Here is a 57,671-nt window from a genome sequence, read left to right on the forward strand (position 1 = left end):
AATATATCAAAAGTAATATTTTAAGCTATTTTAATATAAAAAGGGATAGAGAAGCTCTTTTTAATTTAATTGAAGCCCCTAAACAATACCTTCAAAATATTGTTATCACCCACGAAGAGTAATAAAAAGAGTGTATATATTTTAGCCAAGTCCTATGTATTAGATTGGTTTTACATAGGACTATGGATAATTTAAGAGATGGATTAAGCCAAATCCAAAGCGATTTTACCCTTATTGAAACTAATCACCCTACATTTGATGCTATCGCCTTCTTTTAAAGCCACTTGACACCTGTCCATGTGTTGTTTTCTTAACAAGCCTTCGCCCCCCTTAGGCAAGCTTAAAAACGCCCCAAAATCCACGATTCGTTTCACTTGAGCTTCTAGCACCTCATCAATAGCGTATTGCTCCAATTCTTGATCTAAAGAATGCAAATAGTTTAAAATAAATTCCTTAGTCTTTAAAACGCGCTCTTTATTCCCCATGATTTTCACTTCACCGCTTGGTTTATTCAAATCAATCTTAACCTCAAACTTTTCTACTATCTCTTTAATCACACGCCCCCCTTGACCGATAATTTCTACAATTTTATCGGGCGCGACATTAAAAATTTCAGTCGTGGGCAAATGGGAAAAATTGATCACGATCTTTTCTTTCGCTTCATGCATGATTTTTAAAATATGTTCTCGCGCTTCTTTAGCTTGGAGTAAGGCTTGGTATAAAACCTCTAGTTGGATACCGCTCATTTTGGTATCCATTTGCATAGCCGTAATGCCTTCTAAATTCCCGGCAATCTTAAAATCCATATCGCCTTCGGCGTCTTCTAAGCCGCTAATATCGCTTAAAATAGCGTGATCTTGCCCTTCGCTCACCATGCCCATAGCCACCCCAGCGACTAGATCATAAATTTCCACACCGCTTGCATAAAGGGCTAAAGACCCTGCGCACACGCTCGCCATTGAGCTTGAACCATTACTTTCTAAAATCTCAGAAACCAATCGTATCACCTGCTCTTTATTTTTAATGCTCGTTTCTAAGGCTCTTTTAGCCAAATTCCCATGCCCTAATTCGCGCCTTGAAGTCGCGCCAATAGAACTCGCTTCGCCCACGCAAAAAGGAGGGAAATTGTAATGAAACATGAAGCGCTCTTTGATAGGGGTTTTATGTTCCAAACTCTCATGGGTTTGAGCGTCATTATCCGTGCCTAAAACCCCTACCACTAAGCTCTGCGTTTGCCCCCTAGTGAATAAAATGGAGCTATGTGCCATAGGGAGCAAATCGCTCTCTATCAAAATGGGCCGCACTTCTTCTAACGCGCGTTTATCCGGGCGGATTTTATCTTGAATAATCATGCGCCTTATCTCAGTTTTTTTCACTTTTTCTAAAGACAATTCAATTTCTTCTAAACTGAATTCTGAGTGGGCTTCGCTGATTTTTTTAGCAATTTCATTGAAAACATTTTCTCGCTCGCTCAAAGCAGAACTTTCAATGCCTTTGATGATTTCATCAAAATACTGATTTGTTAATAAATCTAACAGCCTTTCATTGAAGACTATTCCTTGGCTTTCTTTAAAAAGCAGCTCGTTTTGGTGGGGCGTGAAAATCTCTTCATAAAGCGTGCAAGTTTCTTTCAAACTTTTTTGAGCCAATTCTAAAGCTTCTAGCATTAAAGGCTCTTCTAAAGCGTTTAATTTTTGCCCTAAAGATCGCATTTCTATCATGTTCAAACTCTCTTTTGTGCCGGACACGAACAAATCCAAACTGGATTGATTCAAAAGGCTTGTGTTAGGGTTAATGATAAATCCGTTATCAACCCTAGCGATCCTGCAAGCACTCACGCTTTTAATAGGAGCGATATGGGCCAAAAAGAGAGCGGCTGAAGCGGCGTTTAAAGCAGAGACTTGCAAATCGTTTTCAATATCATGGCTTAAAACCATTAAAGTGATTTGGGTAGGGTAGCGGTAATCTTTAGGGAATAAAGGGCGTAAAGTCCTGTCTATGAGCCTAGAGGTTAAGATTTCAAAATCTTGCGCTCTGCCTTCTCTTTTAACAAAACCGCCCGGGATTTTACCGGCTGCATAAGATTTTTCTAAAAACTGCACCACTAAAGGCAGAAAATCTTCACTCACAGGCTCTCTTTCTATACACACGCTCGCTAAAATGATGGTTTTCCCTAAGCGATATAAAAGAGAGCTAGTGGCTTGTTTGGCCACTTGTTTGAGAGCGAATTCTTCGGTTTTGTTACTAGAATTGATGGTGATAAAATCCATATTTAATGTTCCTTTTTTAAATTGGGTGCGTTGTTAGCGCCCAAGTATTTTTCAATTTCTTCATTGCTTAATCGCTTGAGTTCTTTATAATGGTGTTCCACAGAGACAAAACATTCAGGGCGATACACGCTAATCACCCCATCGCACAAACTTTCTAAGCCTTGAGCGACATTTTGCGCGAGAATGGGGGTTAAAATATAAATGTCTTGGCATTCTTTTTTCAAACAAGTTTGCACGCCTAACCCTGCTCTAAACCCGGTCTCAATCCCCCTATCTACGATAAAAATATTTTTATCTTTTAGGCTTTTGATCGCATTGCCTTTGCGATACTGATAGATGTGAGACAGGATGTCTTCTTCATAAGCCCGCTTGGCTTCCCCATAAACATAGTCTAAAGCGATGTCAAAGGAATTGATTAAACTTTCATTCATCACAATATCCATGCTTTCACTCACTAAAGCGATTTCACACTTTGAGTTTAAAGGGGCTAAGATAGGTTCTAAAAAAAGTATATCATAAGTCGCTCCAAATTTTTGCGCTAAAGCGTGAGCTAAATACAGAGCGTTAAAACTCAAAGCGAGCATGATGGAATCTTTTAAATCAATGTGGCGCGTGTGGATTTCATTAATCAATTTGTTCAGAGCGTCTTCTTCATTGATAAAACGCATGCTCTCTATATCGGTGATATGGCTAAAATCCGTATTCAAATGCATTCCTTTTTTTACTTACGCTGTAAAGAGCGGTAAGTCACATTGGTTTTAGTGATCGGTGAAAAGTCTAATTCTAGCTTAACATAGTTATTTTCAAACACTCTTATAGGTTGGTTGGGATCGCCGGTGAGGATGGGGCGTCGTTGGTTGACGAATTGAAAGCCAATCCCAAAACAACGGATTTTTTTATAAATCCCCACATTCCAATTTAAAACCACATTATTTCTAATATCATAACCCACATCCGCGCTCATGGAAAAGTAACCAAAGTCGTTGCTAAAACCCGCCTTTAAATAATCCGCAGGATTTTCTACAATGCTATTAATCCCACTGCTAAAATTGTTCCTTAAAAAATAAGAGAGGTTAAAGCTTAAAAATTTGCGTTGGTAATTGGCGTTCACAGAGATTTCTTCTAAGCGGTTTTGATAAAACGAATAAAAGACATTCCCAAAGATGTTTAATCCTGTTAAGGGCGAAAACCCGATCTTGCTTTCTAGGGGCATTTTAAAGGGCGAAACTTTATCGTCAAGATTGATGAGTTGCGATATTTTAAAATACAACAACTCTTGCCCTCCTAAGCCATAAAGGTATTGCGTTAGGGTTAAATTCACCGTTTTATTGCTCGCATCGCTGGGTAAAATGCTGCTAGGATTCCACACGGAGTCATACAAACGCCCTTGATAATCATAATCTCTCAATAAAGGCGAAGTGTAGCTGTTTAAGGCTTGCGTGCTTAAAGCATACATGTTTTGAGAAAATAAGCCGTTTTTAAAGGTGTAATAAGGGATGTTGAAAATCGCTTCTAGTTGGATCGTGTGGAAAAGTTTGTTGTATTCTCTGGCTAAATCCGTATTGACATACATGGAAAAATTGGAAGACACAAAGTTCCCAAATTCCCTTGATTCATTAGGGATCGTAGGCACGAAGGAATTTTTAGATTGCATTAAAGCCACATTAGATAGTTGGAGATCATTCCAAAGCCCTAGAGACAAATACTTTTTAAACAAAGAAAATTGCAAGCCCACCGGCACATTCAAAGCGTTTTGCACATAGCCATAGCCGATCTCTCTTGCGGTGTTTCTAAACTGATAATCCACCGAATACAATAAATTCCTAAAATACAAAGAATTTAAATATTTATGGTATTGCAAATTAGGGACAGATTGGAAAGTGCGGTTATTGTTGATTTTATTCAGGTTTAAAAAATACTTGATATTCAAGCCGTAATAATTGTTTTCTGTTTGCAAATAGTAATTCGCCCTAGACATGTGCGTGGCGTCTGTGATACGCTTATTAACCTTTTCAAAACGCACATAATCCAAATCGTTCATGTATAAAAAGTCAATGTAATGCCCGTTGTCAATATTAGACTTAAGATGAAAGTATTTTTGTAAAGTGTCCCTGCTAGAGCTTAAAAATTCAAAACCATAGATATTTTGATTCCTCAAATCGTAGCGTTTGACGTATTGGGTGTAATTCCTAAAATAGCGTGCGTTGAATAAAAACCTGTCGTCTTTAGAGTTGATGTAGCGCGCTTCAAAATTCAAGCCAAAACCCCTTTTATAGCGGATTTGTGGGGTAAAGGTCATATCCCATGAGTTTTTGGGGGCTAAATAAAAGGGTTGCAAATAAATAAAGCCGTCTAAGTTGGAAGTGCCAAACTCAGGGTATAAAAACCCGGTAGTTCTTTTATTGCTAGTGGACATGAAAATGTAGGGCAAATACAATACAGGAATATCACCGATATAGATCTTAGGATTCCACATTGACAAATGCGATTTTTGCATATTAAATGAGCCTGAAGTCGCATTGACATGCCAAATGGGGTTGTCAATGCTGCACCCTGAAGCGCTCATGTTTTTAACCTTATATTTTTGATCCTTCCCGCTAGCAATATCCGCGCTCACCCAAATCCCGCTCACGCTGTCTTGGACATAAAAGGGGAAAATGATCTCATATTTTTCATTCAAACTCAATTTCACGTAATCGGTTTTAACGAGCAAACCCTCGCCCCTATAAACCTTGATATTGCCTTCTAATAACGCTTCTTTAGTCTTGGTGTCATAACGCACCTTATCCGCTAGAATATACACGTCATAATTCAATAGAATCGCATTCCCTGATGCGGTTATCACATTGTCTTTAGCGCTCACTTTATCCGCAAGGATTTCAAAAATCTTATGGTTTTGTTTGTCAAATCGTTGCATAGCGATTTCTTTAGCCTCTAATGCGCTCAACAAAAAAAAGACCGCCAAATACAACCAACGAATCATTTTAAAACAACACCAAAAGACTTTTGCTTTTTTCTTCATGCCATGCCCTATGATAGGGGTTTTTAAACACTACAAACCATAAAAAGGGGCATAGAAAAACCACGATCTTTAACCCTAAACGCTTCAATAAAATAGCCCTACTGGGGCAATCTGCTAAATAAATATCAATGATTTTAATCCTAAAAACCAGTTTAGCCAAACTCATCTTGCACAAACACACAAAAAAGATTTCATAAACGCCATACAAGACGATAAAACCCACCATAACAAACACGCTGTGATAAATGGGGTTAGCTAGCCAATATAAAGAATGCAAAAAATCGCACGCCCCTAAAAGATCGCTCAATAAAAACGCCACCAACAAACCATCGGTTAAAAACGCTAAGATGCGCCAATACAAGGGGCATAAACGCATTTTTTCACGCATAAGGAGTGTTTCTATGATTTCAGTTTCTTCTTTTTCTAAGTTTGGAGAGCGCATTCAAAAACAAACAAGACAAACTCTTTGGTTTGTCTCAAACTTTAACCTTTAAGAATATTCTTTCAAATCTAACACCTTAAAACCAATATCCTTGCGATAAAACATGCCTTCAAAATGCACCTTTTGAGCGATTTCATAAGCATGGTTTCTGGCTTCTAATAAGGATTTTCCTCTGCCAATGGCAAAGATCACCCTCCCCCCACTGCTTTCAAACACGCCATTATCCTGCTCCACCTCCCCTAAAATCAAATGACCCTTTTTTTCATCAACCGGATCAATATAAAGGGTTTGCTTGGGCGAAGAGCTAGTGGGGTAATTCCTAGAAACAAGCGCCACACTCATCACAAATTCTTTAGAAAACACCAATTCAAGAGAATGTAATTCCCCCTTGGCTGTAGCCAAACACAAATCTAAAAGCGAGCTTTCTAAAAGGGGTAAAATCGTCTGGCATTCAATGTCTTTAAAACGCACGCTAAAATCCAATAAATACGGCTCTAAAACACCCTTTTCTTCTATGATTACAATTTCAGCGAGTAAAACCCCTTTAAAAGGCGTGTTGTCAGCCTGAAGCTTCTCTAAAGTGGGTTTAAAGATATGATTTTTTATTTTCTCTTCTAATTCATTAGAGAAAAAGTTTGCAGGAGCGATGGCCCCCATACCTCCTGTATTGACCCCGTTATCCCCCTCTAATAAGCGTTTGTAGTTTTGGCAAAAGGGCAACAAGATAAAATCATCATTGGCTATGAGCGCTGTAACTGAAAGCTCAAACCCCTCTAAAAAAGGCTCTATGATCACAGGCTCATTGCTTTGTTTGAAAGCGTCTTCAAGGATTTTTATCGCTTCTTCTTCTTGATGGACAATGCTTGTGTTTTTATTCAACGCTTTAATCACTAAGGGGAAGGAAGCGTTTTGGATGTAACTCAAAGCTTCTTTTAAATCGTTTGTTTCAAAGTAAGACGCGCTTTTGATACCGCATTCTTTAACAAAAGCTTTCATATAGCTTTTAGAAGCCTCTAACTTAGCCGCTTCTTTAGAAGCCCCAAACACTAAAATCCCCGCTTTTTCTAGCATCTCTGTAAGCCCTAAAACCAAAAGCTCTTCTTCTGAAATGATGGCTAAATGGATCTGTTTTTTCAGGGCTAATTCCACGATATGCTCGTAATGTTCGCATTCCAGATTTTCGCCTAAATCTTGAGTGCCACCATTACCCAAACAAAAATACAAAGCATTCACTCGCTCATCTTGCTGAAGCCTTTGAGCCAAAGCATACTCTCGCCCCTTATTCCCCACAATTAAAACATTATAGTTATTGTTATCTTTCATGTCTTTCCTAAAATGTGGTTGTTTTTAAACCCAGATGACCGCTACTTTTACATGTGCATAAGTTCAACAAACCTACACTAATAAGGCTAGGAGGATTTTCTTAGGGGCAGATTTAAAAAATGCCATCACACAAAAACCACTACCTTAGCCTAACTTATTTTTTCAACGAACTTGCCATCAATAAGAAACACGAATCATCCAGGCGATTCTTACAATTATACTTAAATTTTAAAGAAATTCCATGCAAAAATATTCAAGCGATCCGTGATAGTTTTAATTGGTGTTTAGGCGTTTTAAGAGAAACTGACTGATTTATTTCAGCCTTTCTTTATACGCCGCTTCCAAACTGCTATACCCTTTTTTCAATTCTCCCACACCCCCAAAAGCCACCACTTTAGCTTCTTTTAAAAAAATCGCGCTGTCTAAATACTTTTCCACATCCACCACCAAATGCGTAGAGACTAGCAAGCTTGCGTTTTGGCTAAACTCCTTAGCGATTAACTCAAAAATCTCTTCTCTTGCAATAGGATCAATCCCAGCCACCGGCTCATCAAAAAGATACAAAGAAGCGTTTCGTGATAGGGTTAAAATCAGCTGTAATTTTTCCCTCATGCCTTTTGAAAGGGCTTTAAACTCTCTTTTTAAAGGCACGCTGAAGCGTTTGAGTAAATCTAGGGCTTTTGATTCATCAAAATCGCTAAAAAAATCCCTGTAAAAAGCGATCGCTTTTAAAGGCGTTAATTTAGGATCTAAAAAATCGCCATCGCTTAAAAACGCCACGCTTTTTTTCGTCTCTATGCCGATCTTTTGATTTAAAATTTTCACTTCCCCTTGATAGTTCAAATTCAATCCGGCTAAAATCTTTAACAGAGTGGTTTTACCCGCCCCATTAGGGCCTAAAAGCCCTATAAATTGTTGTTTGGGTAGTTTCAAACTGATATTGTCTAACGCTTTTAAACTCCCATAAGTTTTAGTCAAATTCTCTATTTCTACTAGCATTTTAATTCCCCAAATTTGCGCACTCTTTTGTAAAAATCGCTAATGATGTTTTCTAAATCTTTAGGGGTGAAATCAGGCCATAAAATCGGCGTGAAAAACAATTCCGCATAACTAGACTGCCACAATAAAAAATTAGACAAGCGCATTTCCCCCCTGTTCGCAACAACAAATCCACTTCCGGCAAATCGCGCGTGTCTAAACGATTAGAAATTTCATTTTCTAAGCTTTCTAAAAGGCTTATATGGCTAGGCGGGCTTTCTAATAAGCTTTTAAAGGCCCTTGAAAGCTCGTTTTTAGATCCGTAATTAAGGGCTAAAACTTGCGTAAAATCCTTAAAATGCCTGGTATCACTTTCAAGCCGCAAAATCGTGTCTCTCAATTCTTTAGAAAATCCCTCTAAATCCCCTATCGCCCTGAAGCGTATGTTATTATCTAAGTAAGTGGATCGCTCATCTTTAAGGTATTTTTTAAGCATTTTCATCAAAAAATCCACTTCACTTTTAGGGCGTTTCCAATTTTCTGTAGAAAAAGCGTATAAAGTCAAGCATTCTAATTTATGGTTAGCGCACCAGATCGTGATGTCTTTAAGGGTTTTTACGCCCTTTTTATGCCCATAAGCCCTAGCTTTATTCTTTAATTTAGCCCACCTGCCATTACCATCCATAATAATGGCAAGATGTTTGAGAGTGTTATCCAATGCCTTTACCCTTTAAAGAAAGTCTTTAATTATACACCATTAAAGCGTGCAAGCATCCACTAAATAAGCGATATGCTGCCAAGCGAATTGGGTTTTTTCACTCAAACCAATTTCACAAGTGCTAGAAGTGGAAAAACCCCTTTTAAGATCATAGGATTGGTAAAATTCTTGAAAGCCGTTTAAAGCGCTCTCGTTCAATTCAGGGGTAAAAAAGCCCTTATTCCCCGCAAAACCGCAACAACCCGTCTCTTTGTGGATAACAATCTCGCCCAAAGTGCATTTTTTAGCCAAATTAAACAACAACTCTTCTTTATTTTCTAACTTTAAAGCGCACATCGTGTATAACCCTATGTCTTCGTTAATGGGGTTGAATTTTAATTTTGGGCTTAGAACTTCTTCAATATAGACGCTCAAATCATAGACTTTCAGATCTTTATAAGCTTTCATTTGCTTGATAAAATGCGTCGAACATGCGCTATGGTCTAAAACAATCGGTATCTTGCCGTTATCGCTTAATTGTAAAAAAATCGCATGGTTTTTTTCATTGTTTTGTTTGGTTAAGGCGGTGTAATTGATAAAGGCTTTCCCGCAACAAAGTGCGTTTAATCCGTTAGGATACACCACAGAAACCTTGGCTTTTTGGCATAAGGATTCAAACACTTCTTGAATGCATCTTTTATCCGCCATTTTTGTTGATGGAGCGAACGAGCGGTTGATACAGGTGCTGAAATAAATGACTTTTTCTTCGCTCTTAAGCGTTTTATTTTCTAAAGGATAGGCGTTGTTTTTGGGCATGTAATGAAAGGCTTTAGGGAAGGGCTTGATGAATTTTTTAATCCCTTTGGTTAGGCTCACCAAGTTGTGAGAGCCTATGAGACTTTGAACTAAGCGAGCACTTTTTAAAGAAAAACGAGCCATGCTTGTGGTTGTTTGCATGTTATTAAGGATTTTTGAAGCGATCTTTTCGCCTTTAGGGTTTTTTTGATAATAATTTAGGGCGATCTTTCCGGTATCAATTCCTAAAGGGCATAGGGTAGAGCACATATGGCACACCGCGCAAGTGACATGCGCTAAATATTCAGACTCTTTTAAAAGCTCATCTAATAAAACTTGATCTTCATTATGACCATGACTCACCCTTTCTTTTAAGCGCTCTACCTCTCTGTGGATAACGATTCGTTGTCGTGGCGTTAAGGATAAATCTTTGCTAGGGCAAATCCTTTCACAAAACCCGCATTCCATGCACATGTCCAAATGCTCTTCAATAGGGTAAATGCTCTTTAAATTTTTAGTGTGGATTTCTTTATCGTTTGTGATGATCACATCAGGGTTTAAAAGGCCATTAGGATCAAACAATTCTTTGATTTGCTTGTGGATTTTATAGGCTTTTTCTCCCCACTCCATTTCCACAAAGGGGGCTACCATTCTGCCTGTGCCATGCTCGGCTTTAATAGAGCCAGAGCTTTTGCTCACCATTAAAAACATGTCAGAAACTAAATTTTCAAACGCTTTTCTTTCGGTTTCATTTTCTAAAATCGGCGTAACGACAAAGTGCAAATTCCCGCTTAACGCATGCCCAAAAATAATGCCATTATCCTTAAAGCCATGTTTTTTTAAAAGCCCTTCAATCGCTTTTGCCCCCTCTACAAAATCCTCTTGACTGAAGCACACGTCTTCAATGATCACAGAACTTTGGCTTTTTCTTTTTGACGCTGCGATAGGGAAAATGCCTTTTCTGATCTTCCACCACGATTGATAAACATTAGGATCACTGCTGATTTGAGAATCTAAAACGACCGGTATCGCGCTCAAAGCGTTTAAAATCGCTTGCATGTTGTTTTCTAAAATTAAAGGATCATCGCTTTCGCTTTGAATGAGTAAACATGCGTTAGGCTCTTTGATTTCTAAAATCACTTTAGGCATGCCCTCTAAATTTTTCACGCTTTTTAAGGACGCATAATCCATAAGCTCTGCTGAAGAAATCATTTCAGGCTGTTTGGCTTTTAAAGCGGCTAAAATTTGAGCGGCTTTAGCGCATTGCTCTAAATTTTCATAAAACAATAACGTGCAAGTTTTATAAGCGTAGTCTTTCACGCATTCTAATCCCACACTTGAAATAAAGCCTAAAGTCCCCTCAGAGCCTATGAACAAGTGGCTGATGATTTCAATAGGATCTTCAAAATCAATGAGAGCGTTTAAGCTGTAGCCGGTGGTGTTTTTGATCTCGTATTTTTTCTTAATTAGAGCATGCAATTCTTTATCTTCTAATATTTCTTTTCTTAAGTTTAAAACCCCTTCAATCAAATCTTTACGCGCGTTTTTGAAATCCTCAATGCTCTCTTGATTGGCCGTGTCTAAAAGAGTGCCATCAGCTAAAATGACTCTTAAGGATTTTAGGGTTTTGTAGCTGTTTTGCTCCACCCCACAACACATCCCGCTAGCGTTATTAGCGACAATCCCCCCTATCATGGCGGTGTTTATCGTAGCGGGATCCGGGCCTATTTTTTTATGGTAAGGTTTCAATAAAGCGTTCGCATGGCTTCCTATGACTCCGCATGAGAGCTGAATGCTTTGAGCGTTGTCTAAAATTTGAGCGTCTTTGAAAAAATGCGCCACCACCACTAGCACCCCATCGCAACTCGCCTGCCCTGATAAGGAACTCCCAGCCGCTCTAAAAGTCAATGAAACGCCATGCTTTTTGGCTAAAACACAAAGCTTTTGAACTTCTTCTTCATTCTTCACCCAAGCGACTATTTTAGGGATATAACGATAACATGACGCGTCAATGCCATAAGCCAAACGGCGTAAATAATCCTTAAAGATCCGCTCGTTTAAAAACCCGCTCGCTTCGGTAAAAAAAGCATGATAATTTTCTTCCACGCACACTCCTTAAACATTCTTATTTATCAAATCATTGTAACATAACCTTACTTTAAAAATTAAGGATAAACATGCTTGAAGATTATGCGATCAGTTTAGAAGAAGTCAATTTCAATGATTTTATCGTGGTGGATGTGCGCGAATTGGACGAATATGAAGAATTGCATTTGCCTAACGCTACGCTCATTAGCGTCAATGACCAAGAAAAGCTCGCTGATTTTTTATCTCAGCACAAAGATCAAAAAGTGTTGCTCCATTGTAGGGCTGGTCGTAGGGCTTTAGATGCGGCTAAAAGCATGCATGAATTAGGCTATACGCCCTATTATTTAGAGGGCAATGTCTATGATTTTGAAAAATACGGCTTTAGAATGGTCTATGATGACACTTGCGATAAAAAAGATAAAAAAAACTAGGCATGAGGGAGATTGTATGGGTGCATTCTCAAAGAATCGCCCCTTATAAAACTCTCGTTTTAAATGAATTGTGCTACTATCCTTTAGAATTGGATTTAACCCCTTTTAACGCCCTGATTTTCACTTCTAAAAATGCGGTGTTTTCCTTGTTAGAAACCCTAAAAAACAGCCCCAAACTCAAAATTTTACAAAACATTCCTGCTTACGCTTTGAGCGAACCCACCGCCAAAACTCTACAAGATTACCATTTTAAAGTCGCCTTTATAGGGGAAAAAGCCCATGGTAAGGAGTTCGTTCAAGAAATCCTTCCTTTATTGGAAAAAAAAAGCGTTTTGTATCTCAGGGCAAAAGAGATTGCCTCTTCTTTAGACACCATTCTTTTAGAGCATGGCATCAATTTCCAACAAGCCGTTGTTTATGAAAACAAGCTCAAACATTTGACTTTAAGCGAACAAAACGCCCTAAAACCCAAAGAAAAGAGCGTTCTTATTTTTACCGCTATAAGCCATGCAAAAGCCTTTTTGCACTATTTTGATTTTTTAGAAAATTACACCGCTATAAGCATTGGCAACACGACCGCTCATTATTTACAAGAGAAAGGCATTCAAAGCTATATTGCTAAAAAGCCTTCCTTAGAAGCGTGTTTAGAACTGGCTTTAAATTTGAGGATTAAGGAATATTAAAAACATCTTATTATAATGCTCTCTATTGATTTTTAAAGGATGATGCATGAATCTTGTCTTTTTATGGGCCGCTTTAGGGGGGCTATAGGGAGTTCGTTAAGGTATTTTGTGGGCAAAGTGATGCCCAGTAAATTTTTAATGTTTGAAAGTTTCCCTTTAGGGACTTTTAGCGTGAATCTCATAGGGTGTTTTGTCATCGGCTTTATGGGGCATTTGGCCGCCAAAAAGGTTTTTGGTGATGATTTTGGGATTTTCTTTGTAACTGGGGTTTTAGGGGGTTTTACGACCTTTTCTTCTTATGGGTTGGACACTTTAAAACTCTTGCAAAAATCCCAATACCTTGAAGCCATTTCTTATGTCTTAGGTACTAACCTTTTAGGGCTTATTGGGGTAGCCATTGGTTGGTTTTTGGCTAAAAATTTTATAGGCATCAATTAAAAAACGCTTTCTAGCGTTTTATTAACGCTTGATTAAAGCAAAGCCTACAATCACAACAGCCACAAAGCCATTTCATCGGCCATGAAAAAATCGCTCGCTATCAATCGGTTATTTTTAATGAAAGCCTTGTTTTCTTCAATCAAAAGCTTTACTTTATTTTCATCTAACAAACTAAGCTCAACCCCCAGCTCACACCTTAAGCCTAAAAACAGCTTTTCTAAGCGCTTGTCTTGTTTATTAAGCGTCTCAACTTGGCGTTTTAGGGGGTCTTTAATGTAGTTTTCTATGAGTTTTTTCGCATAAAAGCGCTCATTCGCCACGCAGCCCACAGCCCCAGCCCCACACCCTAAATAATCTTTAGCCCCCCAGTAAGCCAAATTATGTTTGACTTGATAATTTCTAGCGTAATTAGACACTTCGTATTGCTTGAAAGAAAAGCCCTCTAAAACCTCTCTCACCACATTGTCAAAATCCACGCTTGAGGGTTTTTTGGCGTTTTTTTCTAAATTCGTGTTTTTTTCAACGCTCAAAGCGTAAGCGCTCAAGTGGTTGATAGGGAGTTCTTTAGCGAGTTTCAATTCTTCTTTTAAAGAGTTTTCATTATCTAATGGGGTATTATAAATCAAATCAATGCTGATATTTTCAATCCCGCTTTTTAAAATAGTTTCTATCACAGGAGCGATATTTTTGGAATGCTGGCGCTCTAAAAACAACAATTTATCTTCCCTAAAACTTTGCACCCCTAAACTCAAGCGGTTGATCCCTAAATCTTTTAAGCCTTGACACCAAGCTTTAGAAATCAATTCAGGGTTAGCTTCAGTGGTGATCTCACATTCCATGCTCAAGCACGCATGTTGATGAATGCTTTCAAAAATCCTTTCAAAAGCCTTCACGCTTAAAGTGTTGGGCGTGCCGCCGCCAATAAAAATACTTTCAATTTTTTCATGGGTTTGGCTTAAGACATGCTTTAAATCCAGGCACAACGCTTGAATGTATTCTTCTTTTAACCCATGCTTATTCTCATAGGAATTGAAAGCACAATAACCGCATTTATTTTCACAAAAGGGGATATGAATGTATAAAATCATATTTATTTCTCCCATTTTCATTTCATTTTTTAAGCAAAACTTAAACTTGTAATTGTATCATTTTATGATTATTTTGGTAATCAAGGAGACAGACGATGAAAAAGGTTATTGTGGCTTTAGGCGTTTTGGCGTTCGCAAACGCTTTAATGGCAACCGATGTTAAGACTCTTGTAAAAGGTTGTGCCGCTTGCCATGGGGTTAAATTTGAAAAGAAAGCTTTAGGTAAAAGCAAAATCGTTAACATGATGAGTGAAAAAGAGATTGAAGAGGATCTTATGGCTTTTAAAAACGGTGCTAACAAGAATCCTGTCATGACCGCGCAGGCTAAAAAATTAAGCGATGAAGACATCAAAGCTTTAGCCAAATACATCCCCACTCTCAAATAAACTCTCTTAATTTTAGTAGCGCTATTTGGGCGCTATTAAAATTAGTTTCAAACCCCTTTTTTCTTAATTTTTGATTTTAATGGCATTCTTAACCCTACTTAAAGTCAGCATACACTATAATACCATCTTAATCAAACAAGAAAGAGTAAAATAAAGACCTATGCTACATAAAAAATATCGTCCTAATGTTGCGGCCATTATCATGTCGCCAGACTACCCTAACGCATGCGAAGTTTTTATCGCTGAGCGCATAGATATTGAAGGGGCGTGGCAATTCCCCCAAGGAGGCATTGATGAAGGAGAGACCCCTTTAGAAGCGCTTTATAGAGAATTACTAGAAGAAATTGGCACGAATGAAATAGAGATTTTAGGGCAATACCCCAGATGGATCGCCTATGATTTCCCAAGCAACATGGAGCATAAATTCTATTCGTTTGATGGGCAAAAGCAACGCTATTTTTAGTGCGCCTAAAGCATGCGAACAACATTGATTTGAACAAACACACGCCAGAATTTAGGGCTTATCGATTCATCCATCTTAAGGATTTGCTTAAAAAAATCGTTCCTTTCAAACGCCAAGTGTACCGCCAAGTCATCGCTTATTTCAAAAGAGAGGGGTATTTATAGGGTGTTAATCGTTCAAAAATACGGCGGCACGAGCATGGGCAGCATAGAAAGAATCCACAATGTCGCCCAAAGGGTTTTAGAAAGCGTTAAATTAGGGCATCAAGTCGTGGTGGTGGTTTCAGCAATGAGCGGCGAAACCGACAGGCTTTTAGAATTTGGCAAGAATTTTAGCCATAACCCTAACAAGCGAGAAATGGACAGGATTGTCAGCACGGGGGAATGGATTTCAAGTGCGGCTTTGAGCATGGCGTTAGAAAGGTATGGGCATAGAGCCATTTCCTTGAGCGGGAAAGAAGCGGGTATTTTAACCAGCTCGCATTTTCAAAACGCCGTGATCCAATCCATTGACACTAAACGCATCACAGAGCTTTTAGAAAAAAACTACATTGTGGTGATCGCTGGGTTTCAAGGCGCTGATATTCAGGGCGAAACAACGACTTTAGGGCGTGGGGGGAGCGATTTGAGCGCTGTCGCTTTGGCCGGGGCTTTAAAAGCGCATTTGTGCGAAATCTATACGGATGTGGATGGCGTTTATACCACTGATCCGCGCATTGAAGAAAAGGCTCAAAAAATCGCGCAAATCAGCTATGATGAAATGCTTGAACTGGCTTCTATGGGGGCTAAAGTTTTATTAAACCGCTCGGTAGAATTAGCCAAAAAACTCAGCGTGAAGTTAGTGACTCGCAATTCGTTTAACCATAGCGAAGGCACGCTCATTGTCGCTGAAAAAGATTTTAAAGGAGAACGCATGGAAACCCCTATAGTGAGTGGGATCGCATTGGATAAGAATCAGGCTCGTGTGAGCATGGAGGGCGTGGAAGATCGGCCTGGCATTGCCGCTGAAATCTTTGGCGCTTTAGCGGAGTATCGCATTAATGTGGATATGATCGTCCAAACGATCGGCAGAGACGGCAAAACCGATTTGGATTTTACGATCGTTAAAACCCAAATAGAAGAAACCAAGCAAGCCTTAAAGCCTTTTTTAGCGCAAATGGATTCCATTGATTATGATGAAAATATCGCTAAAGTTTCCATAGTGGGCGTGGGCATGAAGTCGCATTCTGGGGTAGCGAGTATCGCTTTTAAAGCCCTAGCCAAAGACAATATCAATATCATGATGATTTCTACAAGCGAGATTAAAATTTCGGTTTTGATTGACATTAAATACGCTGAATTAGCCGTTAGAACTTTGCATGCGGTGTATCAATTAGATCAATGAAAAATTTCTACGACTGGATCAAGGAATTTGTGCGCGATCAGGGGGAATTTATCGCCCAACAAAGCGGGTGGTTGGAATTAGAGCGATCAAGCTATGCCAAGCTCATTGCGCAAACCATTTCGCATGTGCTTAATGGCGGATCGCTGTTGGTGAGCGCGGATTCTTCTAGGCGCTGGTTTTTAAACTATATTCTCTCTAATCTCAACCCCAAAGACTTAAAAGAGCGCCCCTTATTGTCCGTCATTGATTTTAACGCTTCTTCTTTCTACCCCAAAAACGATGCGAATCTCTCTCTGGCCACCATAGAGATGACTTATCAAAACCCCATGTTTTGGCATGTTGGGAAAATTGAAAATGAAGGCTTAAAAACCTTACTACTGAGTAAAATCCCTAGTTTTCTATGGCTTTTTGAAGAGCTTAAAGAAGATTGCTTGCTTTTAAAAGAGCATGATAGCTTGTTAGATTATAAATTATTGCAACTCTTCAAACTCTTTGAAAACGCGCTTTTTAGCACGCTATACAATAAGGTTGCTTTGTGAAAAACTCCAACCGCCTTATTTATACGGACAATCTTGAAGAGAGCCTAGAAGAGACCGCAAGCCTTTTCAAACACCACATTAAATTCTACACGGAAATTATTGAAAAAGACAAAAAGGTGATCAAAACTTTTAACAAGGATTTTAAAATAGAGCATGCTAAAGAAGTGATTTCAAAGGCTCACCTAAAACACAGCGAACTGAACGCCTTTTTAATCGCTGCTCCTAGTTATGGCGTAGAAGCCCAAAACGCGCTCTTAAAAATCTTAGAAGAACCCCCGAATAACGTTTGCTTTATCATGTTCGCTAAAAGCCCAAACCATGTGTTAGCCACCATTAAATCCCGCCTAATCAAAGAAGACAAGCGCCAAAAAATCCCCCTAAAACCTTTGGATTTGGATTTATCCAGGCTGGATTTGAAAGACATTTATGCGTTTTTGAAAAATTTAGACAAAGAAAATTTTGATTCCAGAGAAAATCAGAGGGAAAAAATTGAAAGCCTATTAGAAAGTATCAACAGGCATAAGATCCCCTTAAACGAGCAAGAATTGCAAGCCTTTGATTTAGCGATCAAGGCTAACAGCTCTTATTACAAGCTCAGCTATAATCTTTTACCCCTGCTTTTAAGCCTTTTATCCAAAAAGAAAACGCCATGATTGTAAAACGCCTTAACCCTGATGTGCTCAAAAACGCTCTGCAAAAAATAGGCCCAGAAAAGATCGCGCAAGATCGCATGCGCCAAAAAGGCGTCAGCTTTGTTTTTGAAATCCAACACCTGCCCTTAAGCGCTGCATTGATTTTAAAGCAAGAGGCCATAAGCGTTGGGGGCGATTTTGCCACGCCAAGAGATTGTATTTTGGCTAAAGAGCCTTTTTATGATGGGGTGCTGATTGTGAGCGCTAAGCAATTAGAACGCCTTATTGTGAAGTGCCATTCCCAACCCTTTGGGCTTAAACATTTAGCGCAAGAATTAAAAAGCCACCTCAAAGCCAAAAAGCCTAACACCCCACAGATCATGGCGGTTTTAAACTTGACTCCGGATAGTTTCTATGAAAAGAGCCGTTTTAGTAGCAAAAAAGCGCTTGAAGAAATCTATCAATGGCTAGAAAAGGGTATCACGCTCATTGATATAGGCGCGGCCAGTTCAAGGCCACAGAGTGAAATCATTGATCCAAAAACAGAGCAAGAGCGCTTGAAAGAAGTTTTATTAGAAATCAAATCCCAAAAACTCTACCAATGCGCCCATTTTAGCATAGACACCTACCATGCCAAAACGGCCCAAATGGCTTTGGAGCATTGTTTTTCCATCCTTAATGACGTGAGCGGTTTTAATAGTATTGAAATGCTAGAAGTCGCAAGAGATTACAAGCCCACTTGCGTTTTAATGCACGCTCAAAAAACCCCCAAAGACATGCAAGAAAATGTCTTTTACCACAATCTGTTTGATGAAATGGATCGCTTTTTTAAGGAAAAACTAGAGGTTTTAGAAAAATACGCGCTTCAAGATGTTATTTTAGATATTGGGTTTGGATTCGCTAAATTAAAAGAGCATAATCTAGCCTTAATCAAGCATTTAAGCCATTTTCTTAAATTCAAAAAACCCCTATTGGTGGGAGCGAGCCGTAAAAACACGATCGGGCTTATCACTGGGCGTGAAGTTCAAAACCGGCTCGCTGGCACTTTGAGTTTGCATTTAATGGCGTTGCAAAATGGGGCGAGTATTTTAAGAGCACATGATATTGATGAGCATATAGATTTAATCAAAGTGTTTAAGAGTTTGGAAGAAACGGATTAAAAAAAGTGCCTCAACCCTAACCCCTTTTTAAAGGGTAACATCCATCGTTGAAGGGTTGTTATAAGCGTTTTGATAGCGTTGCAAAAAAGCGTTATGGTTGGTAGCGTTAAAGGTTTGTAGGGCTTTTTTGTGCAAGCCATTTATCGGTTGTTTGGGGGCGTTTTCCACTTCTTTAGAGAATTTCCCGTTATAAAAATCCGTCAAACTATAGAGCGACTGAGCAGCAAGGCGTTTCTGGCTCTCATCCATTCCAGCCGTAGCCCTTAAAAAAGCCTCATACTCTCTATCGCTCATCAATTCTAAAACCAAAAAGCCGTAAGTCTCTCGCTTGTCAGGGTTAAAGGGGAGGTTTTCTGTTGGAGCGTCCTTTTTTTCTCGCTCTATTTTTTCTGCACCTTCAATAGGAGCTAGGTCTTCTTTAGGAGCACTTTTAGCGTTTAAAAGCCCATAGAGATTAGAATCAAATTGATTGATAGAAGAAACAGCCATGCGAATTTCCTAAAATTGAATTTTACGCTAATATTAAGCAAAATCCATTCCCTAATGAGACTCATAAAATTTAAAAAGCTTAAAAGAGTTTTCTAATAGTGGCGTTCAAACCCTTTAAAAAGGGTCTAGGAGTTTATTTTCAAAAAGGATTCGTGTTTTTATGTTTTCATATTTCTATAAGGAGTTTGAAATGCTGAAGCTTCTAGAATGATTCTAGATAAAATAAAAGGTAAAACTCCTAGAACATTGTTATAACATGATTTTACCAACCAATGCAACTTTCATGCTTTTAAAGCTTAAAAACTTTAAGACTTAATTAGAGATTTTAGGTTAAACTACCCTAAAAATCTTTATGGGTAAAGGGCATGCGTAATACCATTTTATTTGGCGTTTCAATGATACTCTTAGCGAATTTATGCTTTGGGATCATGAGCGCGTTTGTTAAAATCACAGCTGATTATTTTTCCCCTATGGAAAACGTGTTTTACCGCTCCATTACCATGACGCTTTTGCTCTTGCTTGTTTATCCTTTCAAACCCTACCGCTTAAAGAGTTACAAACAAGGCGGTTTTAAAAAGCTCGCTTTTAGGGTCGTTGTGGGGGGCTTGGCCATGCTAGCGTTTTTTTATAATATTGAAAAAATTTCGCTCGCTACAGCGACGGCTTTCTCGCAATGCGCGCCGATTTATACGGTGCTTCTTTCCCCTTTGCTTTTGAAAGAAAAACTCAAAAGAAGCGCGTTAATTTCCGCATGCATTGGGCTAGTGGGGGTGGTGTTGATCTCCGATCCTAGCGTGGAAAATGTGGGGCCGGTTGAAATTTTTATGGGCATATTGAGCGGGATCTTCGTGTCTTTAGCGTATATCACTTTAAGGGATTTGAGGGAATATTATGACAAGCAAGCCGTGATTTTAGCGTTCGCCTTTGGCATGAGCCTTCTTGGGTTAGCGGGCATGTTCATTGATATTCCTTTTTTATCCACAGGCATTCATATCCCTAGAAAAGAGGATATTTTGTGGATTTCTTTAATAGGGATTAGCGGGACTTTAGGGCAGTATTTCTTAACTTATGCTTACATGAACGCACCCGCTGGGATCATTGCCCCGATTGAATATACCCGCATTGTTTGGGGGCTGTTGTTTGGGCTGTATTTGGGCGATAAATTTTTGGATCTTAAAAGCTCTTTAGGGGTGGCTTTGATTTTATGTTCAGGTTTACTCATTGCTTTGCCCGCTCTTTTAAAAGAATTAAAAAAAATTTAAATCATGCAACTAAGCCCCTTACAAAGCGCTCTGTTATATTTCCGCTATTTTATTTATCCAGAGAAAAAAACAAGAAGCTTTGATTTAAGCGATTTAGTCTTTATCGTCATGGTTTTTTTAGTCCTAGCTTTGGGGTTGTTGATGAGTGGAGAAATTTCTATCAGCTACAATGAAGCGAAGGATTTTTTTTATAGCAGCGCATGGTTTGTTCGAATCGCTCAAAAAAGCACTGAAATTTTGGGTCAAAACGATTTGGCTTTAAGATTGCCTTTTTTGATCGCTCATATCATCAACATGTTTTTATTTTATTTGATAGGGCGAAAGATTTTAAAAAAGCCTAAAGACGCTCTTTATGTGGTATTGACTTACGCTTTATTGCCTGGAGTGAATCTCTTTGCGATTTTACTGGCTAAAAGCGTGCTGGTGTTAAGCCTTGGGCTTTTGGTCAGCTATTTGTATATCAAAACCCAAAAAATCCCTTATTTAACCCTTAGCGCTTGCGCGTTTTTAGACGGCGCGTTCATCCCGCTTTTACTAGGGGTTTTTGCCTATGCTTTAAGAAAACGCTATTTTAAGAGCGCGATCTTTATTTTGGTGGGTTTAAGCGTGAATACCGCTCTTTTTAGCGGGAGTTTCAATAAGGGATTGCCTAGTGGGTATTTTATAGACACATGCTTAGAACTCATGCTTTTATACTCGCCCTTATTGTTCCTCTACTACCCTTATACGCTCTATAAAGCCCTTTTGGATAAAAAGCCATCGTTACTAGCCTTTATGAGCGCAAGCGGTTGGCTTTTCCCTTTGCTTTTGAGCATGCGCCAAGAGATAGATTTAAAAACTTTCGCCCCCTTAGCGTTAATCGGTTTGCCTTTGTTTGTTAAAAGCGTTTTAAATAGCCTTAGGGTGCGTTTGAAGGAATTTAGGGGGCAGTATTATTTGCGCGTTTTTAGTTTGTATCTTTTAATGCTCACTGAAACGCTTTTTTTATGGGGGAGTAAAATTTCTGGCGCTAATGAAAAATTATTAAACCGGCATTTCTTAGCCAAAGAAGTCGCTACAGCCTTGCAATTAAGGGGCATTCATCAAATCCGCACTAACGATAAACAACTCGCTTTAAGGCTCCAATTCTATGGCATTAAAGAAGGGGGGAGGTTAAGACTGATTAACACTAAGATTTCTAAAAAACGCCCGGATATTACAATCATCTACGCTGATAAAATTCTACAATCCTATAGTTTGGTGCACCATTAAATTAATTCTTTAAAAAGCGTTTTATCTAAAAAACGATAAAATACACTCTAAAAATAAATAAAATACGCGAGAAAAATCATGAGACTCAAACTAACCCATATAAACCATATAAGCCATAAGATTGCCAACGACTTTATCCATTCAAAACTATTAGAATTAAAAGCCCCTAGAGAATTATTGTGTGAGTTGATAGAAGGGATTTTGGAAAAAAGCGTTAAAAAAGAAAACGCCATAGATGAGCAAGCCAGAGAGCTTTTAGAAGAAAACACCGATGAGATAGAATTCATGCGGATGGATGAAAGGCAGCTTTTTTGGATGATTAAAAGACAGATCGCTCAAAAAGAGGGCTTCCATTTGTTTTGGGAAGAAAGGTGCAACGATTTGTCGCACCAGATTTTGAATAAAATCCTAGATGAGGATTTGATCATGTTTAGCGTGTCAGAGAATTTGATAAGAAACTTGATTTACAAATCTATTGACACCTATTCTAAAGCGTATGAAAGCATTGAAAATGAAGTGCATGAAAAAATCAAGCATTACAAACGCAAACTGCCCGTAGGGAGCGATGAATACGAGTTGGTGTTTGAAAGGCTCTATGAAGAAGAATTAAGGCGTAAGGGCTTTTTATAATGGTCTCTCTCTATTTAGAAAACGGGCTTTTTTTGCAAGCGCAAAGTTTTGGGGCTAGCGGCACGCAAGCGGGCGAGCTTGTTTTTAACACTTCTATGAGCGGCTATCAAGAAGTCATTAGTGACCCTAGCTATAAGGGGCAATTTGTGGTTTTTAGCATGCCTGAAATTGGGGTTGTGGGCGCTAATTCTAAAGATGATGAATCCTTTTTTTCATGCGCAGGGGTTTTAGCGCGCCATTACAACGAATTTTTTTCTAACTCAAGGGCGGATTTTAGCTTGAGCGCTTATTTGAAAGAGCGTGGCGTTTTAGGGATTTGTGGCGTTGATACCAGGAGTTTGATTAAAACCTTACGCCATCATGGGTGCTTGATGATGGTCGCTTCCACGATAGAGCATAACAAAAACAAACTTGAAGAAATTTTAAAAAACGCCCCTAAAATTTCCCACTCCCCCCTAGTGTCTAGCGTTTCTACGCCAAAAATCATCACGCACCAGCACGCTACTTTTGATTTCAAAACCCTAGATTACAAGCCTTTTGATGAAAAAACTCCGCATAAAATTATCGCGGTGCTAGACTTTGGGGCTAAGGGCAATATCTTAAACGAGCTTCAAAATGTGGGGTTAAAAGCCCTTATTTACCCGCACTACACTAAAGCTAACGAGCTGATTAAGGCCTATGAAAAAAAAGAAATTAGCGGGATTTTTCTTTCTAACGGGCCGGGCGATCCTTTGAGCTTGCAACAAGAAATTGGCGAAATCAAGCAACTCATTGACGCTAAAATCCCCATGTTTGGCATTTGCTTAGGGCATCAATTGCTCTCTATCGCGCAAGGTTATCCCACTTACAAGCTCAAATTTGGCCATCATGGGAGCAACCACCCCGTTAAAAACCTAAAAACAAACGCCGTTGAAATCACCGCGCAAAACCACAACTATTGCGTCCCTGAAGAAATTGAAGAAATCGCTATCATCACGCACCGCAATCTTTTTGACAACACCATTGAGGGCGTGCGTTATAAAAACGCTCCCATTATTTCCGTCCAGCACCACCCAGAAAGCAGCCCCGGCCCCAAAGAGAGCCACTATATTTTTAAAGAATTTGTGGAATTGTTAAAGGGTTTTTAGGGGTTTTTAAAACAGCGCCTATAGAGGTTGAAAAAGCGCTTTACAAAAATAGATTTAAATCTTTTTATCAAAAAATCTCGCATTTACTCTAAATTAATTCTCTTGCAATAGCATTCTCTCGCAATAATTATTATTGTTATTGCGACAAAACTTTTAGAAGGAGTTATTATGGGAAGTATCGGTAGTATGGGCAAACCTATTGAAGGGTTTTTAGTGGCAGCCATTCAGTTTCCTGTGCCAATTGTCAATAGCCGTAAGGATATTGATCACAATATTGAAAGCATTATTAGAACCTTGCATGCGACTAAAGCGGGGTATCCGGGAGTGGAGCTTATCATTTTCCCTGAGTATAGCACGCAAGGTTTGAATACCGCTAAGTGGCTTAGCGAAGAGTTTTTATTAGATGTCCCGGGTAAAGAGACAGAGCTATACGCTCAAGCGTGTAAAGAGGCGAAAGTTTATGGTGTTTTTTCAATCATGGAACGCAATCCTGATTCTAACAAAAACCCCTACAACACCGCCATTATCATTGATCCGCAAGGTGAAATTATTTTAAAATACCGCAAGCTATTCCCATGGAATCCTATTGAGCCATGGTATCCTGGGGATTTAGGAATGCCTGTGTGCGAGGGGCCGGGCGGATCAAAATTAGCCGTGTGCATTTGCCATGACGGCATGATTCCAGAGCTCGCTAGAGAAGCGGCCTATAAAGGGTGCAATGTGTATATCCGCATTTCAGGCTATAGCACTCAAGTCAATGATCAATGGATTTTGACCAACCGCTCCAACGCGTGGCACAATTTGATGTATACCGTGAGCGTGAATTTAGCCGGCTATGATAATGTCTTTTACTACTTTGGCGAGGGGCAAATCTGTAACTTTGACGGCACGACTCTTGTTCAAGGGCACCGCAACCCTTGGGAGATTGTAACTGGGGAAATCTATCCTAAAATGGCAGACAACGCTCGCTTAAGCTGGGGCTTAGAAAACAACATTTACAACCTAGGCCATAGAGGGTATGTGGCTAAACCGGGCGGAGAACATGACGCAGGCTTAACCTACATCAAAGACTTAGCGGCCGGTAAATACAAATTGCCTTGGGAAGATCACATGAAAATCAAAGACGGCTCTATTTATGGCTACCCTACCACCGGTGGGCGTTTTGGGAAATAATCCCTAACCTTGTATTTTTGCTAGAACCTGTTTTTAAAGGTTCTAGTTTCTCCCCTATTTTAATTTTTTTTCAATCAATTTTTACGAATAGTCTTCTATTGTAGAGTGTGTAAGACGACCCATAAAAAGCGTAAGCCCCCATAAAGCGATATAGCCCACACAAAACCATGTTATTTTTGATAAAGACCACCACATTGTAGATGATAGAGCGCTAAAATCTGTAATAATGCCATAGCTACAATAGATCATTCCCGCTAAACATGCCAATTTATGAGCATGGCAGTAAGTGCTAATCCCAAAACCACCACCAAGATTGATAAAAGAATACGAGACCAAGACCCCATGACAACTCCTTAAACATCAAATGCTAGAGTATATCGTTTTTTTTTGTTTGTCAAGGGGGTTTATCAGTTAGATAGAGTGTTTTTAATGTTTATAAAACAATAGCGTTTATAATAATGAAAGTTTAGCCCCTAATTTTAGCGCCCCTAACAAGCCTTCCACATTCAGCCCTAACCCCACGCTTAAATTCTCGCTTGAGCTTTTAATATAGGGCCTATGAAAGTCTTCTAACCGCACGCAGCCCGCGCTTTCTTGCCACAATCCGCTCTCTAAATATTTTTCTATCTCGCTAGAATCAAACGCCTTTAAACGCGCTCTAAAAACCGATAGATCCAGCCATTCCAACACAGGAGAAATCAATGCAGAGCAGGTTAAAACCTCTATTTCATTGCCACTTTGGCGTTTTAAAAATTCAAGGGCTTCTTGCCTGTTTTTAGCTTTTCGTTGCATGCGATTACCCACGCTCACCACACTATCAGCAACCACAATAACGCAATTATTCGCAAGTAATTCTTTAGCTTTTTCTAATTTCCCCTTGCACGCCAAATAAACAAACTCCCTAGGGTCTGTGGTTTTTAGGCTTTCTTCATCAAAATAGAGCGCTTTTTGTTCAAACTTAATCCCATGCTCTTTTAAGAGATTCGCCCTAGCGCTGGATTGAGAGCCTAAAATAAGCTCCATGCTATCCCTCTAAAACTTTAAGAGCGGTATTTTTCGCTAAATTGAGCGCAGCTTGCAAATTTTCAATATCCTTGCCCCCAGCGCTCGCAAAATCATCTCTTCCGCCCCCTTTGCCCCCTAAAATTTGTGCCACTTCATTAGCCCATGCGTTCGCTTTTATGGGCGCGTTTTTCACCCCGCATGCGAGAGTTATGCGCTCATTTTCTTTTTTAAACACCATAGCGAGCAATCTTTCATGCTTACTTTTCAATCGGTCAATCATTTCTTTAATGTCGCCTTGTTCCACTACGCCCACCACCAAACTCACGCCATGGATTTTTTCAACCGGTAAATCCATAGAAACGGGGGCTTTTTGGCTGTTTTTCACGCTCTCTTTAAGCTTGTTGATGCCGGCGATCACATCGTTATTTTTCAATAAAGTCTTAGCGTTTTTAAGCTCTTTATTTTCTTCTTTAGCCAGTTGGTAAAAGGCTTTCCCGCACACCGCTTCAATGCGTCTGACCCCACTACTCACCCCGCTTTCTTTTACAATCCTAAACCCCCCAATCAGCCCGGTATTTTCCACATGAATGCCCCCACACAATTCAATGGACGCTTCTTTAAAGCTCACCACCCGCACATTTTCAGCGTATTTTTCACTGAATAACGCTAACGCTCCCTTATCTTTGGCTTGGTTTAAAGGCATATGCTCCACCTGGCTATTTAGGTGCTTGAAAATTTGAGCGTTGACTAGATCTTCTACTTTTTCTAGCTCTTCATCATTGAGTGCTTTAGCATGCGAAAAGTCAAAGCGCAATCGCTTGGATTCCACTAAACTCCCCGCTTGACTCACATGCGAGCCTAAAACTTCTCTTAAAGCGCTCTGTAATAAATGCGTCGCGCTGTGGTGTTTGGCGATTTCAAAGCGCTCATCGCTCACTTGCGCGATCACTTGATCGCCTTTTTTTAGCGCTTTTTTGATTTCAAGGAGCGAAAAATTAAGCCCAAAAAAGTTTTTTGTGTCTGACACTATAGCCGCTTCTTCATTGTTTTTAAAAAGCGCGCCCCTATCGCCTATAGCCCCCCACCTTCTGCATAAAAAGGGGTTTTTTCTAATAAGATCCAGACTTCTTGGTTAGGGTTTGCATCGGTTATTTCTTTAAAACCGCTATCAAAAAACCCTAAAACTTTGGCAGAACATTCTGTCGTTTCATACCCTACAAAAACATTAGGCGCATAAGCGTTTAAAATAGCGCTAAAATCGGCGTTGTTTTGCTTGCCTTTCCATGAGGCTTTAGAGCGTTTCACTTGCTCTTGCATGCAATTTTCAAAGCCTTGCATGTCCACACACGCCCCATGGCTTCTTAGCATGTCGTTTGTTAAATCCAAAGGAAAACCAAAAGTGTCATAAAGCTTGAAAGCGATTTTCCCATCAAAGATTTTATTTTCATTCAAATGCTCTAAAGACAAGTTAAACAATTCCATGCCAGATTCCAAAGTCTCTAAAAAGCGCTCTTCTTCTTCAAAGCACTCTTTCATCACTACTTCTTTAGATTCTTTCAAATACGCATGCGCATTAGAAAATTGCTCGCACACCACGCCCACGACTTTGTATAAAAACGCCTCTTTCAAGCCCATTAAATACCCATGCCTTAAGGCTCGCCTTAAAATGCGCCTTAAAACATAGCCACGGCCTTCCTTATTAAAATGCACCCCTTGAGCGAGCAAGAACGCTACCGCTCTTGCGTGATCGGCCACTACCCTAAAGCTTGGCTGGAACTCGCTCGCATAATCCAAGCTTGTAAGCTCGCTGATTTCTCCCATTAGGGGCGCGAATAATGAAGAATCAAAATTATTGAGCTTACATTCTAATAGTGCTTGCACCCTTTCTAATCCCATGCCCGTATCAATGCTAGGCTTTGGCAAGGGGGATAAAACGCCATCATTAGAGCGTTCGTATTGCATGAACACCAGATTCCAAATTTCTAAAAACCTATCGCCCTCGCCCCCAAAATAATCCTCGCTCCCCTTAAAGTGTTTTTCGCCCTGATCAATATAAATTTCACTGCAAGGCCCGCAAGGCCCGCTATCGCCCATTTGCCAGAAATTATCTTTATCGCCCATTTTTTTAATCCTATCAAAAGGCACAAACTTTTCCCATAACTTAACGGCTTCATCGTCTTTTTCATGCACGCTGATGTATAAATCTTTAGGCTTAAACCCTAAATTTTTGGTTACAAATTCCCACGCAAACAAGATCGCTTCTTCTTTGAAATAATCCCCAAAAGAGAAATTCCCTAGCATTTCAAAAAGCGTGTGGTGTCTTGCGGTATAACCAACATTTTCTAAATCGTTATGCTTGCCGCCTGCGCGCATGCACAATTGCGAGCTTGCCGCTCTAGGAATGCTAGGGCGCGGCACTATACCGGTAAAAATATCTTTAAACTGCACCATGCCGGCATTGGTAAAAAGCAAGGTGGCGTCATTAGGCACTAAGGGCATGCTGGGATAAATCTCATGCCCTTTATTTTGAAAAAATTGTAAAAATTCGTTGCGAATGTCCATGGGTATTCCTTTTGGTCGTTTTATTGCGCATTTTAAGGCTATTTTACAGCTCTTTTAAGTTGTTTTTTTAAAAAGATAGTTTATTATACTTTAAACATCCAAAATAAAGGAGAAAACCATGTTCCATGAATTTAGAGACGAAATCAGCGTGTTAAAAGCGAATAATCCGCATTTTGATAAGATTTTTGAGAAACACAACCAGCTTGATGACGACATCAAAACCGCCGAGCAACAAAACGCTAGCGACGCTGAAGTCAGCCACATGAAAAAACAAAAATTAAAATTAAAAGATGAAATCCACAGCATGATCATAGAGTATAGAGAAAAGCAAAAATCCGATCATGTTTAAGATTTAGTCATCTTTGTAAAAACACGCTAAAACGCTTTTTAAAAAGGGGGGGTTTTGGCTTTACCGCTTGGTTAGTGCTTATTAGTTAGACTTGACGCCTTGATTTTAGGTTAAAGCGTTAGGTTGTTTTTAACTTTATTCCCACCATAAGCTTTATTAATTTTAATGTTCTTTAATTTTTAAAAATAGGGTTTTAAAACTTTGTTTTATCGTTTTAGATCTCATTTTGTTGTAAAACTCATTTTATTGAGTTTTGTTTTATTTTCTTGAGAATATAGGAAGTGCTTTGAAATCGTTCTCTCCCTTTTAATCTCCAACTTAATCCCCCTAATATAAAGAAGCACTTTTTAAAAACTACCGCTTAAAGTAGCGTCAAGTTTTCTACTAAATAATCACTAAAAACGCTAAAAAGGATTTTTCATCAAAATCCCCCAAAAAAAAAGAGAGGATTTAAGAGAGAGGGTTCAAAAGAAAAAAGATTTTTCATTAAACCACCCCAAAAAACAAAGAATTTAAAAACAAAGAATTTAAGAAAGAGGGTTCAAAAAAAAAGAGAGAGAATTTAAAAAAGAAATCCCTTTAAAAAAGAGAGTTCAAAAAAAAAAAAAAAAAAAAGAAAAAAAGAAAGTTTAAAAAAAAGAAACCCCTTAAAAAGAAGCCCCCCTAAAACAAAGGGTTCAAAAAAAAAAGAGGGTTCAAAAATGAAACCCCCAAAAAAAGGGAGTTTCACAAAGGGTTTTTAGCTTCTAGTAAGCGAACACGTAATTCAAATACACGCTATAAAGCCTGCGGTATTTGAGTTCAGCCCCCATAAAGGAATAATAGTTCGTGTTGATGGTAGGGATTTTAAGCCCTAGTTCAATGCCGTGTTGGGCCACATGATCGCTGCCTTTTTTCTTAGATCTAGCTAAATTCATCCTCACTCCCATGTTGAATAAGAATTGGAAATTCGCCACGTTCAATTTAGCGTTATAGACGTTATTCACGGTGGCTAAATTCACGTATTCAGAATTAAGCCATGAAGTGCCCGCTAACGCAATGCCTCCAAAAAGCCCCACAGAAAGCTTGTTGTTTTTGCCTAAGAAATTGGTGGCTTTATCGTTGATGAAGTTATAGAGAGCGTCCGCTCCAAAACCATAAGTCCACACGTCAGAAGCCGAGTTGAAGAAGCTGGATTTGATGAACGCATGGTTGTAATCAAAAAAGCCGTAATACCTAGCGCCCCATCTTCTTTTTTGGCCAAAGAATTGTTTGTAGCCTACTTGAATACCGATCCCATTCATCGCGCCGTTGTTGGTTTGAGAGCTAACGATGCCCAATTTCCTAAAGGGGTTTCGCCCTAGTTCTTGGTTGATGGTTTGGACTTGGTTATAAGCACTTTGATTGAGGTAGTAATTGGTTTCTATGCCTTGCGGGCTATAGGGGTTATTCTTTTTGCTCACCACATTTTGCAAAGATTGAGCGTTAGGGACTTTGGAGAGCGCGGTGGTGATGCTGTTATAAGTGTTGCCCAATTCATTGTATCTGGATTTGAAATGCACTAGAGTGTCAGCGATGTTTTCTGCTTGCTGTATTTGCTGTTCTTGAGTGCCAAAATGAGCGATGCTGTTGGTTAAATTCGTTAGGGTTTGTTCCACATAGGCGCAACCGGCCCCCCAAGTGTTAGAAGTTGTCTGACCCGGATTGGTGCCCCTACGCTCACCCCCTTCCACTTCATAACACACCCCTAAAGAGCCTTTTACAAAGGCTGTAGGGATTTTTTCAAAGTTTTTCACCACTTGTTCGGTTTGGTTTAAAATCTCCGCTTGAGCTTGAGCGTTTTTGAGCATGCTTTCAGCAAAGTTAGCGTCTGTGTAGGGGTTGAATGGTTTTGCAGTGTCTAGGTTGCTCTGATTTTGCGTGTTTTCACTAACGATTTTGGCTTGCGCGACGGCTTCTTGCGCGTTAGCGATCATGCCTTGGATAGCGCTGATTTCATTGGCAAACATCCCACACATTGTCCCATTGCCGCTTATCCCTAGCCAATACCCGCTACCACCATTCTGGAAGTTTGGGCATGCCTCATTTAAGGTAGTGATAATGACGCTCGCTTGTTTTAAAAGCTCTTGAGCGTTATTGGTTGTGTCAATCTTTGTTTCTGTTGGTGTTAATTTTGTATTATCCCACGAGGTTGAAATAGCTTTCTTATGACTCCATGGATATATTAAAGGTTTATTTGGTTTGCCATCCGTTCTTTTGTCTCCATTGATAGTGAAATCAAGTTTTGTATTAGTGTTGCTTAAAACTGGGATCCCTTCTCCATTGGATCCATTAGCTGTCAAAGCCTTTTGAATGATTTGATAGGCTTGATTGATTTTCGCGTAATTTTCAGTGGATATAGGCCCGCCATGGCCTGGTTGGTAATACGAATTGCAAGTGATGGTCGTCGTGTTTTGTCCTGGCACATTATTAAAAGTTTGGATACCTCCATTTTCGTTCTCCTTCTCGCCAGGACCACAAGCAGTGAAAGCATAGCTTGTAACTTGCCACAACCCCACTGCAGCATTCAATGCTAAAAGCACCGCTTGATAAGCGGGGGAATTGGCTTTGACATCTAGCAAATTCTTAGCGCTTGAGCCTAGATTATCCCTTACTTCGTTAATCGTGCTCGGATCAGAGGATAATTGGATAAGGTTGTTTAAGGTGCTGTATTTGGTTAAAAGATTGTTCAAACTTTCATACTTATCCGAAAGCTTTTGTATTTCTCCTGTGTTTGTTACCATTTGAGCGGCTTCACCGATTTGATAGCCCGCGCTCATGTAAAAGCCGTCGTCTTCAGCGTGGAGCAAAAACGAGAGAGAGAGAGAGAGTAAAAGGGTTTTTTTCATGTTTTCTCCTTTTTAAATTAAATGGTTAGGTAAATCCTAAGTCCTATAAAATCGTTAGTATAGCATGAATTGATAAGATTTTTGCACTAATGGGGCGTTTTGTTGTTTCAAAAAAAAAGTTTTTTGGTGTTTTGGAACCATTCCCACTAACCCCCTAATAACGCTTAAGAAATTACCGCTCAAGCTTTTTTTCATTTTGTCATGAAGCGTTCAAACGCTAAAGATGTTTGGGATTTCTGCTTGGGTGGTTTAAAAGGGGATTTTATCGTTTTTACCACTAGCACCCCATAAAAGCCAAGCCAAGATTAAATAAGATTAAATAAGATTAAATAAGATTAAATAAGATTAAATAAGATTAAATAAGATTAAAAAGGGCATGCCCCCCATTAGCCCTAAAAAATTCAGTGCTGTTTAAAAGGGCTATCCACGACCTTTTTCCTGTCCACAATGTAGGGGATTAAAGCCATGTGGCGGGCTCTTTTGATCGCCACTTCCACCCTTTCTTGCCACTTTTTGCTATTGCCTGTCAATCGCCTTGGCATGATTTTATAGCGTTCTGATAGCGTGTGCTTGAGCATGTCTAAATCTTTATAGTCAATAAAGCTGATTTTAGCTTCGGTGTATTTGCAGTAGCGTTTTGAATAGCGTTTTCTTTCCATAATGTCTCCTTAATTTTAACCCTTAAAAGGGGATTTCTTCTTCATCAATATTGATTTCAGGCACGCTGTTTTGATACTTGGACGGCTGTGCTTGTAAATTCTCTTTAGCGTAAGCGTTTTGCGCATAACTTTGGGCTTGGTTGAAAGGATCTTGGCTAGGAGCGTTATAATTAGCGGGATAAGCGTTGTTGAAATTCTCATGCATTACGCTATCTTGCATAGCGTTTGCTTGGGGATTGTCTGACTTTTTATCCATAAATTGCAACGAGTCTGCTGTGATGGTGTGGCGGGAATTTTTTTTGCCCGTTTGATCCATCCAGCTCTCATAAGTCAAACGCCCTTCTATCAAAACGCTTGAACCCTTGCTTAAATACTGGTTAGCGATTTCAGCCGTTCGCCCAAACAAACGCACATCTATGAAGCACACCTCTTCGCCTAGCGTGCCGTCTTGCTTTTTAAAACGCCTGCTTGTGGCTAAACCTATTGTAGCTGCAGCCGAACCGCTAGGCAAATATTTCAACTCCACATTCCTGGTCAAACGCCCTACCATAATCACTTTATTAAACATGATAAGCCCTTATTCGCTATGAGATTCTGTGCTTTTTGCTTCCTCTGCGTGGTGAGAATGCGCGTGTTCGGTTTTTTCATGCTTTTCTTTGGCGTGTGATGGCTTTTTATTAGCCCTATCCACTAACGCATGCCACGCTTCCACTTCTTTTTTACTTTCGTATTTGATCACAATGAAACGCAACACGTCTTCATTGATGCGATACAATCTTTCAAGCTCTAAAATCATGGACGGATCTGCTTTGAAATACGCCACATAATAGTAGCCTCTTTTGTGCTTTTTGATTTCATAGGCTAAATTACGCATGCCCATATCCAGGCTCGTTTCAATCACGCCATGATGCTTAGTGATCACTTCTCTGTAAAATTCAATTTTGGATTTAATCTCTTCTTCTACTAAAGTAGGTTTGAGAATAAACATCGTTTCATAATGCCTCATCCATTCTCCTTGTGGTTGTATAGCCCTTTTTTTACTAAAAAAGAGCAAGGTTAAAAAACTTTCAATTATACCTTGCTTTCGCTTGTTTTTGGATTAAATTGAGTTTTATTAGTAATATTAAAGCTCAAAACCAGTTCATTTTTCAAGGGTTAATGATTTTTTGAATGGGGGTCAAATACAAAAAACCCAATTCCTTTTGCCCTTGCATGCTTTGAAGGTGCCATAACCTAAAAATTTCAAAAACCCTCTTATAGCCGGCTTCTTTCAAACGCAGGGCGTTTTTAGCGTAATTTTCTACAATCTCTTTAGGGGGAGTGTAGCCTAAAACCTCTTTAGCATCCATTAAACCGGTCGTTTTAATATGAGCGAAAAATAAAAAAAGCTGGTAAAAATAGCGCTCTAACCCCCTTAAAATATCCGCATCTTTTTTGCCCTCTTTTAACAAATAATCATAAATATCAAGCACGCTTTTTTTCAAAAAAAGCCCTAAAATGAGCTTTTGTAAATCCATATCCCCCGCATTGGAGCTTAATTCTTGAATGTCTTCTAAAGTGATGGGCGCGTTTAAAATCGCTAGCTTGTCTAAATCGTTAAACGAAATGCTTAAATCTTCGTTATTGGTTTCAAAAAGAGCGTTTAAAAGATGGCTGCTGATGTCTAAATGTAAAAAATTCGCCCTTTCTTGCAAGAATTTCAAACTCTCCCACGCTTTAGGGATAAAAAAGCGCGCATGGATTGCTTCATCTTTCAAGGGGCTTTTTTGGAAAAGTTTAACGATAATTTCGCTAGTGTATTTGTATTTTGTGGTGTCGCTTTTAGAATTATAAAGCCCTATGATAAGCCTGTTATGGCTAGGCCGCTCTAAAGCTTTTAAAAAAAGATTGATATCATTTTCCTTAAATTTCTTATGCAGTGCAAAATCTAATTTTAAAATGACTAAACTGCTCCCTCCAAATAAAGAATCCTGCTCTAAAAGGGTCGCAATCTGGCTTTTTTCATAATCGCTCGCATAAAAAAACGAAGTTTCTGTGTCAGGGTTATTGCATTTAAAAAGCGCGCTAATCGTTTGAATGTAATAATGGATAAAAAAATCAAACTCCCCATACAAAAACACCGCTTTAGGGAGTCGTTGTTTTAAATAATTGTCCAAATCTTTACGATACATGCTCTTTAATCCTTTCTGTGATTTCGCCCCAAACTTGCCCTAAAACCAAATCCGCATGCGTGATTTTAACGCGCACCTTTTCTAAAGACTTAAAAACCTTGTTCGTTTTGACTAAAACTTTAAGCCCTATTAATTCTTTTAGCCCCACCACCACCCAATCTTTAACCTCCAAAACCACGCCCAAAAATTCTTTTTCTAAAAGTTCTAAAGCCAAGCGAGCGAATTTGCGTTTGACAAAATCCCTTTCAATCAAAGCGGCCTTTTTTTGTAAAGCGTTCAACTCAGCGCACAATTCAGGCGTTTCTTCTAACAAATACGAACAGCCTTTAGCTTGATGGAACAACAATTCTTTTAAAAGCCTGTGTAAGGCTAAATCGCTGTATCGTCTAATGGGCGAAGTGAAATGCGTATAGCTAGCAAACCCCAAACCAAAATGGCTTTCTTGCATGGGGCTATAAAGGGCTAAATTTTGAGATTTAATGATCAAGCGCGAAACTTCTCTTTCTAATTTCTTTTCTTTGGCTATCTTTAAAGCATGCTCTAAAAAAGAAAAAAAGCCCATGTTTTTAGGGCGCACAATCTCATAATCAAAAAGCTTATCGTAGAGGCGTTTTTGCTGCTCCAAACTTGGCTCTTTATGGGTGCGGTATATCCCCTTATTTTGAAAATGCTTATCCAATAAATTCGCGCTAGATTGGTTGGCTAATAGCATGGCTTCTTCTATAAGGGTGTGTGCGTTACTTTCTGTTTGCGTTTCAATTTTTTCTATACGCCCTTCTTTATTTAAATACAGCTTGTTTTCAAACGAATTGAAATTAAACCCCTTTTTTAAACGCTCCTTTTTTAACTTTAAAGCCATTTCTAAAAACCCCAAAAGGCTTTGTTGCAAGTCTTTATCTAAAGAGCTTTGTTGGGTGCTTAAAAAATGGTTGATTTCTTCATAGGTGCAATTAGCCCTAACTTCAATAACGCCTTGAAACAATCGGGCGTTTTCCAAATTATCTAAAGGGATTTCATACACTAAAGCCAGGCGTTTTTCAAACGCTTTTAGTGAGCATGCCCCTTGAGACAAACTCAAAGGCAACATGGGATACACGCTATTAGGGAAATACACGCTAAAGCCCCTAACCCTAGCTTCTTTATCCAAACTAGAATATTTCGGCACAAATTCGCTCACATCAGCAACCGCCACAAACAAAACCCTTTTTTCTTGATCATAAAAAATCGCATCGTCAAAATCTTTAGCGTCTTTGGGGTCAATGGTGATAAAAGGGATGTGAGAATAATTGATCCTGTCTTTAAAATCGCTCGCTTTGAGTTGCGCGTAATGTTGGGCTAAATTCAAACAATCTTTTGAAAAATCCTTAATCCTGTCAAAAAGGTTTAAAGAAAGGTTTTCATCTATTAAAGGGTCTTCTAAAGCCCCTAAAATTTCGCTGATTTCACGCTTTTTAAGATCGATCTTTACCACGCAATGCCTGGGCAATTCTAATAAGGATTTTTGGCTGTGCTTTAAAAGAATGGGTTTTTTAAAAGGCTCTTTAAAAGGGATAGCCACAATCTGGTTTTTTTCTTTAGCCAAGTAAGCTATCATCGTGTCTTGTGCATCAAAAAGAGCGGCTTTAAAAAAGGCTATGGGGCGTTTTTTAGAACATTCTATTTTGCATAAAATCAAAGCGTCTGTTTTAAAAGATGGGGGTAAGTTTTTGATTAAAGGGTCTTTGGGGTAATTTTTCGCTAAAGAAACGAAAAACGCCTTATTTTTTACCCTTTCAATCTTGCCTATATCAAAGCCTTCTTTTAAAAGATAGCGATCCTTGTTTGATTGAAGCGCTTCTTTTAAAACGCCCTTTTCTACTAGGGGAGCGAATCGCTTAGGGATCTTTTTAACCCCAAAAAAAAGGCTTCTTAAAAACCCTTGCATCAAAAAACGCTTCGCATGACTTCAAACGCCTTTGAATAAGGGATTTGAGAAGCGCTGAATTTTTCAAAACTTAAAGAGGCTTGATAGATGAGCATGTCTTTCCCGTCTTGAAAGGGGATTTTTAACTCTTTAGCCAAAGACAAAAAGGGCGTTAAAAACCCATACGCCAAATCATAAGCGAGCTTGCCCTCTTTAAAATACCCTTTCAAAACCTCTTTATTTAAAGGCAATTCGTTATGCAAACTCGCTGAAGTGGCGTTAATGATCAAATCAAAAGCGCTTTTAGGAGGATCCATGAAACAATCACAGCCCAAGCGTTGGAAAAAATCCAATCCCCTAGAAGAGCGGTTCAACACGCTCACCTTTAAGCCTTGTTTTTTCAATTCACACGCTAGGGCTTTAGCGCTCCCCCCAGAGCCTAAAATCAGAGCGCTCTGGTAGCCCTCATTCCCCAAAGAGAGCCAGAAACCTAAAGCGTCGGTATTGTAACCCACAAGCTCATCATTTTCCAAAACAAGCGTATTGACTGCTCCGCATTCAAGCGCGATACCTTTGATTTTATCGCAAATTTGAAACGCCCTTTCTTTAAAGGGTAAAGTTACATTAGCCCCACTCAATCCCAAATGCAAGAACCCGTTTTTGATATGGCTTTCTAAAGGGAGTAATATGGGGTGGTAATGCCCCAAAAACCCTAATTCTTTTTGAAAAGTCAAAAAACAAGCGTTATGGATTAAGGGCGATTTGGAATGTTTGATGGGATTTCCCAAAACCCCAAAAGATTTTAATTTCATTATTCTTTCATTCAGCCTTTTTTAAAAGTTTTAAAAACACATAACCCTTTGTTTCGTGAGAAAATTCAATTTCAGCCCAATCGTTTTGGATTTCTAAAACCTTCACGCTTTTATTTTTTAAAAGCAATCCCAAGATTTTACCTTTTGTGCTGGGAAAAGCGCGCACATTCACGCCACTGACTGCGACTTTATACTCTAAAGGTTTTTTTCCCATTGTAGAGATTGTAGGGGCTTTTTGGTTGTTTTGAACGGGCGGGACGCTGTTTTGTTTAGACTCGTTTTCTTTTTCTCGCTCTTGTTTGGTTTCTTTTTCTTGTGCGGCTGTTTCTAAAGGTGGCGCTGTGTCTTTGGTGGGGCTTTCTTCTGTGGCGGTTGTGGTTGCGTTGGCTTCTTCTTTGGGCGAAAGCGCGCTGTTTTGACGCTCTGTCTCGCTTTTTTCTGCATTTGGGCTTATTGGAGCGCTGTCTTTTTTCACATAAAAACCAAGCACAGCATGCGCTAAAGCATACAACAACATGAACGCCAAAACCACCAACAAAGGCCGCATAAAAAGTTTTAAAGAAGATTTCATCTCAGTTTTCATTCCTACCCTCAACGCTTTTCAAAATCAATCCTAGGGTCAATCGCCACGCAGAGCAAATCGCTTATCAAACTCGCCACCAAACCTAAAAGCGTGAAAATATAAAGCGAACCAAACACAACGGGATAATCCCTACTCACAATGCTTTCATACCCTAAAAGCCCTAACCCATCCAAGCTAAAAACAATCTCTATCAACAAACTTGAGCTAAAAAACATGCCCAAAAAAGCCTGCGGGAAACCCGCCACCACTAATAAAATCGCATTACGGAACACATGCGCATAAAAAATACGCCCCACTGAACAGCCCTTAGCCTTAGCACTCAGTACATAAAGCTTGCCCATTTCATCTAAAAAAGAGTTTTTCACTAAAAGCGTGAGGCTTGCAAAACCCCCTAAAGAAATGCAAAGAATGGGCAAAGTGATATGCCATAAATAATCCTTGATTTTACCTAACGCGCTCAAACTTTCAAAATTATCGCTCACTAGCCCCTTTAAAGGGAACCAGTGCCAATAATTCCCTCCGGCAAAAAACACGATCAACACCACCGCAAACAAAAAGGCCGGGATAGCGTTAGCGACAATGATCACCACGCTGCTTAGCACATCTAAAGGCTCGTTATTGCGTTTGGCCTTGAAAATCCCTAAAGGGATAGAAATAAGATAAATCAAAATCGTGCTAAAAAACCCTAACGAAATGGATACGGGCAATTTTTCCTTAATCAAATCTATCACTTTAATCTGGCGATAAAAGCTCTCCCCAAAATCAAATTGCAGATATTTTTTGAGCATGAGAAGATAGCGCTCCCCTATGGGCTTGTCAAAACCATAGAGTTTTTTTAAATTTTCTAACAAATCGCTCTCCAGCCCCTGAGACGCCCTATACGAACGCTCTTTAACAACGCCTTGAATCTCTTTGGACTGCGTGTTATTGATTTTGGCCATCATCTGCTCTATAGGACCTCCTGGAGCGGATTGGATCAGAAAAAAATTAATCGTCATGATGGCTAATAAAGTAGGGATAATCAAAAGCAAGCGTTTAAGGATGTAAGCAATCATTGAAGATCCTTTTCTTTTATCCACCATAAATACGGCGAAAATCCATAGCTAGGGCTGATTTCAGGCATGCCAATGTAATTATACGCTGCGATCCTGTAATTAGGCAAATAAAAATGCGGTATCACATAAAACCCCCACAATAGCACCCTATCCATCGCTTGAATGGCAGCTAATTGCTCCTTGTAATCTTTAGCGTTAATGATTTTTTCAATCAAATCATCTACCGCTTTACTAGAGATTCCCGCATAATTTCTTGTGCCTTTTTCTTTCGCGCTCAAAGAGCCAAAATAAAAGCGCTGCTCATTACCCGGGAAAGACGATTGGCCAATCACTCCTACAATCATGTCAAAATCATAGCTTTTGATCCGATTGACATACTGGCTTAAATCCACTCTTTGGATTTTCATTTCAATCCCTAACACCTTTAAGTTTTTAGCAAAGGCTAGGGCCAGTCTTTCAAAGGCTGGGCTGTTTAAAAGCAAAGTGAAACTAAACGGCTTGTTATTCTTATCCACCAAACGCATGTTTTTGTAGGAAAAGCCCGCGCTCTCTAAAAGCTTTTGAGCGTATTTTAAATTTTCCCTCAAATTATAGCCTAAAACATCAACCCCATCGGTTCTAGGCACGACATAAGGCTCTTTAAAAACCCTTTCATCCAAACTCTTTTCATAAGGGGCTAACAGAACTTTTTCTTCAGGGCTTGGGAGGGGAGGGGATGCATAGATAGAGTTACTGAAAAAACTAGTGGTGCGTTTGTATTGCGAAAAAAACAAATTTTTATTCGCCCATTCAAAATCAAACGCATAAAACAAGGCTTCACGCACCCTTTTATCCTTGAAAATTTCTCGGCGCGTGTTGAAGAAAAACCCTTGCATGCCGCTTGGCATTTTGTGGGCTATGAGGTATTTAGTGATTTTTTTATTATCCATAGCTTTCCCCACATAACCCCTAGCCCAAACCTTAGCCGTGCTTTCAAGGCGCCAATCATACGCCCCGCTTAAAAAAGCCTGTAAGGCAACGGTTTCATCTTTGTAATACTCAAATTTGATCTCATCAAAATTGAATTGCCCCTTTCTGCTAGGCAAATTCCTCGCCCAATAATTGGGGTTTTTTTGGTAGGTGATTTTCTTGCCCACATCAAAAGAAGCGATCACATAAGGGCCGCTAGAAACAGGAATGAGTAAGGGGTTTTTTTCAAAATAATCCTTTTGAAACGCTTTTTTGGAAAAGATTTGCAACTGCCCTAAAATAAGGGGCAACTCTTTATTTTCAGTGGTTTTGAAAATGAATTTAACATGGTGTTTGTCTAAGACAACCGCCTTTTTAACATCTTGGTAATACTGCCTATAAATAGGCGATCCTAATTCCATTATCGTATCAAAGCTAAACTTCACATCGCTCGCTAAAATGGGAGCGTTATTGCTGAATCTCGCTCTTTTGTCTAAGGTAAAAATCACATAGCTGTTATCCTTAGCTACTTGTGCGTCTTTAGCGATCAAGGGGTATTCTGCAAAAGGTTCGTCCAAACTTTGCACCATTAAAGTGTCATAAATGAGATCCAAGCCTTCGGCTTTAGTGCCTTTGAGTGCAAAAGGGTTAAGGCTATCAAAAGTCCCTATGGCGTCATTTCTTAAAACACCGCCTTTTCTGGCGTTAGGGTTAGCGTATTCAAAATGCGTGAAATTGTCTTTATATTTAGGCTCTTCGCCCAAGTATAAATAAGGCGTAGCCTTAAGGAAACAAAACACCCCTAACCATAAGCCTAAAATTTTAAAGACCACTCAAACCAACCCCATCAATTCTTTAGCCTTTTGGTAAGTCGCTTGCGCTAAAGGCCTGGCTTTTTTGACACCGCCATTTAAAACGGCTTTCACTTCATCATCGCTGATTTCTTTGTATCTTTCTTGGATGGGTTTTAAAGCTTGGATCATTACTTCAGCCAATTCCTTTTTAAAATCCCCATAGCCCTTATTTTTGAAACGCTCTTCTATGTTTTCTGGGCTCTCATTGCTTAAAAGCATGTAGATATTTAAAAGGTTAAAAACGCCCTCTCTTTTTTCATCAAATGCAATAACGCCCATAGAATCAGTGGCCGCTTTTTTGATTTTTCTTACAATAATGTCTGGCTCATCTAAAAGAAAAATCGCATGGTTAGCCCCTTGATGCGATTTACTCATCTTCACTTTTGGATCATCTAGCCCCATAACCCTTGCCCCCACTTTAGCAATCAAAGGCTCTGGCACTTTAAAGCAGCTCCCAAAATCCCTGTTAAATTTTTCTGCAATGTTTCGTGTGAGCTCTAAATGCTGTTTTTGATCTTCGCCCACTGGCACTAAATCGCTTTGGTATAATAAAATATCTGACGCCATTAAAATAGGGTAATTGAAAAGCCCCACATTCACGCTTTTAGGGTTTTTTAAAGACTTGTCTTTGAATTGCGTCATTCTTTGCATTTCCCCCATAGACACCTGACAATTTAATAGCCATGCTAAAGCCGGGTGCTCATCAATTTCACTTTGAATGAATAACCCCGATTGCTTGGGATTAATCCCGCAAGCCAAAAGCAATTTGACCAGTTCATAGCTTTGGGATTTTAAAAATATAGGATCTATGGGCAAAGTAATCGCATGCGAATTGACGACGCAAAAAAGGTTTTCATATTCATCTTGCGCCTCTACCCAATGTTTGATCGCTCCTAAATAGTTGCCCAAATGGATTTGCCCGGTAGGTTGGATGCCTGAAAAGACTCGTTTTTTGTGCATGTTGTTTCTCGCTCATTAGTTTAGCGTTTATTGTAACCACCTAATTTTAATATTTTAATTTATCTTAGTTTTTAAGAACGCTTGATCCCAGAAAAGAGTAACACTTCATAGCTCAATTTTTCAAACGCCATGTTTTGAAAAAAATGTTTTTTTTGCTTGAAACTCAGCGTTGAACCCCCCAAAAGACCGCATTTTTTAAGGTAATTCAAAGCATCTTGTTTGCGGTTGAAATAAAGAGCGAAGCGCTTGTTTTCCAATTCTATTTGAAAATTTTTAAAAGCGTTTTTGATTAAGGATTTGAGCGTTTTGAGATCCCTTAAAGGCGAAGGCGTGCCTAAAAACTCATGCACTTCATGCAAACTAAAATCCGTATGGATAGCTAAAGCGGTCTCCTTACTAAAAAGAGCGATTTTTTCTAAAACGCTTTTTAAATCCCTTGCCCATTGCAAAGATGAAGAGGACACAATCAGATCGTAATCGCAAAAAACATGTTCTTCAAAATCCGCATGCTCTAAAGAGATTTTTTGAATGTTGATAGAATGCGTGGGGTGTAATTTGAGCATGTTTATGGAATTATCCAAAGCGATAAAATTTTCAATCACAATATGTTGCCGCTCTAAAGCGTTAAAAACAGCCCCACTCCCCGATCCTAAATCCAAAACTTTAGCGTAATGTTTTTGTTTTAAAAATTGGACAAGACAAATAGCGATTTGCTGCTGGATATGGGCAAAGAGGTGGTAAGTTTTGGCATGCCGATTGAATGCATGCTGATTGAATGCATGCTGATTAAATGCATGCTGATTAAATGCATGCTGATTAAATGAATAAAAAGAGTCCAACACCACCGCCTTAATGCGCCATGCTTAAAATTAAAACTAAATTTTAGTATATTCTTAGCAAATTTTAGATAAGATTAAGCCTAATTTTTTCTAAATTTTAGGCATTTAAGGAATCAGTGTTTATGACGAGCGCTCTGTTAGGCTTACAAATTGTTTTAGCGGTATTGATTGTGGTGGTGGTTTTGTTGCAAAAAAGTTCTAGCATCGGCTTAGGGGCTTATAGCGGGAGCAACGATTCTTTATTTGGCGCTAAAGGACCCGCAAGCTTTATGGCGAAAATGACCATGTTTTTAGGCTTATTGTTTGTCATCAACACCATCGCTTTGGGCTATTTTTACAACAAAGAATACGGCAAAAGCGTTTTAGATGAAACTAAAACCAACAAAGAGCTTTCGCCCTTAGTCCCTGCCACCGGCACGCTCAACCCTACGCTTAATCCCACACTCAACCCAACGCTCAACCCTTTAGAGCAAGCCCCCACTAATCCTTTAATGCCTACACAAACGCCTAAAGAGCTTCCTAAAGAGCCAGCCAAAACGCCTTTTGTTGAAAGCCCCAAAAAGAATGAAGAGAACGAAAAAAATGACGCCAAAGAAAATGGCATAAAGGGTGTTGAAAAAACCAAAGAGAACGCCAAAACGCCCCCAACCACCCACCAAAAGCCTAAAACGCATGCGACACAAACCAACGCCCATACAAACCAAAAAAAGGATGAAAAATAATGCTACAAGCCATTTATAATGAAACCAAAGATTTGATGCAAAAAAGCGTTCAAGCTTTAAACAGAGATTTTTCCACTCTAAGGAGCGCGAAAGTTTCAGTCAATATTTTAGATCACATTAAAGTGGATTATTACGGCACGCCCACGGCATTAAATCAAGTCGGCTCTGTGATGAGCTTGGATGCGACCACCCTTCAAATCAACCCGTGGGAAAAAAACCTGCTCAAAGAAATTGAAAGATCCATTCAAGAAGCCAATATTGGCGTCAATCCCAATAACGACGGCGAAACGATCAAGCTTTTTTTCCCACCCATGACAACCGAACAAAGAAAGCTCATCGCAAAAGACGCCAAAGCGATGGGTGAAAAGGCTAAAGTGGCTGTAAGGAATACCCGCCAAGACGCTAACAACAAGGTAAAAAATTAGAAAAAGACAAAGAAATCAGCGAAGATGAAAGCAAAAAAGCCCAAGAGCAGATCCAAAAAATCACCGATGAAGCCATTAAAAAAATTGATGAAAGCGTGAAAAACAAAGAAGACGCGATTTTAAAGGTTTAAACCATGGATATTAAGGCATGTTATCAAAACGCTCAAGCGCTATTAGAGGGGCATTTCTTGCTCAGCAGCGGGTTTCATTCCAATTATTATTTGCAATCCGCTAAAGTCTTAGAAGATCCCAAACTAGCCGAACAATTAGCGCTAGAATTAGCCAAACAAATCCAAGAAGCTCATTTGAATATTGAATGCGTGTGCTCGCCGGCTATTGGGGGGATCTTGGCTGGGTATGAGCTTGCAAGGGCTTTAGGCGTGCGTTTTATCTTCACTGAAAGGGTGGATAATATCATGACATTAAGGCGTGGTTTTGAAGTCAAAAAAAACGAAAAAATTTTAGTGTGCGAAGACATCATCACCACAGGAAAATCCGCTATGGAATGCGCTAAAGTTTTAGAAGAAAAGGGCACTCAAATCGTGGCTTTTGGTGCTTTAGCCAATCGGGGTATTTGCAAACGCACCCATTCTCATTTAAAAGCCCAAGAGGGCGCATGTTTGCCTAGCCATTTACCCCTTTTTGCTTTAGAAGATTTTGTTTTTGACATGCACAAGCCTAACTCTTGCCCTTTATGCGCTACTAGCGTCGCTATAAAGCCAGGAAGTCGTGGCAACTAAAAAAACTAAAAAAAATAAAACCCCAGAAAAAAAACGCGCTTTAGAAAGCCCTTTAAAGGGGTTGAATCTCTCTTTACGCTTAAAAGCCTTCATCACCGATATTTTTATGATTTATACCCCCATGCTTTATATAATGACTTATGCGATTTTAGGGAGCGCGAAGGATTTTAGGGAAAACCAGAGCGCGATTTTTTTATGCCTGCTTTTTTACGCCCTAACGCACAGCTTTTTTATCGCTTTTAAATCCCAAAGCCCTGGCATGCGTTACGCTCAGTTTAAATTGGTCAAAAATAATGGCAAAAAGGTGGGCTTTTTTTTAGCGTTGTGGCGGTTTGTTTTGTGGGTGTTGAGCATGGGGTTACTCATAGGGTTTGTTGTGCCTTTTATTTTTAAGTTTTTTTTGCATGACAAATTCAGCGGCACTCATATTGAAATTATCAAGGAGGAAACATGAAAAATTTAGTGATCTTAAGTGGGGCTGGCATTTCAGCAGAGAGCGGGATTAAAACCTTTAGGGACGCTGGCGGTTTGTGGGAAGGGCATGACATCATGGAAGTTGCTTCGCCTTATGGCTGGAAAAAGAATCCGCAAAAAGTGTTGGATTTTTACAACCAAAGGCGCCGACAGCTTTTTGAAGTTTATCCTAACAAGGCTCATAAGGCTTTAGCGGAATTGGAAAAACACTATCAAGTCAATATCATTACCCAAAATGTAGATGATTTGCATGAAAGGGCGGGTTCTTCTCGCATTTTGCACTTGCACGGAGAATTGTTAAGTGTTCGCAGCGAAAAAGATCCTAATTTAGTCTATAGGTGGGAAAAGGACTTGAATTTAGGCGACTTGGCCAAAGACAAATCGCAATTACGCCCTGATATTGTGTGGTTTGGCGAAGAGGTGCCTTTGCTTAAAGAAGCGATTTCTTTAGTCAAACAAGCGCATCTTTTAATCATCATTGGCACTTCTTTGCAAGTCTATCCCGCCGCTAGCCTCTACACGCATGCGCATAAAGACGCCCTCATTTATTACATTGACCCTAAAGCTAAAAACGCCCGTTTGCCCCAGAATATCCAATGCATTAATGAAAGCGCGGTGCATGCCATGCAAGATTTAATGCCCAAACTCATAGAAATGGCCTCTTAAGAGATGTTGAAATAATTTTTATTTTTTCAGCTAACGATTAGCAAAAACATGGTTTAATTGCTTCCATCGTTTGCTAAAAGTAATAATTAAAGGAGTTTGAGAGCCTGATGCAACAAGCCACAGAAGCATTGAATCACCCCTATTTTGGCGTTTTTGTTTTGCTAGTATTCACCTTTTGGGTGTTTAACTTAACCTTAAGGATTCAAAGGTTTTTAAGCCGTAAAATGGCTCAAAAAAAGGGCGAAAAGCTCAAGCTCGCTCCCTATGAATGCGGGCCTGTGGCTCTCAAACAGCCTAATAGAGTGTCGCACCATTTCTATATCATGGCCATGCTTTTTATCTTATTTGATGTAGAAATCGTTTTCATGTTTCCTTGGGCGATTGATTTTAAAAAATTAGGTTTGTTTGGGCTCATTGAAATGCTAGGCTTTGTCTTCTTTTTAACCATTGGTTTTATTTACGCTTTAAAGCGAAACGCTTTGAGCTGGCAAAAATTAGAGGTGAAATAATGCAACAAGCACCGGTTGTTCTAAGCACTTTGGATAAATTATTGAATTGGGGGCGTTCTAATTCGCTCTGGCCCTTAACTTATGGCTTGGCGTGTTGCGCGATTGAGATGATGGCGACAGGGGGTTCAAGGTTTGATTTTGACAGATTTGGCACGATTTTTAGAGCGAGTCCTAGGCAATCTGATGTGATGATCATCGCTGGCACGCTCACTAAAAAGCATGCCGAGTTTATGCACAGGCTCTATGATCAAATGCCTGAACCTAAATGGGTGATTTCTATGGGGAGTTGCGCTAACACGGGCGGGATGTTTAACACTTATGCGACCGTTCAAGGAGCGGATAGGATCGTTCCTGTGGATATTTACTTGCCCGGTTGTGCACCGCGCCCAGAGACTTTACAATACGCCCTTATGGTTTTGCAAGATAAGATCAGACGCTCTAAAGCGATCAAACAAGACGCTCCTAAAAGGTTAGTGTGATGGTAAGAAAACAATCCCCCTATGAAGATGTGCAAAAACAATCGCGCCAGCATGACCCCTATAAAATCATAGAACCCACCCCTAAAAAATATTTAGAGGGTAGTGCTTATGAGATCATTTACAACCACCTTTCTTACAAACATGAGATTTTAGACAAATACATAGAGACTAACACGGCTGTGTTTTGGATCAAAAAAGACGATATTTTTTCTGTCGCTACGATTTTAAGGCATTTGGGTTATGAGTGTTTGAGCGAAATGAGTGCGATAGATTTGTGCGCTAAAAAAGGGCATTTTGAATTGTTTTATCAATTCGTGGGCTTTAGCGATAGCTGTAAGAACCGCCGTAGGGTGCGCGTGAAGTGCGTTTTGTTACCTAATGAGAGCGTGGATTCTTTGAGTTTTTTATACCGATCGGCTAATTGGAGCGAAAGGGAAGCGTATGACATGCTTGGTATTGTGTTTGACAAACACCCCTATTTGAAACGCCTTATCATGCCGCATGATTGGGTAGGCCACCCCTTATTGCGTTCTTACCCGCTCAAAGGCGATGAATTCGCCCAATGGTATGAAGTGGATAAAATTTTTGGCAAAGAATACCGAGAAGTGGTGGGTAAAGAACAGAGAGACAGCGCGAGAGTGGATGAAAAAGACACTTTCAATTTCGCCAAAATTGGCTATGAGCAGGGCAAGGGCGAAGAATTAAAAGAAATAGAAGAAAAGCATGCGTTTAAGAAAATCCCTTTTGTCAAAGATTTGCACAAAATCGCCCCCACTATCTTAAAAAAGAGGCTATAAAATGGCTCAAAATTTCACGAAACTCAACCCCCAGTTTGAAAACATCATTTTTGAACATGACGATAACCAAATGATTTTAAACTTTGGTCCTCAACACCCCAGTAGCCATGGGCAATTGCGCTTGATTTTGGAATTAGAGGGCGAAAAAATCATTAAGGCTACCCCTGAAATTGGCTACTTGCATAGAGGCTGTGAAAAGTTAGGCGAAAACATGACCTATAACGAATACATGCCCACTACCGACAGGTTGGATTACACTTCTTCTACCAGCAATAATTACGCTTACGCTTATGCGGTAGAGACCTTGCTCAATTTAGAAATCCCGCGCCGAGCACAAGTGATCCGCACGATTTTACTAGAGCTTAACCGCATGATTTCACACATCTTTTTTATCAGCGTGCATGCTTTAGATGTGGGGGCGATGAGCGTGTTCTTGTATGCGTTTAAAACGAGGGAATACGGGTTGGATTTGATGGAGGATTATTGCGGGGCTAGGCTCACGCATAACGCTATAAGGATTGGGGGCGTGCCTTTGGATTTACCCCCGAATTGGTTAGAGGGCTTAAAAAAGTTTTTAGGCGAAATGAGGGAATGCAAAAAACTCATTCAAGGCTTATTGGATAAGAATCGCATTTGGCGGATGCGCTTGGAAAATGTGGGCGTTGTAACGCCAAAAATGGCGCAAAGTTGGGGCATGAGCGGTATCATGCTAAGAGGGACTGGGATCGCTTATGACATTAGAAAAGAAGAGCCTTATGAGCTTTATAAAGAGCTTGATTTTGATGTGCCGGTGGGCAATTATGGCGATAGTTATGATCGGTATTGTTTGTATATGCTAGAAATTGATGAAAGCATTCGCATCATTGAACAGCTCATTCCTATGTATGCTAAAACCGATACGCCTATCATGGCTCAAAACCCGCATTATATTTCTGCCCCTAAAGAAGATATAATGACGCAAAATTATGCCTTGATGCAGCATTTTGTTTTAGTGGCTCAAGGCATGCGCCCGCCCGTTGGGGAAGTGTATGCCCCCACAGAAAGCCCCAAAGGGGAATTAGGGTTTTTTATCCATTCAGAGGGCGAGCCGTATCCTCATAGACTAAAAATCAGAGCCCCTAGCTTTTATCACATTGGGGCTTTAAGCGATATTTTAGTGGGGCAATATTTAGCGGATGCAGTAACCGTGATTGGCTCAACCAATGCGGTGTTTGGCGAGGTGGATAGATGAAACGCTTTGATTTACGCCCCTTAAAAGCAGATATTTTTGAACGCTTAGAAGAATTGATTGAAAAAGAAATGCAACCTAATGAAGTCGCTATTTTCATGTTTGAAGTGGGGGATTTTTCTAATATCCCTAAGAGTGCTGAATTTATCCAATCTAAAGGGCATGAGCTCCTCAATTCTTTGCGTTTCAATCAAGCGGATTGGACGATTGTCGTGAGAAAAAAGGCTTGATTTTGAGCGGCTTTAACCCCCTAAATTCTCCCTTAAGTGCAAGCTCTTCAATTAGCTTGAAAGAAGCCTATTGTTTAGAAAAATTATCTCTTCAAAAAGGGTTTGAAATCAATTACAAGATGACCAAAGATAGCTTACACCTTTTAGAAAAAAGCGATTTGTGCGTTTTGTTTGGAGGGTTTTCAAACGCTTGTTTGAATGAAAATGAACGATTGATTTTAGGAAGCATTAACCAATCAAAACGCCCCTACGCCTTGTTAAGACCCCTACAAGATACAAGAGACTTGCAAGAAAATTGCCTTTTTGCGTCGTATGAAATCCACACGGAAGCGGCGATTTTGGCTTTGATTTTAAGGGGCATTTTAGAAAAAACTTCCCAATTAAAAGGGCATGCTTTAGAAAAGGTTGATGTAGGATATTTAAGCTCTGAAGCGAACATGAGCGAAGAGGAATTGCAAGAGCTTATTGTGCTTATTGTTAAAGCAAAAAAAAGGGCGCTTGTTTTAAACAGAGAAATCACTAAGCATGCTCATAGCGCTTTTTTATACACCCTTTTAAGCGGGTTGCAAAACTACCTAGAAATTTTGCATATCCCTTGCAATGATTCAAGTGCAACGACCGCTTTTTATGATTCTAAAGATCAAGAATGGCTGCTAGAAACAGCCCTAAAAGAGGGCGTTTTGCCTTTTGAATCACAACTCCAATCAAAAGATTTAGAGCTTTTAGAGCGAATGGGTGAGGCTAGCGGCTCGTTTGTCTATGTTTCTTATAAGAGCCTTAAACCCCCCAAATTGTCTTTTTCCAAGCAATTTAAGATCGCTAACAAGATTAAGCATTCTAAAGCGGTGTTTCAAATCTCCAATCAAACGCTAGAATGCGAGTTAGAAGAAAGCCCCCATTTGAAGGGCTTGATTGCGATTTTAGAAGGGGCGTTTTTTGACACCTACCCTTATATCCCTATTTTATCCCACTCTCAAGGAATTTCATGATCACAATGAATATCAATGGCAAAACGATTGAATGCCAAGAGGGACAAAGCGTTTTAGAGGCCGCTAGGAGCGCTGGGATCTACATCCCTACCATTTGCTATTTAAGCGGTTGTTCGCCCACGGTCGCATGCAAAATGTGCATGGTTGAAATGGATGGCAAACGCATTTATAGCTGCAACACGAAAGCCAAAAACAACGCCACCATTCTCACTAACACCCCAACGCTCATGGATGAAAGAAAAAGCATCATGCAAACTTATGATGTCAACCACCCCCTAGAGTGTGGCGTGTGCGATAAGAGCGGGGAGTGCGAATTGCAAGACATGACGCATTTAACCGGCGTGGAGCACCAACCCTATGCGGTGGCTGATGATTTTAAAGCGCTAGATTCATGGGCAAAAGCCTTGTATGACCCTAATTTGTGCATCATGTGCGAAAGGTGCGTAACCACTTGTAAGGACAATGTGGGCGAAAACAACCTTAAAGCCACTAAAGCCGACTTGCACGCTCCGGATAAATTTAAAGACAGCATGTCCAAAGACGCTTTTAGCGTGTGGAGTCGCAAGCAAAAAGGCATTATTTCTTTTGTGGGCAGTGTGCCTTGTTATGATTGCGGGGAATGCATTGCGGTATGCCCTGTGGGTGCTTTGAGCTATAAAGATTTCGCTTACACGGCTAACGCATGGGAATTAAAAAAGATCCATTCTACCTGTTCGCATTGTTCAGCCGGGTGTTTGATTTCCTATGATGTGCGTCATTTTGATACTCTAGGCGAAGAATCTAAGATTTTTAGGGTGCTTAATGATTTTTACCATAACCCTATTTGTGGGGCAGGCCGGTTTGCTTTTGACGTGAGCTCTAGCCCTAAAGGCAGCACCAATCTTAAAGAAGCGCAAAACGCTCTCAAAGAATGCGAAGCGGTGCGAATAGGTGGGGATATTACGAATGAAGAGGCGTTTTTAATAGAGCGTTTGAGGAAAGAATTGAATTTTAAAATCTACAATCAAGAAGCGTATCATTTCCAGCAATTCTTAAAGGTATTGGGCGAGGTTAAACGCCCCAGTATTGAAGAGATTAAAACTTCTCATTTAGTCGTTACGATAGGATCTTCTATCAAAACAGAAAACCCTTTAGTGCGCTATGCTATTAATAACGCTCTCAAACTCAATAAAGCTTCTTTGATCGCTATGCACCCTATTAAGGATAACGCGCTAGCGAATTTGTGCCGAAGTTCTTTTTGCATCACCCATGAAGTGGGGGCTGAAGAAATCCTTTTAGGCATGCTTTTAAAAATGCTTAACATTGAAAGCGCGGCTCTAAAAAGCTTAGAAGATTCCAAGCAAAGCATTGTGGATGAAGCGGCTCTTAAAGCCTTAGAAGAAGAGCGAAAAAAAGCTTTAGAACAAGCCGAGCAAGGGTGCAGTATTGGAGAAAATAAGGCAGAAAATCAAGAAGAGAATAAAACAGAAGCGACTACTCCAAAAGAAGAAAATCAAGAAGAAGCAGCTGCTCCAAAAGAAAATCAAACAGAAAACAAGACAGAGGTTAAAGAAGAAAGCATTGAAGTCCCTACCAAAACCACTTACTTGTTGCTTGAAGAAGCGGGCATCAATTTAGAAACTTATGAAAAAATTCTCGCTCTTTTGCAAAAATCAAATAACACCCTGCTAGTGGTTGGCGAAGAAATTTATAGCCACAAACAAGCCCACAATATCGCTAAAATGTTGCGTTTGTTAGCCCAAAAAAGTGCTATTAAACTCATTCTTATCCCCCCGAGTGCGAACGCTTTAGGCATCGCTTCTATTTGTCAATTGAGCGAAGAAATTTTTGAACATGAAAAAATCGTAGGCATTCGTGCTCAAGGGGATTTCACTATCAATAGCGACGATAGGGTTTTTGGGAAAAACGCTGTGAGTAAAGTGGATTTTATTTTGCCCAGTCTCAACCAGCTAGAAGGCACAATCACTAATATTGAAGGGCGTGTGTTGCCCTTAAAACCGGCTTTAAGGTTTGAGGGCTATGACTTGAGCGATATTGTGCAAGGCTTTGGCTTTGTGGAAGAAAACCTCATAGAATGCACCCACAAACTCCCTACAGAAGTGGGCTTTAAAGCCATAGAATTTGATCATCTAACCAACTATTTCACTAATGACAGGGTCAATCACAGAGGCTATTTATTAGGAACAAGCCATTTTGAAAACAGTGCTAAAGAGCATGAAAAAACAAAATGCGAACCCATCAAGCCTTTAAAAGAAAAAATCGCTTTCAACGCTTATTTAAAATACCCAGAAACGCAATTCAATAACGCTACCCATAAAAGCGAGAATTTGCAATTAAAGACTGGTATTTATGTGTCTAAAGCTTTCTTAAAAAATTGGATAAAGAAGTGGGGCAAAACATCACTTTATCTAAAGAAGAAGAGGAATTAACAGGCGTTTTGTATCTTGATGAGAGCTTGGATCAGGAGGTGTTTGTCATTTCGCCTTCTCTTTTGACAAACCATTCTAACTTTTTTAGAGAGGGCGTGTTTGATAGCGTGGATTTAAAGGAGCAAGCATGAGCGCTTATATCATTGAAACCTTGATTAAAATTTTGATTTTAGTCGCTGTTTTTTCGGCTTTAGGAGGCTTTGCCACTTATATTGAAAGGAAAGTGTTAGCCTATTTCCAACGCCGTTTAGGGCCTTGTTATGTGGGGCCTTTTGGACTCTTGCAAGTCGCAGCAGACGGCATTAAGCTTTTCACTAAAGAAGACATTATCCCTCAAGGCGCGAATAAGTTTATTTTCACGCTAGCACCTATTATTGCGATGGTGAGCGCGTTTGTGTCCATGGCGCCCATCCCCTTTTTCCCTAATTTCACTCTGTTTGGCTATGAAATCAAGCCCCTTATTTCTGACATCAACATTGGCTTTTTATTTTTCTTAGCCGTGGGTTCAGCAGGGATTTATGCGCCTATTTTAGCCGGGCTTGCTTCTAATAACAAATACTCTTTAATTGGCTCCGCAAGAGCGACGATCCAACTGCTCAGCTTTGAAGTGGTCAGCACTTTAACCATTCTAGCCCCCTTAATGGTGGTAGGATCGCTCTCTTTAGTGGAAATCAATCATTACCAAAGCGGTGGGTTTTTAGACTGGCTTGTGTTTAAGCAGCCTCTAGCGTTTGTTTTGTTTTTGATCGCAAGCTATGCTGAATTGAATCGAACCCCCTTTGACTTGTTAGAGCATGAAGCCGAGATTGTAGCAGGGTATTGCACCGAATACAGCGGCTTGAAATGGGGCATGTTCTTTTTAGCGGAATACGCGCATTTATTCGCTTTTTCCTTTGTGATTTCTATTGTGTTTTTTGGCGGGTTTAACGCATGGGGCTTTATCCCTGGAGGCATAGCGATTTTGATTAAAGCGGGCTTTTTTGTCTTTTTATCCATGTGGGTTAGAGCGACTTATCCGCATGTAAGGCCCGATCAGTTGATGGATATGTGCTGGAAAATCATGTTGCCTTTAGCGTTATTGAATATCGTGCTAACAGGCATTATCATTTTAATTTAAAGGAGGTTTTATGGCCAAACAAGAATACAAGCAACTTCCTAAACGAGCCGAAGTCCATAGCGCGACCGAGCAGTTTAAAGACACCGTTAAAACAAGCTTGGGTTTGGATCTATTCAAAGGGTTAGGGCTTACGATCAAGGAATTTTTTAGCCCAAGCGTAACCATCCATTACCCTATGGAACAACTCCCTTTAAGCCCACGCTATCGCGCGGTGCATAATCTGCAACGGCTTTTAGACTCAGGCTCTGAAAGGTGTATAGGTTGTGGGCTGTGCGAAAAGATTTGCACGAGCAATTGCATAAGGATCATCACGCATAAGGGCGAAGACAACCGCAAAAAGATCGATTCTTACACGATCAATTTGGGGCGTTGCATTTATTGCGGGTTGTGCGCGGAAGTTTGCCCAGAATTAGCGATTGTTATGGGGAATCGGTTTGAAAACGCCAGCACCCAACGCTCCCAATACGGCTCTAAAAGCGAATTTCTAACGAGCGAACAAGACGCTAAAAACTGCTCGCATGCCGAATTTTTAGGCTTTGGTGCGGTAAGCCCTAATTACAACGAACGCATGCAAGCCACCCCTTTAGATTATGTCCAAGAGCCTTCAAAAGAAGAATCCAAAGAAGAGTCTCCAAGCCCAGAAAGTAATAAGGGAGATGAAAATGTTTGAAACCATTGCCTTTTATTTCTTTGCGGTCCTTACTTTAAGCATGGCGTTAGTGGTGATCACCACCACGAATATCCTCTATGCCATTACCGCTCTCGCTAGCAGCATGGTTTTTATCTCTGCTTTTTTCTTTTTGCTAGACGCTGAGTTTTTGGGCGTGGTGCAAATCACGGTGTATGTGGGCGCGGTCATTGTGATGTATGCGTTTGGCATGATGTTTTTCAACTCCGCTGCAGAAGTCATTGAACGCAAGCAAAGCCCTAAAATCTTGTGCGTTCTTTCATTTGGCGTGGCGCTGTTGCTCACCTTGATTTTAAGCGCTCCTAGCATTGGCGAAAACCTTTCTAATCAAGTCAATTCCAACACTATTGATACGCAAATCCCCAACATTAAAGCGATTGGTTATGTGCTTTTTACCAATTACCTCATCCCTTTTGAAGCAGCGGCTTTAATGCTTTTAGTCGCTATGGTTGGAGGCATCGCTACAGGGATTCAAAAAATCCATGGGAAAAATCACACGCAATTTATAAAGGAATCTCTATGATAGGGTTAAACCACTATTTGATTGTTTCAGGGTTGCTCTTTTGCATTGGTTTAGCGGGCATGCTGAAACGCAAAAACATTCTGTTACTCTTTTTTTCTACAGAGATCATGCTCAATGCGATCAATATCGGTTTTGTAGCGATCTCTAAATACACGCACAATTTAGACGGGCAGATGTTCGCGCTCTTTATTATCGCTATTGCCGCTAGTGAGGTGGCTATTGGTTTGGGCTTGGTGATTTTGTGGTTTAAGAAATACAAGAGCTTAGACATTGATTCTTTAAACGCTATGAAGGGTTGAGCATGCAGTATTCTTCTTTGCTGTCAGTGGTGTTGTTCTTGCCTTTAATCGGTGCGGTTTATGCGGGGCTGTTTGGGGCTAAAGCTAAGGCGTTGCATGTGGGCGTTTTCAATTCTTTGTGCGTACTGGTTTCTTTCATTGGTGCGGTGGTTCTTTTCATTCAAGCATGGCATCATCAAAGCTATGAAAAATATTTGTTTGATTGGATCGTGGTAGGGAATTTTAAAGTCGGCTTTTCTCTCATGCTGGACAATATCAATGCGGTCATGATTGTCGTGGTCACTTTAGTTTCTTTCTTAGTGCATGTGTATTCTATAGGCTATATGGAGCATGATACAGGGTTTAACCGCTATTTTTCCTATCTCAGTGGCTTTGTGTTTTCCATGCTGGTGTTGGTGTTGAGCGATAATTTTTTAGGGCTTTTCATTGGTTGGGAAGGGGTGGGGCTATGCTCTTACTTGCTCATTGGCTTTTGGTATCATAAAACAAGCGCAAACAACGCTTCTATTGAAGCCTTTGTGATGAACCGGATCACGGATTTAGGCATGCTCATGGGGATTATTTTGATCTTTTGGAATTTTGGCACCCTCCAGTATAAAGAAGTCTTTAACATGCTCAATAACGCCGATTATTCCATGCTCTTTTACATTAGCGTGTTTCTTTTCATTGGTGCTATGGGCAAGAGCGCACAATTCCCTATGCACACATGGTTAGCCAACGCTATGGAGGGGCCAACCCCTGTATCCGCTCTCATCCATGCAGCGACGATGGTAACCGCTGGGGTGTATCTGGTCATTAGAGCCAATCCCTTGTATAGCGCGGTGTTTGAAGTGGGCTATTTTATCGCATGCTTAGGGGCGTTTGTGGCTCTTTTTGGAGCGAGCATGGCTTTAGTCAATAAGGATTTAAAACGCATTGTGGCTTATTCCACGCTTTCTCAATTAGGCTATATGTTTGTAGCGGCCGGTCTTGGGGCTTATGCGATCGCGCTTTTCCACCTCTTCACGCATGCGTTTTTCAAATCCCTCCTTTTCTTAGGCTCAGGAAATGTCATGCATGCGATGGAAGACAATTTGGATATTACCAAAATGGGCGCTTTATACAAACCTATGAGGATCACAGCTATCTTTATGATTATAGGTTCAGTGGCTTTGTGCGGGATTTACCCTTTCGCAGGATACTTTTCCAAAGACAAGATTTTAGAAGTGGCTTTTGGAATGCACCACCACATTTTATGGTTTGTTCTTTTGATTGGGGCGATCTTTACCGCTTTTTATAGCTTCAGGCTCATCATGCTGGTGTTTTTTGCCCCCAAACAACATGAAATCAACCACCCCCATGAAGCCAAAAATTTCATGCTTTTAAGCATGTTGCCGTTAGGGATTTTGGCGGTCATTGCCGGGTTTTTTGAAGAGCCGTTTTTTCATTTCATCTCTCAAGTGATCCCTAGCGTTGGAGAGTATCCCGTCCCGCTCGCTCTTTTAATCAGTATCACCACCATAGTGGTGTTGTTGAGTATCGCCTATGCCATATTTAAATATAAAAATGGTATCACTTCCAAAAAAGAGGGGGGCTTTTTATACAAGCTCTTGCTCAACCAATACTATATCCCGCAACTCTATCAAGGGATTGCAAAAGCTTTTAGCGCCATCGCTTCATTCTTGCACCAAGTCGTGGAATTAAAAATCATTGATGCGATAGTGGATGCTATAGGAAGAAGCGTTTTTGTTATAGGGCGCGTGTTTAGAATCAGTCAAGATGGGAATTTAACCTCCATGCTGCGCTTCATGGTGGCTGGGGTTTTAATCTTATTAGCGTTTGTAGCTTTTTTTGGGAGATAAGAAATGCAGTTTTTACATGCGCATCTTTTAAGTGTGGTGATCTTTTTCCCCATGCTGAGCGCGCTATTAGCGTTCTTTATGAGCGATCAAGCGAGCAGGGCGTATGCGATCGTCATCGCTTTGATTGAATTGTTATTAATCTTGTTGTTGTGGCATGGGTTTGATATTCAAACAGCCGGCATGCAGTTTGAAGAAATGAAGGAATTAGTCTATCAAATTGGCGTGAATTACCATGTGGGCGTTGATGGCATCGCACTCTTTTTGTTGCTCTTAAACGCTATCGTGGTGTTATTGTCCGTGATTTATGTCAAAGAGCGTCGTAAAGACTTTGCGATTTGTCTGTTGTTGTTAGAGGGGATTTTAATGGGCGTGTTTTCTTCTCTCAATATGATCTTTTTCTACGCTTTTTGGGAAATCTCGCTCTTGCCGGTTTTATACCTCATCGGTCGTTTTGGCCGTAACCATAAAATCTATTCCGGCATGAAGTTTTTCCTCTACACCTTTTTAGCGTCATTATGCATGCTTTTAGGCATTTTATACATTGGGTATTACTACGCTAGCAATTACGGCATGATGAGTTTTGATATTTTAGATTGGTATCAGTTGAACTTTTCTAGTGGGGCTAAAGCCTGGCTCTTTGTAGCTTTCTTAATAGGGATTGCGGTTAAAATCCCGCTCTTTCCCTTACACACATGGCTGCCTTATGCGTATTCTAACGCTCCTACTTTAGGCTCTGTCATGCTTTCAGCCTTGCTTTCTAAAATGGGGACTTACGCCTTATTGCGCTTCTTGCTCCCGCTTTTTCCTGAGCTTTCAGAGATTTATTTAACCCCCATAGCCATTGTGGCGCTATGCATGATCATTTATGGAGGTTTTCTAGCCTACGCTCAAAAAGATTTAAAAACCCTCATCGCCTATAGCTCGTTCTCGCACATGGGAGTCGTGGTGCTTGGGGTTTTTTCTTTCAATGTTGAGGGGATTTCAGGGGCGGTGTTTATGATGTTTGCGCATGGTATTATCGTCATGGGATTATTTTTGCTCGCTGGCATCTTAGAAGAACGCGCCAGCAGTTTAGAAATCGCTCGCTTTGGATCCATCGCTAAAAACGCTCCTATTTTTGCAGCCTTTTTTATGATCGTTTTAATGGCGAACGTGGGCATGCCTTTAAGCATTGGTTTTGTGGGAGAGTTTTTGAGCT

General features: G+C 39.9%; 55 protein-coding genes and 5 pseudogenes (2 of these 60 running past the window's edge). 35 read left to right on the forward strand and 25 right to left on the reverse strand.

The features are described 5' to 3' along the window. A protein-coding gene (locus D2C72_05285; protein QEF43701.1) for a hypothetical protein crosses the window boundary here: on the forward strand, positions 1–122 show its 3' end. It extends 991 nt beyond the left edge of the window; only the last 122 of its 1,113 coding nucleotides appear in the window; its start codon lies off the left edge, out of view; its stop codon occupies positions 120–122. Positions 123–203: 81 nt separating this feature from the next. Here the strand turns inward: D2C72_05285 and D2C72_05290 are convergent, their stop codons facing one another. The 5 genes from D2C72_05290 to purD are packed head-to-tail and all read right to left on the reverse strand — an operon-like array spanning position 204 to position 7,057. Then, a complete protein-coding gene (locus tag D2C72_05290) occupies positions 204–2,270 on the reverse strand; it encodes a polyribonucleotide nucleotidyltransferase (protein ID QEF43702.1) in 2,067 nt (688 codons plus the stop codon). A gap of 2 nt (positions 2,271–2,272) precedes the next feature. Beyond that, positions 2,273–2,983, reverse strand: a complete 711-nt coding sequence (locus D2C72_05295) for a phosphoribosyltransferase (protein QEF43703.1) — start codon at positions 2,981–2,983, stop codon at positions 2,273–2,275. A gap of 8 nt (positions 2,984–2,991) precedes the next feature. Continuing rightward, the gene (locus tag D2C72_05300) at positions 2,992–5,253 is read right to left on the reverse strand and encodes an LPS-assembly protein LptD (protein QEF44192.1); all 2,262 of its coding nucleotides are present in this window, start codon (positions 5,251–5,253) and stop codon (positions 2,992–2,994) included. A 1-nt stretch (position 5,254) separates the two neighbouring features. Further along, positions 5,255–5,734: an RDD family protein gene (locus D2C72_05305; protein QEF43704.1), complete on the reverse strand. Its 480-nt coding sequence runs from the start codon at positions 5,732–5,734 to the stop codon at positions 5,255–5,257. A gap of 48 nt (positions 5,735–5,782) precedes the next feature. Beyond that, the gene (purD, locus tag D2C72_05310; GenBank protein ID QEF43705.1) at positions 5,783–7,057 is read right to left on the reverse strand and encodes a phosphoribosylamine--glycine ligase; all 1,275 of its coding nucleotides are present in this window, start codon (positions 7,055–7,057) and stop codon (positions 5,783–5,785) included. Positions 7,058–7,176: 119 nt separating this feature from the next. Here purD and D2C72_05315 point away from each other — a divergent pair, with 119 nt between their 5' ends. Further along, positions 7,177–7,368 carry a hypothetical protein gene (locus D2C72_05315; protein ID QEF43706.1) on the forward strand — a complete coding sequence of 64 codons (192 nt, stop codon included), beginning with the start codon at positions 7,177–7,179 and terminating at the stop codon, positions 7,366–7,368. Position 7,369: 1 nt separating this feature from the next. Here the strand turns inward: D2C72_05315 and D2C72_05320 are convergent, their stop codons facing one another. The 3 genes and pseudogenes from D2C72_05320 to D2C72_05330 form a co-directional block, all read right to left on the reverse strand. Then, a complete protein-coding gene (locus D2C72_05320; GenBank protein QEF43707.1) occupies positions 7,370–8,056 on the reverse strand; it encodes an ABC transporter ATP-binding protein in 687 nt (228 codons plus the stop codon). Continuing rightward, a pseudogene (locus tag D2C72_05325) lies at positions 8,050–8,753 on the reverse strand (di-trans,poly-cis-decaprenylcistransferase). Before D2C72_05325 ends, D2C72_05320 begins: the two are co-directional and overlap by 7 nt. A gap of 39 nt (positions 8,754–8,792) precedes the next feature. Continuing rightward, a complete protein-coding gene (locus tag D2C72_05330) occupies positions 8,793–11,639 on the reverse strand; it encodes an FAD-binding oxidoreductase (GenBank protein ID QEF43708.1) in 2,847 nt (948 codons plus the stop codon). 65 nt (positions 11,640–11,704) lie between these two features. Here D2C72_05330 and D2C72_05335 point away from each other — a divergent pair, with 65 nt between their 5' ends. From D2C72_05335 to crcB, 3 genes are read left to right on the forward strand one after another with little or no spacing between them, the layout of a single operon-like run. Further along, positions 11,705–12,046 (forward strand): rhodanese-like domain-containing protein, encoded by a 342-nt coding sequence (locus D2C72_05335; GenBank protein QEF43709.1) that lies wholly within the window; start codon positions 11,705–11,707, stop codon positions 12,044–12,046. Between the two features lie 2 nt (positions 12,047–12,048). Further along, complete coding sequence (locus tag D2C72_05340) at positions 12,049–12,729, forward strand: uroporphyrinogen-III synthase (GenBank protein QEF43710.1); 681 nt, start codon at positions 12,049–12,051, stop codon at positions 12,727–12,729. Positions 12,730–12,771: 42 nt separating this feature from the next. After that, on the forward strand, positions 12,772–13,167 hold the full coding sequence (gene crcB, locus D2C72_05345) for a fluoride efflux transporter CrcB (protein ID QEF43711.1): 396 nt from the start codon (positions 12,772–12,774) through the stop codon (positions 13,165–13,167). A 50-nt stretch (positions 13,168–13,217) separates the two neighbouring features. Here crcB and D2C72_05350 read toward each other — a convergent pair whose 3' ends face one another. Further along, positions 13,218–14,276 (reverse strand): coproporphyrinogen III oxidase family protein, encoded by a 1,059-nt coding sequence (locus D2C72_05350; protein ID QEF43712.1) that lies wholly within the window; start codon positions 14,274–14,276, stop codon positions 13,218–13,220. A gap of 74 nt (positions 14,277–14,350) precedes the next feature. On the opposite strand from D2C72_05350, the gene D2C72_05355 reads away from it, so the two are divergent. The 6 genes and pseudogenes from D2C72_05355 (at position 14,351) to folP (ending at position 18,818) form a co-directional block, all read left to right on the forward strand. Beyond that, the gene (locus D2C72_05355; protein ID QEF43713.1) at positions 14,351–14,641 is read left to right on the forward strand and encodes a cytochrome c; all 291 of its coding nucleotides are present in this window, start codon (positions 14,351–14,353) and stop codon (positions 14,639–14,641) included. A gap of 160 nt (positions 14,642–14,801) precedes the next feature. After that, positions 14,802–15,268: pseudogene (locus D2C72_05360) on the forward strand (RNA pyrophosphohydrolase). Position 15,269: 1 nt separating this feature from the next. Further along, positions 15,270–16,487: an aspartokinase gene (locus D2C72_05365; protein ID QEF43714.1), complete on the forward strand. Its 1,218-nt coding sequence runs from the start codon at positions 15,270–15,272 to the stop codon at positions 16,485–16,487. Next, complete coding sequence (locus tag D2C72_05370) at positions 16,484–17,026, forward strand: DNA replication regulator family protein (protein ID QEF43715.1); 543 nt, start codon at positions 16,484–16,486, stop codon at positions 17,024–17,026. The genes D2C72_05365 and D2C72_05370 overlap by 4 nt, the downstream gene beginning before the upstream one ends. Beyond that, on the forward strand, positions 17,023–17,679 hold the full coding sequence (locus tag D2C72_05375) for a DNA polymerase III subunit delta' (GenBank protein QEF43716.1): 657 nt from the start codon (positions 17,023–17,025) through the stop codon (positions 17,677–17,679). The genes D2C72_05370 and D2C72_05375 overlap by 4 nt, the downstream gene beginning before the upstream one ends. After that, entirely contained in the window at positions 17,676–18,818 is a 1,143-nt protein-coding gene (gene folP, locus D2C72_05380) for a dihydropteroate synthase (GenBank protein QEF43717.1), read from the forward strand. Before D2C72_05375 ends, folP begins: the two co-directional genes overlap by 4 nt. A 27-nt stretch (positions 18,819–18,845) precedes the next feature. Here the strand turns inward: folP and D2C72_05385 are convergent, their stop codons facing one another. Next, positions 18,846–19,307 carry a hypothetical protein gene (locus tag D2C72_05385; GenBank protein ID QEF43718.1) on the reverse strand — a complete coding sequence of 154 codons (462 nt, stop codon included), beginning with the start codon at positions 19,305–19,307 and terminating at the stop codon, positions 18,846–18,848. A gap of 365 nt (positions 19,308–19,672) precedes the next feature. On the opposite strand from D2C72_05385, the gene D2C72_05390 reads away from it, so the two are divergent. The 5 genes from D2C72_05390 to D2C72_05410 all read left to right on the forward strand — a co-directional run bounded on the left by D2C72_05390 (position 19,673) and on the right by D2C72_05410 (position 24,750). Further along, positions 19,673–20,569 (forward strand): DMT family transporter, encoded by an 897-nt coding sequence (locus tag D2C72_05390; protein ID QEF43719.1) that lies wholly within the window; start codon positions 19,673–19,675, stop codon positions 20,567–20,569. Between the two features lie 3 nt (positions 20,570–20,572). Further along, a complete protein-coding gene (locus tag D2C72_05395; protein ID QEF43720.1) occupies positions 20,573–21,820 on the forward strand; it encodes a hypothetical protein in 1,248 nt (415 codons plus the stop codon). A gap of 78 nt (positions 21,821–21,898) precedes the next feature. After that, complete coding sequence (locus D2C72_05400; protein ID QEF43721.1) at positions 21,899–22,450, forward strand: DUF507 family protein; 552 nt, start codon at positions 21,899–21,901, stop codon at positions 22,448–22,450. Next, a complete protein-coding gene (locus tag D2C72_05405; protein QEF43722.1) occupies positions 22,450–23,577 on the forward strand; it encodes a carbamoyl-phosphate synthase small subunit in 1,128 nt (375 codons plus the stop codon). The genes D2C72_05400 and D2C72_05405 overlap by 1 nt, the downstream gene beginning before the upstream one ends. A gap of 168 nt (positions 23,578–23,745) precedes the next feature. Continuing rightward, the gene (locus D2C72_05410) at positions 23,746–24,750 is read left to right on the forward strand and encodes a formamidase (protein QEF43723.1); all 1,005 of its coding nucleotides are present in this window, start codon (positions 23,746–23,748) and stop codon (positions 24,748–24,750) included. Positions 24,751–24,831: 81 nt separating this feature from the next. Here the strand turns inward: D2C72_05410 and D2C72_05415 are convergent, their stop codons facing one another. From D2C72_05415 to alaS, 3 genes and pseudogenes are all read right to left on the reverse strand, one after another. Beyond that, entirely contained in the window at positions 24,832–25,086 is a 255-nt protein-coding gene (locus D2C72_05415; GenBank protein QEF43724.1) for a hypothetical protein, read from the reverse strand. Positions 25,087–25,200: 114 nt separating this feature from the next. After that, complete coding sequence (locus tag D2C72_05420; GenBank protein ID QEF43725.1) at positions 25,201–25,773, reverse strand: septum formation inhibitor Maf; 573 nt, start codon at positions 25,771–25,773, stop codon at positions 25,201–25,203. Position 25,774: 1 nt separating this feature from the next. Further along, positions 25,775–28,317 (reverse strand): annotated as a pseudogene (alaS, locus tag D2C72_05425) (alanine--tRNA ligase). A gap of 118 nt (positions 28,318–28,435) precedes the next feature. Between alaS and D2C72_05430 the strand changes: the two are divergent. Next, the gene (locus tag D2C72_05430) at positions 28,436–28,666 is read left to right on the forward strand and encodes a DUF465 domain-containing protein (protein ID QEF43726.1); all 231 of its coding nucleotides are present in this window, start codon (positions 28,436–28,438) and stop codon (positions 28,664–28,666) included. A 746-nt stretch (positions 28,667–29,412) separates the two neighbouring features. On the opposite strand, the gene D2C72_05435 is transcribed toward D2C72_05430, so the two are convergent. The 12 genes from D2C72_05435 to D2C72_05490 form a co-directional block, all read right to left on the reverse strand. Then, positions 29,413–31,533, reverse strand: a complete 2,121-nt coding sequence (locus D2C72_05435; protein ID QEF43727.1) for an outer membrane protein — start codon at positions 31,531–31,533, stop codon at positions 29,413–29,415. Between the two features lie 401 nt (positions 31,534–31,934). Beyond that, entirely contained in the window at positions 31,935–32,192 is a 258-nt protein-coding gene (gene rpsR / locus D2C72_05440; GenBank protein QEF43728.1) for a 30S ribosomal protein S18, read from the reverse strand. Between the two features lie 22 nt (positions 32,193–32,214). After that, positions 32,215–32,760: a single-stranded DNA-binding protein gene (locus tag D2C72_05445; protein QEF43729.1), complete on the reverse strand. Its 546-nt coding sequence runs from the start codon at positions 32,758–32,760 to the stop codon at positions 32,215–32,217. A 9-nt stretch (positions 32,761–32,769) separates the two neighbouring features. Then, a complete protein-coding gene (locus D2C72_05450) occupies positions 32,770–33,198 on the reverse strand; it encodes a 30S ribosomal protein S6 (protein QEF43730.1) in 429 nt (142 codons plus the stop codon). A 142-nt stretch (positions 33,199–33,340) separates the two neighbouring features. Further along, positions 33,341–34,363 carry a hypothetical protein gene (locus D2C72_05455; GenBank protein QEF43731.1) on the reverse strand — a complete coding sequence of 341 codons (1,023 nt, stop codon included), beginning with the start codon at positions 34,361–34,363 and terminating at the stop codon, positions 33,341–33,343. Beyond that, on the reverse strand, positions 34,353–36,287 hold the full coding sequence (locus D2C72_05460; GenBank protein ID QEF43732.1) for an RNB domain-containing ribonuclease: 1,935 nt from the start codon (positions 36,285–36,287) through the stop codon (positions 34,353–34,355). Before D2C72_05460 ends, D2C72_05455 begins: the two co-directional genes overlap by 11 nt. Further along, complete coding sequence (locus D2C72_05465) at positions 36,287–37,078, reverse strand: shikimate dehydrogenase (GenBank protein QEF43733.1); 792 nt, start codon at positions 37,076–37,078, stop codon at positions 36,287–36,289. Before D2C72_05465 ends, D2C72_05460 begins: the two co-directional genes overlap by 1 nt. Before the next feature lie 7 nt (positions 37,079–37,085). Continuing rightward, on the reverse strand, positions 37,086–37,661 hold the full coding sequence (locus D2C72_05470; GenBank protein ID QEF43734.1) for a hypothetical protein: 576 nt from the start codon (positions 37,659–37,661) through the stop codon (positions 37,086–37,088). A gap of 8 nt (positions 37,662–37,669) precedes the next feature. After that, positions 37,670–38,716 carry a microcin C ABC transporter permease YejB gene (gene yejB / locus D2C72_05475; protein ID QEF43735.1) on the reverse strand — a complete coding sequence of 349 codons (1,047 nt, stop codon included), beginning with the start codon at positions 38,714–38,716 and terminating at the stop codon, positions 37,670–37,672. Next, a complete protein-coding gene (locus D2C72_05480) occupies positions 38,713–40,497 on the reverse strand; it encodes an ABC transporter substrate-binding protein (GenBank protein QEF43736.1) in 1,785 nt (594 codons plus the stop codon). Before D2C72_05480 ends, yejB begins: the two co-directional genes overlap by 4 nt. Continuing rightward, positions 40,498–41,478 (reverse strand): tryptophan--tRNA ligase, encoded by a 981-nt coding sequence (trpS, locus tag D2C72_05485; protein ID QEF43737.1) that lies wholly within the window; start codon positions 41,476–41,478, stop codon positions 40,498–40,500. It lies immediately after the preceding gene. 71 nt (positions 41,479–41,549) lie between these two features. Beyond that, positions 41,550–42,317, reverse strand: a complete 768-nt coding sequence (locus D2C72_05490) for a methyltransferase domain-containing protein (protein QEF43738.1) — start codon at positions 42,315–42,317, stop codon at positions 41,550–41,552. A gap of 116 nt (positions 42,318–42,433) precedes the next feature. Between D2C72_05490 and secG the strand changes: the two genes are divergently transcribed. The 18 genes and pseudogenes from secG to D2C72_05580 form a co-directional block, all read left to right on the forward strand. After that, complete coding sequence (gene secG / locus D2C72_05495; protein ID QEF43739.1) at positions 42,434–43,039, forward strand: preprotein translocase subunit SecG; 606 nt, start codon at positions 42,434–42,436, stop codon at positions 43,037–43,039. Then, positions 43,039–43,595 (forward strand): annotated as a pseudogene (frr, locus tag D2C72_05500) (ribosome recycling factor). Before secG ends, frr begins: the two are co-directional and overlap by 1 nt. Positions 43,596–43,598: 3 nt before the next feature. Beyond that, positions 43,599–44,204: an orotate phosphoribosyltransferase gene (locus tag D2C72_05505; GenBank protein ID QEF43740.1), complete on the forward strand. Its 606-nt coding sequence runs from the start codon at positions 43,599–43,601 to the stop codon at positions 44,202–44,204. Next, positions 44,194–44,658 (forward strand): RDD family protein, encoded by a 465-nt coding sequence (locus D2C72_05510; protein ID QEF43741.1) that lies wholly within the window; start codon positions 44,194–44,196, stop codon positions 44,656–44,658. The genes D2C72_05505 and D2C72_05510 overlap by 11 nt, the downstream gene beginning before the upstream one ends. After that, positions 44,655–45,344 carry an NAD-dependent deacylase gene (locus D2C72_05515; GenBank protein QEF43742.1) on the forward strand — a complete coding sequence of 230 codons (690 nt, stop codon included), beginning with the start codon at positions 44,655–44,657 and terminating at the stop codon, positions 45,342–45,344. Before D2C72_05510 ends, D2C72_05515 begins: the two co-directional genes overlap by 4 nt. 107 nt (positions 45,345–45,451) lie before the next feature. Then, a complete protein-coding gene (locus D2C72_05520; GenBank protein QEF43743.1) occupies positions 45,452–45,853 on the forward strand; it encodes an NAD(P)H-quinone oxidoreductase subunit 3 in 402 nt (133 codons plus the stop codon). Further along, a complete protein-coding gene (locus D2C72_05525; GenBank protein QEF43744.1) occupies positions 45,853–46,332 on the forward strand; it encodes an NADH-quinone oxidoreductase subunit B in 480 nt (159 codons plus the stop codon). The genes D2C72_05520 and D2C72_05525 overlap by 1 nt, the downstream gene beginning before the upstream one ends. Beyond that, entirely contained in the window at positions 46,329–47,129 is an 801-nt protein-coding gene (locus tag D2C72_05530) for an NADH-quinone oxidoreductase subunit C (protein QEF43745.1), read from the forward strand. Before D2C72_05525 ends, D2C72_05530 begins: the two co-directional genes overlap by 4 nt. A gap of 1 nt (position 47,130) precedes the next feature. Beyond that, positions 47,131–48,360 (forward strand): NADH-quinone oxidoreductase subunit D, encoded by a 1,230-nt coding sequence (locus D2C72_05535; GenBank protein QEF43746.1) that lies wholly within the window; start codon positions 47,131–47,133, stop codon positions 48,358–48,360. Continuing rightward, the gene (locus D2C72_05540) at positions 48,357–48,587 is read left to right on the forward strand and encodes a hypothetical protein (GenBank protein QEF43747.1); all 231 of its coding nucleotides are present in this window, start codon (positions 48,357–48,359) and stop codon (positions 48,585–48,587) included. The genes D2C72_05535 and D2C72_05540 overlap by 4 nt, the downstream gene beginning before the upstream one ends. Before the next feature lie 2 nt (positions 48,588–48,589). Beyond that, positions 48,590–49,576, forward strand: a complete 987-nt coding sequence (locus tag D2C72_05545; GenBank protein QEF43748.1) for a hypothetical protein — start codon at positions 48,590–48,592, stop codon at positions 49,574–49,576. Next, positions 49,573–52,136 (forward strand): annotated as a pseudogene (locus D2C72_05550) (NADH-quinone oxidoreductase subunit G). Before D2C72_05545 ends, D2C72_05550 begins: the two are co-directional and overlap by 4 nt. Next, positions 52,133–53,122, forward strand: coding sequence for an NADH-quinone oxidoreductase subunit H (locus tag D2C72_05555; GenBank protein QEF43749.1), 990 nt, complete (start codon positions 52,133–52,135; stop codon positions 53,120–53,122). Before D2C72_05550 ends, D2C72_05555 begins: the two are co-directional and overlap by 4 nt. A 10-nt stretch (positions 53,123–53,132) precedes the next feature. Beyond that, on the forward strand, positions 53,133–53,792 hold the full coding sequence (gene nuoI, locus D2C72_05560; protein ID QEF43750.1) for an NADH-quinone oxidoreductase subunit NuoI: 660 nt from the start codon (positions 53,133–53,135) through the stop codon (positions 53,790–53,792). Beyond that, positions 53,785–54,333, forward strand: coding sequence for an NADH-quinone oxidoreductase subunit J (locus D2C72_05565; GenBank protein ID QEF43751.1), 549 nt, complete (start codon positions 53,785–53,787; stop codon positions 54,331–54,333). Before nuoI ends, D2C72_05565 begins: the two co-directional genes overlap by 8 nt. Then, positions 54,330–54,632, forward strand: a complete 303-nt coding sequence (nuoK, locus tag D2C72_05570; protein ID QEF43752.1) for an NADH-quinone oxidoreductase subunit NuoK — start codon at positions 54,330–54,332, stop codon at positions 54,630–54,632. The genes D2C72_05565 and nuoK overlap by 4 nt, the downstream gene beginning before the upstream one ends. A 2-nt stretch (positions 54,633–54,634) precedes the next feature. Further along, entirely contained in the window at positions 54,635–56,473 is a 1,839-nt protein-coding gene (locus D2C72_05575; GenBank protein ID QEF43753.1) for an NADH-quinone oxidoreductase subunit L, read from the forward strand. A gap of 3 nt (positions 56,474–56,476) precedes the next feature. Continuing rightward, on the forward strand, positions 56,477–57,671 hold the 5' portion of the coding sequence (locus tag D2C72_05580) for an NADH-quinone oxidoreductase subunit M (protein ID QEF43754.1). 344 nt of this gene lie beyond the right edge of the window; 1,195 of the gene's 1,539 nt are visible here — the first part of the coding sequence; the start codon lies at positions 56,477–56,479; the stop codon falls past the right edge of the window.

The sequence above is a fragment of the Helicobacter pylori genome (assembly GCA_008032955.1).
In the GTDB taxonomy this organism is placed as follows: Bacteria; Campylobacterota; Campylobacteria; order Campylobacterales; family Helicobacteraceae; genus Helicobacter; species Helicobacter pylori_DC.

What these genes read in the sequence shown, in the direction of transcription:
- D2C72_05290 (QEF43702.1), bottom strand. Translation starts at nt 2,270, where the DNA reads ATGGATTTTATCACCATCAATTCTAGTAACAAAACCGAAGAATTCGCT.
- D2C72_05295 (QEF43703.1), bottom strand. Translation starts at nt 2,983, where the DNA reads ATGCATTTGAATACGGATTTTAGCCATATCACCGATATAGAGAGCATG.
- D2C72_05300 (QEF44192.1), bottom strand. Translation starts at nt 5,253, where the DNA reads ATGATTCGTTGGTTGTATTTGGCGGTCTTTTTTTTGTTGAGCGCATTA.
- D2C72_05305 (QEF43704.1), bottom strand. Translation starts at nt 5,734, where the DNA reads ATGCGCTCTCCAAACTTAGAAAAAGAAGAAACTGAAATCATAGAAACA.
- purD (QEF43705.1), bottom strand. Translation starts at nt 7,057, where the DNA reads ATGAAAGATAACAATAACTATAATGTTTTAATTGTGGGGAATAAGGGG.
- D2C72_05315 (QEF43706.1), top strand. Translation starts at nt 7,177, where the DNA reads ATGCCATCACACAAAAACCACTACCTTAGCCTAACTTATTTTTTCAAC.
- D2C72_05320 (QEF43707.1), bottom strand. Translation starts at nt 8,056, where the DNA reads ATGCTAGTAGAAATAGAGAATTTGACTAAAACTTATGGGAGTTTAAAA.
- D2C72_05335 (QEF43709.1), top strand. Translation starts at nt 11,705, where the DNA reads ATGCTTGAAGATTATGCGATCAGTTTAGAAGAAGTCAATTTCAATGAT.
- D2C72_05340 (QEF43710.1), top strand. Translation starts at nt 12,049, where the DNA reads ATGAGGGAGATTGTATGGGTGCATTCTCAAAGAATCGCCCCTTATAAA.
- crcB (QEF43711.1), top strand. Translation starts at nt 12,772, where the DNA reads ATGCATGAATCTTGTCTTTTTATGGGCCGCTTTAGGGGGGCTATAGGG.
- D2C72_05350 (QEF43712.1), bottom strand. Translation starts at nt 14,276, where the DNA reads ATGAAAATGGGAGAAATAAATATGATTTTATACATTCATATCCCCTTT.
- D2C72_05355 (QEF43713.1), top strand. Translation starts at nt 14,351, where the DNA reads ATGAAAAAGGTTATTGTGGCTTTAGGCGTTTTGGCGTTCGCAAACGCT.
- D2C72_05370 (QEF43715.1), top strand. Translation starts at nt 16,484, where the DNA reads ATGAAAAATTTCTACGACTGGATCAAGGAATTTGTGCGCGATCAGGGG.
- folP (QEF43717.1), top strand. Translation starts at nt 17,676, where the DNA reads ATGATTGTAAAACGCCTTAACCCTGATGTGCTCAAAAACGCTCTGCAA.
- D2C72_05385 (QEF43718.1), bottom strand. Translation starts at nt 19,307, where the DNA reads ATGGCTGTTTCTTCTATCAATCAATTTGATTCTAATCTCTATGGGCTT.
- D2C72_05390 (QEF43719.1), top strand. Translation starts at nt 19,673, where the DNA reads ATGCGTAATACCATTTTATTTGGCGTTTCAATGATACTCTTAGCGAAT.
- D2C72_05395 (QEF43720.1), top strand. Translation starts at nt 20,573, where the DNA reads ATGCAACTAAGCCCCTTACAAAGCGCTCTGTTATATTTCCGCTATTTT.
- D2C72_05400 (QEF43721.1), top strand. Translation starts at nt 21,899, where the DNA reads ATGAGACTCAAACTAACCCATATAAACCATATAAGCCATAAGATTGCC.
- D2C72_05405 (QEF43722.1), top strand. Translation starts at nt 22,450, where the DNA reads ATGGTCTCTCTCTATTTAGAAAACGGGCTTTTTTTGCAAGCGCAAAGT.
- D2C72_05410 (QEF43723.1), top strand. Translation starts at nt 23,746, where the DNA reads ATGGGAAGTATCGGTAGTATGGGCAAACCTATTGAAGGGTTTTTAGTG.
- D2C72_05420 (QEF43725.1), bottom strand. Translation starts at nt 25,773, where the DNA reads ATGGAGCTTATTTTAGGCTCTCAATCCAGCGCTAGGGCGAATCTCTTA.
- D2C72_05430 (QEF43726.1), top strand. Translation starts at nt 28,436, where the DNA reads ATGTTCCATGAATTTAGAGACGAAATCAGCGTGTTAAAAGCGAATAAT.
- D2C72_05435 (QEF43727.1), bottom strand. Translation starts at nt 31,533, where the DNA reads ATGAAAAAAACCCTTTTACTCTCTCTCTCTCTCTCGTTTTTGCTCCAC.
- rpsR (QEF43728.1), bottom strand. Translation starts at nt 32,192, where the DNA reads ATGGAAAGAAAACGCTATTCAAAACGCTACTGCAAATACACCGAAGCT.
- D2C72_05445 (QEF43729.1), bottom strand. Translation starts at nt 32,760, where the DNA reads ATGTTTAATAAAGTGATTATGGTAGGGCGTTTGACCAGGAATGTGGAG.
- D2C72_05450 (QEF43730.1), bottom strand. Translation starts at nt 33,198, where the DNA reads ATGAGGCATTATGAAACGATGTTTATTCTCAAACCTACTTTAGTAGAA.
- D2C72_05455 (QEF43731.1), bottom strand. Translation starts at nt 34,363, where the DNA reads ATGTATCGTAAAGATTTGGACAATTATTTAAAACAACGACTCCCTAAA.
- D2C72_05460 (QEF43732.1), bottom strand. Translation starts at nt 36,287, where the DNA reads ATGCAAGGGTTTTTAAGAAGCCTTTTTTTTGGGGTTAAAAAGATCCCT.
- D2C72_05465 (QEF43733.1), bottom strand. Translation starts at nt 37,078, where the DNA reads ATGAAATTAAAATCTTTTGGGGTTTTGGGAAATCCCATCAAACATTCC.
- D2C72_05470 (QEF43734.1), bottom strand. Translation starts at nt 37,661, where the DNA reads ATGAAAACTGAGATGAAATCTTCTTTAAAACTTTTTATGCGGCCTTTG.
- yejB (QEF43735.1), bottom strand. Translation starts at nt 38,716, where the DNA reads ATGATTGCTTACATCCTTAAACGCTTGCTTTTGATTATCCCTACTTTA.
- trpS (QEF43737.1), bottom strand. Translation starts at nt 41,478, where the DNA reads ATGCACAAAAAACGAGTCTTTTCAGGCATCCAACCTACCGGGCAAATC.
- D2C72_05505 (QEF43740.1), top strand. Translation starts at nt 43,599, where the DNA reads ATGGATATTAAGGCATGTTATCAAAACGCTCAAGCGCTATTAGAGGGG.
- D2C72_05515 (QEF43742.1), top strand. Translation starts at nt 44,655, where the DNA reads ATGAAAAATTTAGTGATCTTAAGTGGGGCTGGCATTTCAGCAGAGAGC.
- D2C72_05520 (QEF43743.1), top strand. Translation starts at nt 45,452, where the DNA reads ATGCAACAAGCCACAGAAGCATTGAATCACCCCTATTTTGGCGTTTTT.
- D2C72_05525 (QEF43744.1), top strand. Translation starts at nt 45,853, where the DNA reads ATGCAACAAGCACCGGTTGTTCTAAGCACTTTGGATAAATTATTGAAT.
- D2C72_05535 (QEF43746.1), top strand. Translation starts at nt 47,131, where the DNA reads ATGGCTCAAAATTTCACGAAACTCAACCCCCAGTTTGAAAACATCATT.
- D2C72_05540 (QEF43747.1), top strand. Translation starts at nt 48,357, where the DNA reads ATGAAACGCTTTGATTTACGCCCCTTAAAAGCAGATATTTTTGAACGC.
- D2C72_05555 (QEF43749.1), top strand. Translation starts at nt 52,133, where the DNA reads ATGAGCGCTTATATCATTGAAACCTTGATTAAAATTTTGATTTTAGTC.
- nuoI (QEF43750.1), top strand. Translation starts at nt 53,133, where the DNA reads ATGGCCAAACAAGAATACAAGCAACTTCCTAAACGAGCCGAAGTCCAT.
- D2C72_05565 (QEF43751.1), top strand. Translation starts at nt 53,785, where the DNA reads ATGTTTGAAACCATTGCCTTTTATTTCTTTGCGGTCCTTACTTTAAGC.
- nuoK (QEF43752.1), top strand. Translation starts at nt 54,330, where the DNA reads ATGATAGGGTTAAACCACTATTTGATTGTTTCAGGGTTGCTCTTTTGC.
- D2C72_05575 (QEF43753.1), top strand. Translation starts at nt 54,635, where the DNA reads ATGCAGTATTCTTCTTTGCTGTCAGTGGTGTTGTTCTTGCCTTTAATC.